This is a genomic window from Paraburkholderia sp. SECH2 (assembly GCF_030464795.1).
GTDB classification, from domain to species: Bacteria; Pseudomonadota; Gammaproteobacteria; order Burkholderiales; family Burkholderiaceae; genus Paraburkholderia; species Paraburkholderia aspalathi.
The window spans coordinates 53,219-110,889 of the sequence record NZ_JALPRH010000006.1; the positions used below are offsets into that span (position 1 = coordinate 53,219).

44 protein-coding genes and 4 pseudogenes (2 of these 48 running past the window's edge) are annotated in these 57,671 nt (G+C 59.2%); 32 read left to right on the plus strand and 16 right to left on the minus strand.

Annotated elements, in window-relative coordinates; genetic code table 11:
- Window positions 1-507: the 5' portion of a response regulator transcription factor gene (locus tag M0D66_RS13240; protein ID WP_093633662.1), read on the minus strand. The gene continues 177 nt to the left of window position 1, outside the view; only the first 507 of its 684 coding nucleotides appear in the window; the start codon lies at window positions 505-507; the stop codon falls past the left edge of the window.
- Between the two features lie 160 nt (window positions 508-667).
- Between M0D66_RS13240 and M0D66_RS13245 the strand changes: the two genes are divergently transcribed.
- The 6 genes from M0D66_RS13245 to M0D66_RS13270 all read left to right on the plus strand — a co-directional run bounded on the left by M0D66_RS13245 (window position 668) and on the right by M0D66_RS13270 (window position 9,143).
- On the plus strand, window positions 668-1,345 hold the full coding sequence (locus tag M0D66_RS13245) for a response regulator transcription factor (protein WP_154562644.1): 678 nt from the start codon (window positions 668-670) through the stop codon (window positions 1,343-1,345).
- 151 nt (window positions 1,346-1,496) lie between these two features.
- A complete protein-coding gene (locus M0D66_RS13250; RefSeq protein ID WP_266210856.1) occupies window positions 1,497-2,975 on the plus strand; it encodes an efflux transporter outer membrane subunit in 1,479 nt (492 codons plus the stop codon).
- On the plus strand, window positions 2,972-4,183 hold the full coding sequence (locus tag M0D66_RS13255; RefSeq protein ID WP_266210857.1) for an efflux RND transporter periplasmic adaptor subunit: 1,212 nt from the start codon (window positions 2,972-2,974) through the stop codon (window positions 4,181-4,183). The genes M0D66_RS13250 and M0D66_RS13255 overlap by 4 nt, the downstream gene beginning before the upstream one ends.
- On the plus strand, window positions 4,180-7,293 hold the full coding sequence (locus tag M0D66_RS13260) for an efflux RND transporter permease subunit (protein WP_266210858.1): 3,114 nt from the start codon (window positions 4,180-4,182) through the stop codon (window positions 7,291-7,293). The genes M0D66_RS13255 and M0D66_RS13260 overlap by 4 nt, the downstream gene beginning before the upstream one ends.
- A gap of 278 nt (window positions 7,294-7,571) precedes the next feature.
- Window positions 7,572-7,721, plus strand: a complete 150-nt coding sequence (locus M0D66_RS13265; RefSeq protein ID WP_167378331.1) for a hypothetical protein — start codon at window positions 7,572-7,574, stop codon at window positions 7,719-7,721.
- Window positions 7,722-8,054: 333 nt separating this feature from the next.
- Window positions 8,055-9,143: a hypothetical protein gene (locus tag M0D66_RS13270; protein WP_211708363.1), complete on the plus strand. Its 1,089-nt coding sequence runs from the start codon at window positions 8,055-8,057 to the stop codon at window positions 9,141-9,143.
- Window positions 9,144-9,282: 139 nt separating this feature from the next.
- Here the strand turns inward: M0D66_RS13270 and M0D66_RS13275 are convergent, their stop codons facing one another.
- The gene (locus M0D66_RS13275; RefSeq protein ID WP_266210859.1) at window positions 9,283-10,842 is read right to left on the minus strand and encodes a class I SAM-dependent methyltransferase; all 1,560 of its coding nucleotides are present in this window, start codon (window positions 10,840-10,842) and stop codon (window positions 9,283-9,285) included.
- A 362-nt stretch (window positions 10,843-11,204) separates the two neighbouring features.
- Between M0D66_RS13275 and M0D66_RS13280 the strand changes: the two genes are divergently transcribed.
- From M0D66_RS13280 to M0D66_RS13320, 9 genes and pseudogenes are all read left to right on the plus strand, one after another.
- Window positions 11,205-12,128, plus strand: coding sequence for a class I SAM-dependent methyltransferase (locus tag M0D66_RS13280; protein ID WP_266210860.1), 924 nt, complete (start codon window positions 11,205-11,207; stop codon window positions 12,126-12,128).
- A 384-nt stretch (window positions 12,129-12,512) separates the two neighbouring features.
- Window positions 12,513-13,520 carry a bestrophin family protein gene (locus M0D66_RS13285; RefSeq protein ID WP_266210861.1) on the plus strand — a complete coding sequence of 336 codons (1,008 nt, stop codon included), beginning with the start codon at window positions 12,513-12,515 and terminating at the stop codon, window positions 13,518-13,520.
- A 412-nt stretch (window positions 13,521-13,932) separates the two neighbouring features.
- Window positions 13,933-14,739, plus strand: coding sequence for a hypothetical protein (locus tag M0D66_RS13290; protein ID WP_266210862.1), 807 nt, complete (start codon window positions 13,933-13,935; stop codon window positions 14,737-14,739).
- A gap of 226 nt (window positions 14,740-14,965) precedes the next feature.
- Window positions 14,966-15,745, plus strand: a complete 780-nt coding sequence (locus M0D66_RS13295; RefSeq protein ID WP_266210863.1) for an acetoacetate decarboxylase — start codon at window positions 14,966-14,968, stop codon at window positions 15,743-15,745.
- Between the two features lie 17 nt (window positions 15,746-15,762).
- Window positions 15,763-16,545: a 3-hydroxybutyrate dehydrogenase gene (locus M0D66_RS13300; protein WP_266210864.1), complete on the plus strand. Its 783-nt coding sequence runs from the start codon at window positions 15,763-15,765 to the stop codon at window positions 16,543-16,545.
- A gap of 10 nt (window positions 16,546-16,555) precedes the next feature.
- A pseudogene (locus tag M0D66_RS13305) lies at window positions 16,556-17,835 on the plus strand (DUF3734 domain-containing protein).
- A gap of 50 nt (window positions 17,836-17,885) precedes the next feature.
- Complete coding sequence (locus M0D66_RS13310; protein WP_266210865.1) at window positions 17,886-18,368, plus strand: carboxymuconolactone decarboxylase family protein; 483 nt, start codon at window positions 17,886-17,888, stop codon at window positions 18,366-18,368.
- Window positions 18,369-18,472: 104 nt separating this feature from the next.
- Window positions 18,473-19,354, plus strand: a complete 882-nt coding sequence (locus M0D66_RS13315; RefSeq protein ID WP_266210866.1) for an RNA polymerase sigma-70 factor — start codon at window positions 18,473-18,475, stop codon at window positions 19,352-19,354.
- 90 nt (window positions 19,355-19,444) lie between these two features.
- Window positions 19,445-19,735, plus strand: a pseudogene (locus M0D66_RS13320) (LysR family transcriptional regulator); the annotation flags it as partial.
- 88 nt (window positions 19,736-19,823) lie between these two features.
- On the opposite strand, the gene M0D66_RS13325 reads toward M0D66_RS13320, so the two are convergent.
- Entirely contained in the window at window positions 19,824-25,334 is a 5,511-nt protein-coding gene (locus tag M0D66_RS13325; RefSeq protein ID WP_266210867.1) for a trifunctional serine/threonine-protein kinase/ATP-binding protein/sensor histidine kinase, read from the minus strand.
- A 411-nt stretch (window positions 25,335-25,745) separates the two neighbouring features.
- Here M0D66_RS13325 and M0D66_RS13330 point away from each other — a divergent pair, with 411 nt between their 5' ends.
- Window positions 25,746-26,408 carry a response regulator transcription factor gene (locus M0D66_RS13330; protein WP_266210868.1) on the plus strand — a complete coding sequence of 221 codons (663 nt, stop codon included), beginning with the start codon at window positions 25,746-25,748 and terminating at the stop codon, window positions 26,406-26,408.
- A gap of 44 nt (window positions 26,409-26,452) precedes the next feature.
- Here M0D66_RS13330 and M0D66_RS13335 read toward each other — a convergent pair whose 3' ends face one another.
- From M0D66_RS13335 to M0D66_RS13380, 10 genes are all read right to left on the minus strand, one after another.
- Window positions 26,453-26,824 (minus strand): response regulator transcription factor, encoded by a 372-nt coding sequence (locus M0D66_RS13335; protein WP_266210869.1) that lies wholly within the window; start codon window positions 26,822-26,824, stop codon window positions 26,453-26,455.
- A gap of 273 nt (window positions 26,825-27,097) precedes the next feature.
- The gene (locus tag M0D66_RS13340) at window positions 27,098-27,853 is read right to left on the minus strand and encodes an SDR family oxidoreductase (protein WP_266210870.1); all 756 of its coding nucleotides are present in this window, start codon (window positions 27,851-27,853) and stop codon (window positions 27,098-27,100) included.
- A 71-nt stretch (window positions 27,854-27,924) separates the two neighbouring features.
- On the minus strand, window positions 27,925-28,962 hold the full coding sequence (locus tag M0D66_RS13345; RefSeq protein ID WP_266210871.1) for a LysR family transcriptional regulator: 1,038 nt from the start codon (window positions 28,960-28,962) through the stop codon (window positions 27,925-27,927).
- A 728-nt stretch (window positions 28,963-29,690) separates the two neighbouring features.
- Window positions 29,691-30,899: an NAD(P)/FAD-dependent oxidoreductase gene (locus M0D66_RS13350; protein WP_266210872.1), complete on the minus strand. Its 1,209-nt coding sequence runs from the start codon at window positions 30,897-30,899 to the stop codon at window positions 29,691-29,693.
- 441 nt (window positions 30,900-31,340) lie between these two features.
- Window positions 31,341-31,670 carry a DUF4148 domain-containing protein gene (locus M0D66_RS13355; RefSeq protein ID WP_266210873.1) on the minus strand — a complete coding sequence of 110 codons (330 nt, stop codon included), beginning with the start codon at window positions 31,668-31,670 and terminating at the stop codon, window positions 31,341-31,343.
- Between the two features lie 208 nt (window positions 31,671-31,878).
- Window positions 31,879-32,286 carry a cupin domain-containing protein gene (locus M0D66_RS13360; protein ID WP_266210874.1) on the minus strand — a complete coding sequence of 136 codons (408 nt, stop codon included), beginning with the start codon at window positions 32,284-32,286 and terminating at the stop codon, window positions 31,879-31,881.
- A 67-nt stretch (window positions 32,287-32,353) separates the two neighbouring features.
- Entirely contained in the window at window positions 32,354-32,833 is a 480-nt protein-coding gene (locus M0D66_RS13365) for a carboxymuconolactone decarboxylase family protein (protein ID WP_266210875.1), read from the minus strand.
- Between the two features lie 179 nt (window positions 32,834-33,012).
- Window positions 33,013-34,602 (minus strand): PLP-dependent aminotransferase family protein, encoded by a 1,590-nt coding sequence (locus M0D66_RS13370; RefSeq protein WP_266210876.1) that lies wholly within the window; start codon window positions 34,600-34,602, stop codon window positions 33,013-33,015.
- 117 nt (window positions 34,603-34,719) lie between these two features.
- Window positions 34,720-35,460 carry a DedA family protein gene (locus tag M0D66_RS13375; protein ID WP_266210877.1) on the minus strand — a complete coding sequence of 247 codons (741 nt, stop codon included), beginning with the start codon at window positions 35,458-35,460 and terminating at the stop codon, window positions 34,720-34,722.
- Window positions 35,461-36,037: 577 nt separating this feature from the next.
- Entirely contained in the window at window positions 36,038-36,538 is a 501-nt protein-coding gene (locus M0D66_RS13380) for an Ohr family peroxiredoxin (protein WP_266210878.1), read from the minus strand.
- A 625-nt stretch (window positions 36,539-37,163) separates the two neighbouring features.
- On the opposite strand from M0D66_RS13380, the pseudogene M0D66_RS13385 reads away from it, so the two are divergent.
- The 4 genes and pseudogenes from M0D66_RS13385 to M0D66_RS13400 form a co-directional block, all read left to right on the plus strand.
- Window positions 37,164-37,517 (plus strand): annotated as a pseudogene (locus tag M0D66_RS13385) (lecithin retinol acyltransferase family protein); the annotation flags it as partial.
- A 228-nt stretch (window positions 37,518-37,745) separates the two neighbouring features.
- Window positions 37,746-39,263, plus strand: a complete 1,518-nt coding sequence (locus M0D66_RS13390; protein WP_266210934.1) for an efflux transporter outer membrane subunit — start codon at window positions 37,746-37,748, stop codon at window positions 39,261-39,263.
- Window positions 39,264-39,297: 34 nt separating this feature from the next.
- The gene (locus M0D66_RS13395; protein WP_266210879.1) at window positions 39,298-40,611 is read left to right on the plus strand and encodes an HlyD family efflux transporter periplasmic adaptor subunit; all 1,314 of its coding nucleotides are present in this window, start codon (window positions 39,298-39,300) and stop codon (window positions 40,609-40,611) included.
- A 106-nt stretch (window positions 40,612-40,717) separates the two neighbouring features.
- Window positions 40,718-42,271 (plus strand): DHA2 family efflux MFS transporter permease subunit, encoded by a 1,554-nt coding sequence (locus M0D66_RS13400; protein ID WP_266210880.1) that lies wholly within the window; start codon window positions 40,718-40,720, stop codon window positions 42,269-42,271.
- Window positions 42,272-42,502: 231 nt separating this feature from the next.
- Here the strand turns inward: M0D66_RS13400 and M0D66_RS13405 are convergent, their stop codons facing one another.
- The 3 genes from M0D66_RS13405 to M0D66_RS13415 all read right to left on the minus strand — a co-directional run bounded on the left by M0D66_RS13405 (window position 42,503) and on the right by M0D66_RS13415 (window position 45,638).
- Entirely contained in the window at window positions 42,503-43,519 is a 1,017-nt protein-coding gene (locus M0D66_RS13405) for a sensor domain-containing diguanylate cyclase (protein WP_234487127.1), read from the minus strand.
- Window positions 43,520-43,826: 307 nt separating this feature from the next.
- The gene (locus M0D66_RS13410) at window positions 43,827-44,654 is read right to left on the minus strand and encodes an SDR family NAD(P)-dependent oxidoreductase (RefSeq protein ID WP_211708366.1); all 828 of its coding nucleotides are present in this window, start codon (window positions 44,652-44,654) and stop codon (window positions 43,827-43,829) included.
- 354 nt (window positions 44,655-45,008) lie between these two features.
- Complete coding sequence (locus tag M0D66_RS13415) at window positions 45,009-45,638, minus strand: TetR/AcrR family transcriptional regulator C-terminal domain-containing protein (protein WP_093633616.1); 630 nt, start codon at window positions 45,636-45,638, stop codon at window positions 45,009-45,011.
- Window positions 45,639-45,915: 277 nt separating this feature from the next.
- On the opposite strand from M0D66_RS13415, the gene M0D66_RS13420 reads away from it, so the two are divergent.
- The 12 genes and pseudogenes from M0D66_RS13420 to M0D66_RS13475 all read left to right on the plus strand — a co-directional run.
- Window positions 45,916-47,388: an FAD-dependent monooxygenase gene (locus M0D66_RS13420; protein WP_266210881.1), complete on the plus strand. Its 1,473-nt coding sequence runs from the start codon at window positions 45,916-45,918 to the stop codon at window positions 47,386-47,388.
- A gap of 72 nt (window positions 47,389-47,460) precedes the next feature.
- Window positions 47,461-48,135, plus strand: coding sequence for a Crp/Fnr family transcriptional regulator (locus M0D66_RS13425; RefSeq protein WP_143131660.1), 675 nt, complete (start codon window positions 47,461-47,463; stop codon window positions 48,133-48,135).
- 99 nt (window positions 48,136-48,234) lie between these two features.
- Window positions 48,235-48,648 (plus strand): RidA family protein, encoded by a 414-nt coding sequence (locus M0D66_RS13430; RefSeq protein WP_093633613.1) that lies wholly within the window; start codon window positions 48,235-48,237, stop codon window positions 48,646-48,648.
- Between the two features lie 95 nt (window positions 48,649-48,743).
- The gene (hppD, locus tag M0D66_RS13435) at window positions 48,744-49,775 is read left to right on the plus strand and encodes a 4-hydroxyphenylpyruvate dioxygenase (RefSeq protein WP_266210935.1); all 1,032 of its coding nucleotides are present in this window, start codon (window positions 48,744-48,746) and stop codon (window positions 49,773-49,775) included.
- Window positions 49,776-49,846: 71 nt separating this feature from the next.
- Window positions 49,847-50,239 carry a nuclear transport factor 2 family protein gene (locus M0D66_RS13440; protein ID WP_266210882.1) on the plus strand — a complete coding sequence of 131 codons (393 nt, stop codon included), beginning with the start codon at window positions 49,847-49,849 and terminating at the stop codon, window positions 50,237-50,239.
- A 480-nt stretch (window positions 50,240-50,719) separates the two neighbouring features.
- Window positions 50,720-52,264 (plus strand): tannase/feruloyl esterase family alpha/beta hydrolase, encoded by a 1,545-nt coding sequence (locus tag M0D66_RS13445; RefSeq protein ID WP_167378329.1) that lies wholly within the window; start codon window positions 50,720-50,722, stop codon window positions 52,262-52,264.
- A 50-nt stretch (window positions 52,265-52,314) separates the two neighbouring features.
- Window positions 52,315-52,440 (plus strand): annotated as a pseudogene (locus M0D66_RS13450) (branched-chain amino acid ABC transporter substrate-binding protein); the annotation flags it as partial.
- A gap of 287 nt (window positions 52,441-52,727) precedes the next feature.
- Window positions 52,728-53,216 (plus strand): MarR family winged helix-turn-helix transcriptional regulator, encoded by a 489-nt coding sequence (locus M0D66_RS13455; RefSeq protein WP_167378328.1) that lies wholly within the window; start codon window positions 52,728-52,730, stop codon window positions 53,214-53,216.
- A gap of 12 nt (window positions 53,217-53,228) precedes the next feature.
- Window positions 53,229-54,902 (plus strand): FAD-dependent oxidoreductase, encoded by a 1,674-nt coding sequence (locus M0D66_RS13460; protein ID WP_093633608.1) that lies wholly within the window; start codon window positions 53,229-53,231, stop codon window positions 54,900-54,902.
- Between the two features lie 358 nt (window positions 54,903-55,260).
- A complete protein-coding gene (locus tag M0D66_RS13465) occupies window positions 55,261-56,109 on the plus strand; it encodes a polysaccharide deacetylase family protein (protein ID WP_266210883.1) in 849 nt (282 codons plus the stop codon).
- Window positions 56,110-56,140: 31 nt separating this feature from the next.
- On the plus strand, window positions 56,141-56,839 hold the full coding sequence (locus tag M0D66_RS13470) for a response regulator transcription factor (protein ID WP_266210884.1): 699 nt from the start codon (window positions 56,141-56,143) through the stop codon (window positions 56,837-56,839).
- A gap of 36 nt (window positions 56,840-56,875) precedes the next feature.
- On the plus strand, window positions 56,876-57,671 hold the 5' portion of the coding sequence (locus M0D66_RS13475) for a sensor histidine kinase KdpD (RefSeq protein ID WP_266210885.1). 467 nt of this gene lie beyond the right edge of the window; only the first 796 of its 1,263 coding nucleotides appear in the window; its start codon is at window positions 56,876-56,878; its stop codon lies off the right edge, out of view.

The window sequence follows — 57,671 nt, forward strand, 5'->3', positions numbered from 1 at the left end:
GCCCTCATGCTGCATCAGGTATTCGAGCAGCCGGTATTCGCGCGGCAAGAGCGACACCGGACGGCCGGCGCAGCTCACTTCGCGCTTTAGCGGGTCGAGACGCAATGGACCGACCTGATATTCCTGCACACCGGGCGCCGCTTCGCGCCGGCGCATCAGCGCGTCGAGCCGTGCGGTCAGCTCGATGAATTCGAACGGCTTGGTCAGATAGTCGTCGCCGCCGGCGCGCAAGCCGCGCACGCGTTCGTCGACCGCGGACAGGGCGCTCAGAATCAATACTGGCGTGACCACGCCGGCGCTGCGCAACGCCGCCAGCATGCCGAGCCCTTCGAGGCCACCCGGCAACATGCGATCGAGCACGATGGCGTCATAACTGTTGGCGACCGCGAGCATCAAACCGTCACGGCCCGTGCTCGCGGCCTGCACCTTGCAGCCGTGATCGGTGAGCGCTTCAACGATCTCCGCGAGGGTTTGCTCGTCGTCCTCGACGACCAATACATTCGACATGCCTTTTTCCAGAAGTGCGCGCGTGTCGAACGCACGCGAACCGCGCCGTTTACACTACGCTCGTACCTGCGATGTTCGCAGTATGCCGCGTGAAGCCGCACAGGCGTTTCGCGCCAACATGAAAAATTTTTAATGTAAGTCCTCATTGTCTGATTAGCGCATGCGAGTCCTTCTGATCGAAGACGATACGCGCGCCAGCCATTTCCTGGCGCGCGGGTTGAGCGAGAGCGGTCTCATTGTCGACGCGGTGGCCGACGGTGCGACCGGGCTTGCGTACGCGCGCGAGGGCATCTACGACGTGATTGTGACTGATCGGCTTTTGCCGGCGCTCGATGGCATCGCCCTCGTGCAGCAATTGCGCGCAGGCGGCGATACCACGCCGGTGCTGATGCTGTCCGCGGTCGGCGGGTTGAACGAGCGCGTGGAGGGCATCCGCGCCGGTTGCGACGACTATCTTGTGAAGCCGTATGCCTTCGTCGAAGTGCTGGCGAGAATCGAGGCGCTCGCACGGCGCGCGGATCGCAGCAGGATGAGCGAGCGGCTCGAATGCGCGGATCTGATGCTCGACACGCGGGCGCGAACCGCGACGCGCGGCGGCCGCGATCTACGCCTGCAGCACCGCGAATTCCTGTTGCTCGAATGTCTGGCGCGACGCGAAGGGCAGGTCGTCACGCGCAGCATGCTGCTCGAGGCGGCGTGGAATTACGATTTCGAACCGCGTGGCAATATCATCGATATGCACATGCATCGCTTGCGGGCGAAGGTGGATCGCGATTTTCCGGTGGCGCTGATTCATACCGTGGTGGGTGCGGGTTATGTGCTGAACCCGGCACCTTAGCAGGTGCTTTGCGGCGACCTGGACGGCCTCGTGGATACGCGCTCCGACGGCGTGTTGCGGCGCATTAAATTTTTTTCATTATTGGGCGAAAGCGCCGACAGGACCCGCTGACTACTCTGGCGACATTCCCATGTTGCCGGAGTGTTCTCCAATGTCAGGGCTGTCCCGTCCGGCGCCTTTTTCGCGCGTCGTCAGTCCTCGTGCGCCTCATCGGGCCCTGCGTGCTGCCGCATGTGCCGCTTGCGCACTCGGCGTCGCGGTTCTGGCTGGGTGCTCGCTCGTGCCGGCCTATCAGCGGCCGGTTGCGCCGCTCGCGCAGCGCTTCGACGGCGCGGCGAATGCTTCGCTCGCCGATACCGTTCCTGTAAAGAGCGGCTGGTGGCGCGAATATCACGACCCCGCGCTCGATGCGCTGGTCGATCGCAGTCTGCAAAACAACTTCACGCTGGCGTCCGCCATCGCGAGCGTAGAGCAGGCGCGCGGCAACGCCGAAAAGGCCGGGGCGCTGCAGTATCCGTCGCTGACGCTCGGCGCCACTTTCGACCGCGCTCACCAAGGCCGTGGCTCGACCACCAAAACCCAAAGCCTGTTCGCCGAAGCAAGTTACGAGGTAGATTTCTGGGGCTTCAACGCCGCCAACGCCAGCGCGGCCGACCTGCTTGCGCGCGCGTCCGAATTCGATCGCGATACAGTGGCGTTGACGCTGACCGCGTCGGTGGCGGACACGTATTTCCAGGTGCAGGGCCTGCGCCGCCGTCTGGCGATCGCACGGTCCATCTCGGACGATGCCGCGCACATTCTGCAATTGTTGCTCGCGCAACAGGAGGCGGGCGTCGCGACCGAGCTGCAGGTGCAGCAGCAGCGCAATGCGCTCGCCACCTTCCAGGCGGCGGTGCCGGCGCTGCAACAGCAACTGGACACCAACATGCATGCGCTCGCCGTGCTGGTGGGCACCGCGCCTGAGCAGTTCACGGTCAACGACACCGCGCTCGCCGGTATCGCCATTCCCCAGCCGCGTCCGAATCTGCCGGCCGGCCTGCTGGAAACACGCCCCGACATCCGCTCGAAAGAAGCACAGTTGCAGTCGGCCAATGAGAGCGTCGGCGCGGCGCGCGCGGCCTTTCTGCCGAACATCGTGCTGACCGCCGACGGTGGGCTCAGCAGCAAGTCCCTTTCGCATTTCCTGTCGAGTCCGTTTGCGAGCCTCGCCACGTCACTGGCCGCGCCGCTGTTCGACGGCGGCGCGTTGCGCGGCCAGTTGCACGCAAGCCAGGCCGCCGAAGCCAAGGGCGTCGCCGATTACCGGCAGGCCGTGATCACTGCGCTGCAGGACGTCGAAGACTCGCTCTCGGCGGCGCAACAGCAGCAGCTCGCGGAGGCCGCCGACCAGACCGCCGCCGACGCTGCCCGCAAAGCCGCCACGCTCGCGCAAGCCCAATACGAGCTGGGTACCGTCGATTTTCTGACCGTACTCGACGCCCAACGCACGCTCTATCAAGCCGAAGACACGCTGGTGCAGGCGCGGCTCGCGCGCCTGCAAGCTTCGGTGAGCCTGTTTCGCGCGTTCGGCGGCGGCTTCGGCGTGACCGATAGCAGCACCGCTTCCACTTCTACGCCTTCCCGCTCATGAATCCTGCTGATAGTCCGAATTACGAGGCGCCTCGCGCGCGCCGTCGCGCGCCGCTCGTGGTGGCGTTCGCTGTCCTTGTGGTGATTCTTGTCGCGTGGTTATGGCCGAGGCATCCGGCCGTGAAGCCCGCAGCTGCGGTGCCGGTCAACGCCGGTCATCCGGTGAACCGGGATTTTCCGATTCGCGTGGCTGCGGTGGGTACGGTCCTCGCGCTCAATACCGTGGACGTCAAAGTGCGTGTGGATGGCCAGTTGCAGCGCGTGTCCTTCACTGAAGGGCAGGACGTGAAGGCAGGGCAGTTGCTCGCCCAACTCGACCAGGGTCCGCTCACTGCGCAATTGCATCAAGCGGAAGCGGCGCAACGCAAGGACCAGGCCTCGCTCGATAACGCGAAGCTCGATCTCGCCCGTTACTCGAAGCTCGTCGGCATTGGCGCGGCGACCACCCAGGCCGTGGACACCGCGAGGGCGCAAGTCGAAGCGCTCGCCGCTACTGTAGCGGCAGACGCAGCACTGGTGCAGAGCGATCGCCTGCAACTAAGCTTCACCACGCTATTCGCGCCTTTCACCGGCCGCGTCGGCGCGCGCGAGGCCGACATCGGCGCGATCGTGCATCCCACCGACACGACCGGTATCGTCACCGTCACGCAAATGGAGCCGATTACCGTGCTGTTCTCCGTGCCGCAAGACGTGCTCCCCGACTTGCTCGCCAATCAGGCGGGCGCACCGTTGGCGGTGAACGTCACCACGCGTTCCGGCAGCACCGCGCTCGCCGACGGTACGCTAGTGTTCATCGACAGTACGGTCGACCCCACCACCGGTCAGATCAAACTCAAGGCTTCCTTCACCAACAAGGATCGCAAGCTGTGGCCGGGCGAACTGGTGAATGCGCGCGTGCTGTTGCGTACCGATACGCAGCGGGTCGCCGTGCCGAGCCGCGCGGTGGTGAACACGCAGAATGGCACGCAGTTATACGTGGTCAACGCGAATGGCGCGGCGCAGATGCGTCCGGTGAAAATCGGCGTGACGGTCGACGGAATGACGGAAATTCGCAGCGGTGTCGCGCCCGCGGATCTCGTTGTATTCGATGGACAAAGCCGTTTGAACCCAGGTGTGCATGTGGCGGCCACCACGGTGCCGGCGGTGGCCCAGGCACCGGTCAACGGAGACTCGGCGGGCAGTCAGGCTAACCAGGACAATCCGTCATGAGCCTGATGGGACGGTTCATCGAACGGCGCATTGCGACCAGTTTTCTTGCCATCGCGGTGCTGCTGGCGGGTGCGGTGGCGTACTTCATGCTGCCGGTCGCGCCCTTGCCACAAGTCGATTTCCCGACCATCCAGGTCGTGGCGAAGTTGCCAGGTGCAAGCGCCGAGACCATGGCGACTTCGGTAGCGACGCCGCTCGAACGACAACTCTCGCTGATCGCGGGTATCACGCAGATGACGTCGTCAAGCTCGCTGGGTACCACCAACATCGCCGTGCAGTTCGATCTGTCGCGCGACATCAACGGCGCGGCGCAGGATGTGCAGACAGCGATCAATGCGGCGGGCGGCACCCTACCGAAGAATCTGCCGAATCCGCCGACCTATGAAAAGGTCAACCCGGCGGACTTCACCTTGCTGTCACTCGCGCTAACGTCGCCATCGCTCACGCTTACGCAACTCGACAGCTACGCAGAGGACTATCTGGCGCAGCAGATCTCGCAGTTGCCAGGCGTGGGTCTCGTCGATTTCCACGGCGAGCAGCGGCCCGCCGTGCGTATTCAGCTCGATCCCGACAAGCTCACCGCACGCGGCCTCACGCTGGAAGACGTGCGCTCGATCGTCGGCTTGCAGACGGTGAATGCACCCAAGGGCAGCCTGAACGGGCCGGATCGCTCGGTGATTTTCAATGCCACCGACCAGATCACGACCGCCTCGGCGTATCGCGATCTGGTGGTCGCGTACAAGAACGGCGCGCCGATTCGCCTATCCGATCTCGGCACCGTTCTGAACGCCGCCGAAGACAACCAGCAGGCCGCATGGCTTCAGCACGAACGCGCGATCATCCTCGATATTCACAAGCAGCCTGGCTACAACGTCGTGCAGACGATCGCCAACATCAAGGCAAAGCTGCCAGCACTCGAAGCGACGCTGCCCGCCGCCGCGCATTTGAATGTAGTGGGCGATCGCACGCAAACCATCAATGCGTCGGTGCACGACGTGCAGTTCACGCTGATGCTGACGGTCGCACTCGTCGTGATGGTCATCTTCTCGTTTCTGCGCAACGTGTGGGCGACGATTATCCCGAGCCTGACGATTCCTTTGTCGCTGGTCGCTACGTTCGGCGTGATGTATCTGCTCGGCTATAGCCTAGACAATCTGTCGCTGATGGGGTTGACCATCGCGGTGGGCTTCGTGGTGGACGATGCGATTGTCGTGATCGAAAACGTGATGCGGCATGTCGAAGAAGGCGTGCCGCGCATGAAAGCCGCGCTGCTCGGCGTAATGGAAGTGCGCTTCACCATTATTTCGATGACGATCTCGCTGATCGCGGTGTTCATTCCGATCCTGTTGATGGGCGGCATTGTCGGACGCCTGTTCCGCGAATTCGCGGTGACAGTGAGCGCGGCGATCCTGATGTCGGCGTTGGTCTCGCTGACCGTCACGCCGATGCTATGCGGCTGGCTGATACGTTTGCCTGAGCCGGATGACACAGGGCGGATGCGCAAGCTCGAAGCCTGGCTCGAACGAGGCTTTGTCGCGGTGGAGCGGCGTTACGAGCGAGGTCTCGATTGGGTGTTGAATTGGCCGAAACTGATGCTTGGCGTGACGATTGCGACGATCGTCGCGACGATCGCGCTGTTTGTCGTGATCCCGAAGGGCTTCTTCCCGCAGGAAGACTCCGGGTTGATCATGGGTGTCGCGCAGGCCGCGCCAGACATCTCCCCGCGTGCGATGTCTCTGAAAATGCAGCAACTGGGCAATATCATCGAAGCCGATCCCGCGGTCGATAACGTTTACTACTGGATGGGCGCGAATCCGACCGTGAGCCAGGGCCGCGTGATGATCAACCTGAAGGCGTTCGGTCAGCGCAAGGACAGCGCCGCGCAGGTGCTCAATCGTCTGAAGCCGCAGTTAGCGAAGGTGATGGGCATTTCATTGTCGATGCAGGTCCGCCAGGATATTCAGGTAGGTGGCCGTATCAGCGCCGCGCAGTATCAGTACACGCTGCAGGACCCCGATATCAGTGAACTCAATCATTGGGCTGGCGTGCTGACCGACAAGCTGTCGAAGCTGCCGCAACTCGCAGACGTCACTTCGGATCAGCAAGCTGCCGCGACCAGCGCGACGCTCGTGATCGACCGCAGTACCGCCTCGCGCTTCGGCATTACCGCGCAAGCCATCGACGACACGCTGTACGACGCATTCGGCCAACGGCAGATTGCCACGCTGTTCACGCAGCTGAATCAGTACCACGTCGTCGAGGAAGTCGATCCGAGCTTCCAGTTGACCACCGATGCGCTCGCGCATCTCTACGTTCGTTCGCCGCTGACGAACGAACTGGTGCCGCTCAATACGCTGGCGAAAATCGAAAACAACGTGTCGCCGATTTCGGTGAATCACCAGGGGCTGTTCCCGGCTGTGACGATCTCGTTCAATCTGGCGCCGGGGCAATCGCTCGGCAATGCCGTGACGGCGATTCATCAGGCCGAAAGCGCGGCAGGCAAACCCGACAGCTTGACGGGGTCGTTTCAGGGCACAGCGCAGGCGTTTCAGGCCTCTCTTGCCAGTGAACCGTATCTGATCGCGGCCGCGCTCGTCGTGGTGTATCTGATCCTCGGCATCCTGTACGAAAGCGCGATTCACCCGCTCACCATTATTTCGACGCTGCCTTCGGCGGGTGTGGGCGCATTGCTCGCGCTAATGCTGTGCGGCCAGGATCTCTCCATCATGGGGATGATTGGCATCATCCTGCTGATCGGTATTGTGAAGAAGAACGCGATCATGATGATCGACTTCGCTCTGGTGGCCGAGCGTGAGCAAGGCCTATCGCCGCGCGAGGCGATCCGTCAGGCGTGCGTACTGCGCTTCCGGCCGATCATGATGACGACGCTTGCCGCGCTGTTTGGCGCACTGCCGCTTGCGCTTGGGTCTGGCGCGGGCGCGGAACTGCGTGTCCCGCTCGGCATCGCGATTGTCGGCGGCCTGATCGTTTCGCAGATGCTGACGCTCTTCACGACGCCGGTTGTGCACCTGTGGTTCGACCGTTTGTCGCATTGGCTGGCGGAGCGGCGCGCGAAAGGCGATATGTTCGAGCGCGAATCGATAGGTTGAGCGCGGTCGGCAGCGTAACTGCCAGTGCTCGACTGCTGGCGCGCTCTTCCATGCTCAGCGTGCCATCCCAGCACGCATTTCAATTCTGTTGGACCGCCGCCGATCCGGCGTGACGGTCCCTACCTTCAGGCTGAACTCCCGGGGGGCGTTAATGCACTTTGTTTGCGACCTCCTTGGCGAGCAGGCGTTGCGCCTGTTGATCGCCCTTTCCTGCTTCCTGCGCGGTCTGAACTGACGTCTCGCTTGCTTCGGCCAACAAAGCACGTGCGGCGCTGCTGATGTTGACCGTATACGACGACGCTGACGAAGCGGACGTGCTGGTGCTCGACCCCGTAGCCGACGAAGCGCTCGTGCTCGATGCCGGCGCGCTCGACGCTGAACCCGATGTCGACGCGGCGGATGAGGCCGGCGCTTGTGCGGTGCTTTGACCGACTGCCTGAATGGACATTCAAATCTCCCAGTAGAAAAACGTGTGTACTGCGTTCTGTCTATCGGCCTCGATTCGGAGTGCTTGAGCAGTATATTTTTTCAAAATTTCCATCTTCTTAAGGATCTCATAAGGAGAATTAAGAAAAGGCCAAAAGAGAGTGTTGATAGAGGCGTCCCTTTCTTAAGGTTGGCATAAGGTTTCTCATCGCATTGCGAGCCGTCACCATTCAGTCATCCGCGCATGTTTTTATCTATTACGTTTAATCACCGGCTACCTCGCAAATGTCGGTATCCCTGCCTTCCACCCCGTATAAATGTTTCAGGAGATAAACATGCCGAGCGTTCGATCTGTTCACGCAGTAAGCCGCATTTTTAGCCGCACCGCGCTCGCGTTCACCGCTCTCTGTTTCGCGGCCGGGAGTGCCGACGCGCAAACCTCGGCGAAGCCGATCGTCACTCCGGGTTTTAGCCTGACTGTGTTCGCAGCGGGTTCCGGCGGGTTGATGAGCGCACCGGATTCACTGGCCGTACTCGATGGTCACGTTTGGGTCGGCTATGCGAACAACGGCGCCCCCGACGGCTCGAATGGCGCGATGAGCGCGATTGTTGAATACTCGTCAGACGGCAGTGTCGTGAAGACTTACCAGGTCGCGGGACACAACGATGGCCTGAAGGTCAATCCGTACACGCGAGAGATCTGGGCGATGCAGAATGAGGATGCGAATCCAAACCTCGTCATCATCAATCCCTCAACCGGCCAGGCATCCAAACCGTATTCCTTTGGCAAGACGCTGCACGGCGGCGGTTACGACGACATCGTGTTCAAGGACGGCCAGGCCTACTTCAGCGCGTCCAATCCCACCCTTAACAGTAGCGGCAAGAATATGGGGCCCGCGATTGTCCGCGTTGTGCACCTTGATGCAAACACCTACACGATCGACGTCACTCCGGTAATGCGCGGCACACTGGACGCCAGCAACATTCCGTTTGGCACGGTGGCAACCCTCAACCTGACCGATCCGGATTCGATGACGTTGACGCCGTCGGGTGATGTGCTGCTCGATGATCAGGGAGATGGTCAGCTTGTCTTGTTGCGCTTGTCGGGCGATGAGCCGCGAGTGCAATATCTTCCGCTTCTCGGCAACGTGCAGGTTGACGACACGGTATTCGCCACTGCGCGACGGGGCTATCTGCTCGTGTCCGATACGAAGGCGAACGTGGTGTACAAGATTAGTGCCAATGTCTGGCAGCGCGACGAGGCGTTCTCCGCATCAACGGGCGTGGCCGCTACGAGTAGCACGCCGACGGTGCCGGCTTATGTAGGCCAACTTGATTTGCGTAGCGGGGCAGTCCTTCCTCTGGTGACCAATCTGGCCAGTCCGCACGGCATGGCCTTTGTACCGACAGACGACCAGCAGTAACGGCCGTGTGTTGATTGCCGGATGATGTGGTCGCCGCAAGCAATTCCGCGGCGATCGCGTTGGCCGAACGCCCGATTGTCCGCTGGAGCGGACGCGGTCATGGAGCTAGCGCGATCCGCTTGCCGACCGTATCGCTTCCTCAAGCGATTCCCAGTGCCTGCAATATCGGTAGGTGTATTTCAGCAAAGCGATTCGCTTTCGCAATCAGATCGTCGCGGGTGTTCAGCGGGCTAACGGCAACACCTTCCATGGCATGAGCCGGCGTGAGGCTCGTGTGTAAAGCAGCTTCGGCGAATTCGGCCCACTGTGCGGGTTCCCTTAAATGACGTCGCCTCGCCAACAGGAAGAGCTGCGGCACACGGGGAATCAAAACACCCGATCCGGACACCGGGCTGACGAGGAATTGTACGTCCCCGTGCTGGAGCGCCTGCTCGCAAATGGCGGCGTTCAGCCTGTCCGATGACGGACGAGCGAGCTCGATGTGCGCCTCTTCCTGTACATTCAGCAGCACCCCGGCCCCTACTAGCAACGTTACGGCCTTGACGATGAAGGGGAGCGTAATCCCGCGTCCGCGGACGCTGTTTTCGATATCGACGAGGCGTGCAGGTTGATGGCTGGCAAGCGCGTCGAGGATCGGACCATATGAGCTTTCCGGTAGCGTCGCTTCTCCCAGCGCACCGCGTATCTTCAGCAGGACCGAAGCCCTCGGCAGCGCCAGCATGACGCGATGCGCGCGCAGCGCCGTCTGCTGCGCATCCTCACCGAGTGTTTGGCTCCCTTTGACCCAGTAATCTCGCCGCATCGACCGGTTGATGCAAAAGTCCCGTACGGTCTCACGTAAAGCGGTATCTGGAACGCCCGCCAACAAGGCGCGTTGAGCTGGGTTGAGATTGATCTCGTCAACGTGATCGCGATAGTCAGCAGAACAGCCATAAGTCAAACCGCTCGCGGCAAGCGATGATGTGACCTGCGAGAAAGTCATGGGCTGCCAGTCACGATTGAAATATTCGTGCGCGAGGTAGTGCGTGTTCTCCTTGGGCAATGCGTCGACACGTTCAGCCAACTGCGGGTTGACCACTGCGTAGCCGGGTTGCGTTGCAACCACGGACTTCACGAAGTCCAACGCCGCAGCAATGTGCGTCTGGACTTGCGTTTCGGCGGGTACGCCGCCGTGTTCATTCAACCGCGCGCTCACCTGGAAATGACAGTTCATCAATTCGCGCACCGGCAACATCGTGGCCCACCCGGGCTGGGTGTTATAGCTCATATACACGACGCCGCCGTCATTGAGTTTGCGTCGAATGAAATCGGCAATAAGCGCGCGATTTTCGTCGGAAATCCAGCTCCAGATACCATGCATGCCGATGAAATCAAATTTCGGCAATTCGTCTCGCCTACAGAATTCTGCGAAGCTTTCAGCGAACAAGCTTGCCTGGGATCCTGCGCACTGTGTCAGTTGCTGGGCAAAGCTCGCATGAGACGGGTTGAAGTCAGTACCGAACCATCTTGTAGTTGACCCGGCTGCGTGGATATTCACGCTGACGCCGTGGCCGAATCCTAGCTCGCAGGCGGTACGCAGGGTCGGAGGGGCGATTCCCGACTGTAGCAACGGAAGTCTAAGACGTAGCGGATCCAGTTCGTCGCAATAGCCGTACGTGTACGCAATACCATCAATGCTGCCGGCTTCCCACTCACTCACGTTCTAGCTCTCATTTTCTTGAAGGATCGCCGTGCTGGAACGACGGCTTCCCAACCCACTTGCAGCAAAGGCCGGGCGATATGGTCAACGTCGCAGCGTGCGGATCGCCTTGCCGTCGGATCGGCTTGATGCGAAGCCTCTCATAGCGCTGACCCCTTTGTCTATCCTCAGTCCGAAGACAGACATTCCCAAGCGTTTCCCCGCTCCGACAGCAGGTCCTTCAGGTTCTCATAAGGTAGCGTCCCTAACATTCATGCGCCGACGGCGATGCCGCTCAACTGCTGGTCGGCTGATCCGGGATGAGGTTCGAGTCTTTGGTCATTCGACACACCTCGTTATCCAATCGAGATTCGTCCTTCCACATGAATAGTTCCGACTCCCAGCTGCAATCCGATGTGTGGTCCGATTGGCTGTTACATATCCGGCACGGAGATGACCCAGGGCACGAACGAGCTCTCCATGTCGAACTCAAACATCATGTGGACCGCGTTCTGGCCGGCGCGAGGCTTGCCCCTGGCATGACGCTCGCCGACATCGGTACCGGCGATGGGCTGATCGGTTTAAGCGCGATCGACCGCATAGGCCCATCGCTGCGCGTGCTTATGACGGATATTTCGGCACCTCTGCTTCGTCACACTGAAGCACTCGCAGTTCAGCGGAACATCCAGGATCAGTGCGTCTTCATCCAAGGCTCCGCCGAATCACTCGATGGCATTGAGGATGGCGCTGTCGATGCAGTCACGACACGGGCCGTTCTCGCGTATGTCCCGGACAAGATGGCCGCCCTGCGGGAATTTCATCGGATTCTCAAGCCCGGTGGCCGGCTATCGATCGCCGAACCGATTTTGCGCGACGATGCAATCGAAGCAAGCTCGCTGCGGAAAATCGTTGAAGGTTTGCCCGAGAAAGCAGGGGACAACTTCTTCCACCTGCTGCATCGCTGGAAATCCGCTCAGTTTCCCGATACCGAGGAAAAAATTTCTGCGAGTCCGATTGCCAACTATAGCGAACGCGATCTGGTCCGCTTCGCTTTGGATGCGGGGTTCGCGGATATTCATATGGAGTTCCACATTGATGTCCGTCCGGCCGCGGTCACCTCCTGGGACGTGCTGCTTGGCAGCGCGCCGCACCCCTGGGCTCCGCGGCTCGGCGACATTCTCGCGACGCAGTTCACGGTGGACGAACGACTTTTCTTCGAACAGATCCTCCGCCCGCAAGTTGAAGGTCGCCGATTGGTCACGGCCGAGCGCACCGCTTACCTTACCGCGCTAAAGGCGCTTCGCTGACGCACATAGCCGCTTCGATTGCATGGCTCATGTTTCAGTTCGGGAACGCCCGTAGCCCAAGGACCATTGCCGAACCATTTTGACGGCGGCCGGCGCATTGGGTGTCTCACGTAGCACCCATGTTTGCCCGGGAAGATACGGCCGATACGCCTTAGGTCGACCGATATGCCGCTTCAAGGCAGCATCCCGGCAACCGCTGACAGCCGGGACCTGCTCTGTAGCGCCCTCCTGGGGGTGTGGTGATTCCCCTGTCACAAAACTGATGTCTGGAACGTCTTATATACCGGTGCATTTGAAGTCCGCCCTCGGATAAGCGCGCCAGGCCCCAGATTTCTACAGGGTTATTCACTCCAATTTTGGCAATCTGCTTACTTCCAATTCGTCATGCATCTGGGAAAATCATACAAGTTGTCCGAGTTCCTGGTCTGGACCAGAAGGCAGATCTATTGGCTTCTTCTCTGCGGATCGGTACCCGTTGTTCTTTATAAAACGTTGGGTCTAACCTGGTTATCCGTACCGCTAAGCGTCATCGTCCTGCTCGGCACCGCCACGTCGTTCATTGTGGGATTCAAAAACGTCCAGACATACAATCGGGCGATGGAAGCGCAACATATCTGGACATCGATCCTGGGCACGAGTCGGCTTTGGGGCGTGATAGCTCGGGATTTCCCTGCAGATGCCGAGGTTTCGAAAGAACTGGTGTACCGGCATCTGGCGTGGCTCACAGCCTTGCGTTATGAGCTCAGGCAGCCGCGGGTCTGGGAAAGTACTGACAAACCGTTCAACGCAGAATACCGGCGCTTCTACGTTATTCCTGAGCGCGAGATTGGAATCCATGATCTGCTCCCTTCGTACCTGCCCCCTGCAGAAACAAAGCAGGTTTTGTCGAGTACAAGTAGACCCACAAAGGTTTTAAGCCTGCAAGGCGCGGCTATCAGCCGGTTGCTCGCTTCTGGGAAGATCAGCGTTAGCTTTTACATGGAACTGGAAAGGACACTCAGGGAGTTAATCGATCAGCAAGCGAGCGCCGAGCGACTCAAAAACTTTCCTTATCCGCGTCAGTACGCAACAATTAATATGTTGTTCGTGCGGTGTTTTTGCCTGCTCTTTCCATTTGGCCTACTGCAGGAGTTCAACAAACTTAACGACGGAGTTACTGGTTTCATGCACGGCAACATGATTTGGCTTGTCGTCCCCTTTAGCGTCATCGTCTCGTGGATGTACACCTCGCTTGAGCAGGTCGGAGAGAGCACTGAAAACCCATTTGAAGGAGGGGCCAACGATGTGCCAATTTCAATGCTCTGTCGGACTGTAGAACGCGAATTGAGGGAGATGCTCGGCGACGCCAATCTGGCTCCCATGCCGGACCAGGAGGCTAACGTCGTCCTGTAGTTCACACGTTGACAAAACCGGCTTACCGGGAAGCCTCTCAATACCGGAAATTCAAAGCGCGCCACGCGGCTGAGATCCACGCGCATTGCGAAGTGTCGCGGCAGCGAGAATTGTTGCCGTAAAGGAAACGCTACGTGTTCCTCTAACTATCTACCAGCATACGGGCGTTGAACCTACGATGACTTGCGAGCGATATGTTGCCGCTACCCACCCTTCGACCGTGCGCAGCGCGGTGGACTCGTTTCGAAACCCGGCAGGTTGTGGTCGTTATTGTCTGGTTGTTTCACTGACCATCAAACACATGAGTTTGCCGGCTGGAGCAATGGTGGGAGCCACGGTGGATCGGTCGCGCATCTGAATCGAACCAGCATGGCTTTGCGACAGCCCGTGTTGGAATACGAGGGGTATTACCGTGTTTCATCTGAAATCCAAACGAGTCTTATCCAACGCCGCCCGCGCCTTCGTATGTGTGTTGATGCTGGCAGAAGTCGGAACACAAGCAAATTCGGCCGCAGTGACGCGTGCGGCGGACATTGAAGCCTCCGGTTTCGAAGATTCTTCTTCAGGGCGCCATTTCGTAAGCGACGACCCGGTTGCCATTCGGGACAGGATGGTGATTCAGCACATGAGTGCCGACTCGCCTTCCTTGGGCGATCATGTCCTGAGCCTGATCCGCATTCCCACCGGCAGGCAGCGCCACAATACCGACTTGACGGTAGCCCATCTCGATCGCGACCTGACTTTTGTTGTACCCGTCCAGTATGGGATGAGGTATCAGGCCGAGAAGCACCTGTTGACGGTAAATGTGGATTTGTCCGTTGACGACAATCACACAGGCATCCTCCTCAAAAAGACAATCAGCGGACCCAGCGGTCGAAGGCTTGTGGTCGCGCCGGAAGCGAGAGCAAAAGGGTTCATTCAGCATATCGATATGGTTGAACTCGAATCCGGCGAAAGTAACAAGACCACGGTTCGCGGACGCGTGACGCTATCGCGGGCTGCGTACGCTGAAGCGAATGGCGACTACGCGATTGTTCTCATGGGCCGCCTGGCGCCACCCTATCTCAGCGACAGGATCGATCACAGCGATCCTACCGATGACGAGCCTACCGACATCACGACAAGAACCTCCAGGTTATATGTCGATATCCGCGCCATCTGGCTGGTGAGCCCACAGCGGGGCGTCGTGCTATCGAAGTCACTGCATCTGTCGAAGTAGCTCAAGCCGATGGTGAATACGGCGAATGGGCCGCTCTTCGGAATGACTTCGTCTTTTGTCCAACATTCCTTGTGTTGTTGATTGTTGCTACCGCGACAACACGGTGAGTTCCCTCATAGGGCTACTGCCGTTCCACGACCACATCTACGATTTGTCCGGACGGTCGCGACAAATGAAGCTGTTGCGATGTTTCTTACGCAGTACCTCACCAACCGAGCAACGATCCATGACAGAAGACGATATCCGCAAGAATGCCTTTGCGATGCCCGTGCACAATCCGGCCTATCCGCGTCCTCCCTTTCGCTTTGTCAACCGGGAGTACTTCATCATCTCGTACGAGACGGACATGGATGCACTCAAGGCCGTCGTGCCTGAACCCCTTGCGGTCGACAACGCAATCGTTCATTACGAGTTCATTCGCATGCCCGATTCGTCGGGCTTCGGCGACTACACCGAAAGTGGTCAGGTGATCTCGGTTCTCGATGAGGACGGAAATCGCGCGAACTTCACGCATGCCATGTATCTCGACGACGAAGGTCCTATTGCTGGCGGACGGGAGATCTGGGGATTTCCGAAGAAGCTCGCTTCACCAAAACTGTGCGTCGATGGCAAGGACACGTTGCTCGGCACGCTCGACTACGGGACACAGCGTATCGCCACCGGAACGATGGGCTACAAGTATTGCGCACTCGATACGGGCGCCGAGCGCCGTAAGCTCGCCAACACGCCTAACTATCTGCTCAAGGTCATTCCGCACGTCGACGGCTCGGTGCGCATTTGCGAGCTGGTGCGCTTCTTTTTGCGTGATGTCGAAGTGATCGGCGCGTGGGAAGGACCCGCCGCGCTCGAGCTGCATCCGCATGCACTTGCATCGGTCGCCGAGCTGCCGGTTCGCAAGGTAATCGGTGCGCGCCACGTTATTGCCAATCTCACGCTCGATGTCGGTGAGGTGGCTTATGACTATCTTGCACCCGCCGAGGCAATGAAACTCGCAGTTAACCAGTAATCTCTCACGGAGGACTTATGGCATTGACTGATAAGGTCGCGCTCGTTACGGGCGCAGCAAGCGGTATTGGAGAACAGTGCGCGCGCAAGCTCGCGGCAGACGGTGCAACGGTCGTGATTGCGGATTTGAATCTCGCGAACGCACACAAGGTCGCTGAAGATATTGTGACGAACGGCGGCAAAGCTATCGCTTTAGCAATGGATGTGACCAGCGAGGAAGCGGTCAATGCGGGTGTCGATGAGGCGGTAACCCGGCTTGGCGGTCTCGACGTCCTCGTTTCGAATGCCGGCATTCAGATAGTCAACCGGATCGAAGACTACGCATTTTCCGATTGGAAGAAGATGCTGGCCATTCACCTCGACGGCGCGTTTCTTACGACCAAAGCCGCGATCAAGCACATGTATGCGTCCAACAAAGGCGGCGCGGTGATCTACATGGGCTCGGTTCACTCGCATGAGGCGTCGCAGCTCAAGTCCGCCTATGTGACAGCCAAACATGGACTTCTCGGTCTCGCTCGTGTTGTTGCGAAAGAAGGTGGTTCGCGTGGTGTGCGTGCGAATGTCGTGTGCCCGGGGTTCGTCAGAACGCCGCTGGTCGACAAACAGATCCCTGAGCAGGCAAAAGCACTCGGAATTTCCGAGCAGCAGGTTGTGAAGGACGTGATGTTGAAGGAGACCGTCGACGGCGAATTCACGTCGCTCGCTGACGTTGCCAACACGGTTGCATTCTTGGCGGGCTTCGGATCGAACGCGCTCACCGGACAATCTATCGTGGTCAGCCACGGCTGGTTCATGCAGTAAGGAGACGAACATGTATGCGAGCCAGCGTAACCAGCTACAAAGGCCCCACCATCTGAAGCTTCCCGCTTATGACGAAATCGGACTGGTACTCCAGGGGGGCGGCGCACTGGGCTCATATCAGGCCGGCGTGTATGAAGGCCTTGCCGAAGTCGGTGTCGAGCCGACCCGGATATCCGGTGTGTCCATCGGCGCGCTGAACACTGCGATCATCGCCGGTAACGCACCTGCGGATCGGGTGGAGGCACTGCGTGGATTCTGGAACACGATCAGTCAACCCGCGGATTTCTTCTCGCACGCAAGCGCGCGCTTTCCGGCATGGCCGGGTTTCGAAGATATGGGGCGCAGGTGGTCAAGCGCGTGGGCTGCAACGCGCACGCTGCTGGAAGGTCAGGAGGGTTTTTTCTCCCCACGTGCGCATATGCCTTTCGCCGCGCTCGGAAAAAAACGTCCTGATCAAGTCAGCTATTACGACACCTCGGCATTACGTGAGACGCTCTTGAGATACGCAAACTTTGATCGCATCAACGACGGAAACATTCGCGTGTCCGTTGGAGCGGTCAACGTGCGAACGGGCAATCTTGTCTATTTTGACAATTCGACAATTCGACAATGCGTCTGGCGCCGGAGCATTTCATCGCGTCCGGTGCGCTGCCACCGGGCTTTCCAGCCGTCGAAATCGATGGAGAGTTCTACTGGGACGGTGGGCTTGTTTCCAACACCCCCCTCACCGAGATTATCAGAGAAAGCCAGCATAAGGACACGCTCGTTTTCCAGGTCGATCTGTGGAGCTCGCGAGGTAAGCTGCCAGGTGATTTTCTGGACATCAGCGAGCGTACCAAAGACATTCAATATTCGAGCCGCACACGAGCGATCACGGCCTTCATGTCGCAGAACCAGAAGCACGCGCAGATGATCAAGGCACTGCTTGAGCACATTCCAGAGAAGGTCCGGCTTACGCACCCGTTACTTCGGGATGCGCAGAAAGCGGCAGACGGCAGTGCGGTGAACGTCTTCCACCTGATCTACAAGAACAAAGCGTTCGAGGGACATTACAAGGACTATGAGTTCAGCAAAGGCACGATGCGCGAGCATTGGACGAGCGGCCTCGAAGATATCCGCCGTTCCTTCGGACACCCCGAGTGGTTCGATATTCCCAGCCGCGAAACCGGCTTTGTCACGCGCGACGTTCATCGCTATCGGCAGGAAATGAGCGAAGCCGTCGGCCCCGTTAAAGAGCCAACGCCGCAATCGAAACGCTCGCCGGAGGAAGGACGGGCAGGCGCGAAGTAGGGCATATCGAATCCCACCATGGGTCATTCTATTTGGCTGGTCAGAGAAAAATGAATCAACCCCCCATGCCCCGACTGCATCATGACGTGGCGGCGTCGCTGAATATTTCATACTTCGATGCAGCAGATACGCTTGATGAACGTCTCATCGCGCTTCTTGATTTGCGCGCTTCACAAATCAACGGCTGTTTGTTGTGCGTTCAACATCATCTTCGACGTGCGCGTAGGGCAGGGGTGCCCGCGGCGAAGGTGGAGCACATCGGAGCATGGCGTCGCGCCGATGTGTTTTCTCCGTGTGAGCAAGCAGTGCTTTCCTGGGCCGAACATCTCGCAGGTGTAGTCCGGCAGTCTGTTCCGGATACCGTGTGGCGGAGTCTGCAAGGCTACTTCAGCGACATGCAGATCGCCGCGTTGTTTATGTACTGGAATTGTAGTGAGTTGTGGTCGGGCGACGACGTTCTTCGCTGCTGCACCGTTAGTAGGCCGCTCAGTACGGGATCTGCTTCGGGCATCCCGATAGAGGCAAAGCGATGATTTATCTTCGAGAAGCTACCAGTCCACTGGATTACTTGCCCTTGCCACCGTCAGTAATTTATTCTGACAGCGCTTGTGCTTTCAACGCGAGGGGAAGTCTGTTCATGGACGACGACGCACATACCTTTAACGGGCTCCGCCCGCGATTGCAGAAGATTGCGTATCGAATGCTCGGATCGGTTGCGGAAGCCGAAGATGTCGTGCAGGACGTTTGGCTTCGGTGGCATTCGGCGGCCCGTGAAACCATCGACAACGCGGAGGCGTGGCTGGTCGCGGTCACGACACGAATGTCCATCGATCGTCTGCGTGCGGCGAAGATTCAACGCGAACACTACACGGGCATATGGCTGCCTGAACCTGAAATGACGGATTTCCCGGCTACGCCAGAGGGGGCCGCGGAACGCGCCGATGACGTCTCCGTGGCTTTTCTGATGCTGCTCGAGCGGCTGACGCCAGAAGCACGGGCAGCATTCCTGCTGCGTGAGGTGTTTGACGCCGACTATGACGAAGTCTCGCAAGCCATCGGCAAGACTGAGGCGGCTTGCCGCCAACTGGTAAGCCGTGCAAAGGCGCAACTACGCGACGAACGCCCACGTTACGTGGTGCCACGCGAGACGCAGATGCGTTTACTTCAGACGTTTGCTCAGGCGCTGGAGCGCTGCGACTTCCCTGCGATCAACGCGTTGCTGGTCGAAGACGCAATGCTGATTGGCGACGGCGGCGGCAAAGTCGCGAGCTTCCCGAAGCCGATGGCAGGTGGCCGGCGCATCGCACAATTTTTTTATGCGTGGTCGCTGCGTTATGGCAGCAAACTCAGCGTCAAGCTCGTTGTGCTCAACGGTCGATGGGCGCTACTGCGTTTTATTGAAGGCAAACTCGAATCAGCTCAATCGTTCGAAACAGACGGCGAGCATATCGTCCGTATACTCGTGCAGCGCAACCCTGACAAGCTCGCACGCATCGCGGCAGCACACTTGAACGGCTGAACGCCGATCCGCCTTAAAAGGCGGGGGACACTGTCACGACTGGCAGCGCAGATACGTCTAATCGGTAAGGACTTCACGATTCGCGCTTCCATGTCAGACTACCCATCACGCCCCCCAATCACCGGCGCCGACGACCCGTTCGCAAGCAGCTTTGCGACCAGTTATGCTGGTGTCGTTTCCTTTCTCGCCGTTGTCAACGCTGGCAGCTTCGCACGCGCGGCCGATCGCCTTGGAATCGGCCGTTCCTCCGTTAGCCGCAACGTGCAGAAACTAGAGGCCCAGCTCGACGCGCGGCTCTTCCTGCGCACGAAGCGCAGCGCGTCGTTAACGCGTGAGGGCGAACTCTTTTACGACAGTGTTGAAAAGGTCGTGTTTTCGCTATGACGCTGATGTGCATCCAACTTTTTCCAGCTGTGAACGTCAACGAGGATATCAACATGATTCTCGCGAACACGACACTGCATGGCAATCACAATGAAGCGGCCGGATGGGCGGGTACGGTGAATTGAACGACGGCGCCGCGCGGGAGGTTTGCGCTCGCCCACAATCGACCGCCATGCGCGTCGATGATCGAACGGCAGATCGATAGCCCCATCCCCAAACCGGTAGGCTTCGTGGTGTAGAAGGGGGCGAAAATGCGCTCGGCGCTGTGTGGAGCAAAGCCCGGACCCGAATCGCGCACTGTCACGAGCACGCAGCCAGAGTCGGCTATCCCTGTACTGACGAGCAATTGGCGTACGTCATCGTTGACGCCGCTCATCGCTTCGAGTGCATTGATGATCAGGTTGAGGAGCACTTGTTGCAGCTCGACGCGGTCTCCTTCGATGAATGGCAAACCATCCGCGAGTTGCGTCTGCACCGAGGTGCCGCGTTTCATGGCTTCGCCTCGGGTGAGTTCGATCACCTCGCGAATCGCCTCGTTGATGCCCACTGGTTCCTTCTGTGGTGGTGCCTTCCTGATCAGTTCACGGATGCGGCTGATCACGTCGCCCGCTCGATTACCGTCGCTGACGATACGGTCGAGCACTTGCCGGACCTCCTCCAGGTCAGGCGGCTGAGCGCTCAGCCACCGTAGCGCGGCCTGTGCGTTGGTCACCGTCGCGGCGATCGGCTGCTTGACTTCGTGAGCGATGGTGGCCGTGAGCTGGCCCATTGTGTCGACGCGATTTGCATGCGCGAGCTCCGTTTGCACCTCGCGATAGCGCCGCTCGCTTTCGCGGACTTTTTCCTCTGCCTGCTTGCGCTCAGTCAGGTCGAGCACGAAAGCGACACCTTCCTTGCGACTTGCTTCGAAAGTGGCCAAGCCGACTATGACGGGCACACGGCTGCCATCCTTCCTGACGTATTCCTTCTCATAGGGCTTGACGCGCCCCGTCTGCACGGCCTCTGCCAGGGCTTGTTCGGCGCCCTGACGCCATTCCGGCGGCGTCAGGTCCCTCCAGCGTACGCGACCTGAGACAAGATCTTCCCGCGCGTATCCCACCATGCGAAGAAATGCGTCATTGGCTTCAAGAATGTCACCATCGGCATTCCAGACGATGATACCGATGATGTTGGCGTCGACGAGGCGTCGGATCTTCGCTTCGCGTTCCGTGAGGTCGCGGTACAAACGGGCATTCTCCAGCGAGATCGCGGCCTGCGAGGCCACCAGCTTCAGCACGGCGATCCGGGCCGGGCTGAACACTCGGGCGGCCAGATTGTTTTCGAGGTAGAGGGCGCCCGTGAGCTTAGCCTGATTCATCAAGGTCAGGCAGAGAATTGAACGGGCGCGATGCTCACGGACGTAGGGATCTGTGGCAAACGGGGAACTGGTCGCGGCATCGTCGAGGAAGACGCTCTCCTGGGTGCGCAGGACATGGTAGAGGATCGACTCCGGCAGCATCGCCGCGCTCACCGGCACATCGCGTAGCTGCAACTGGGTCGCGTCACCGCCCGTCGTTGCTTCCGCCGCTATCCGCTGTTCACCGCCGTCCGACAGAATCAGCAGGCCCCGTTCGGCGCCAGCCTGTTCAATTGCCGTACGCATGACCATATCGATCAGCTTTTCCAGGACGATATCCCCCGAGGCGGCTTGGCACACCTTGATCACGGTCACGAGGTCAAGGTGTTCGACCGGTGTTGCGATCGTGCTCGTCGGGCCGGGCGCGGGCTCTTCCGTCTTCAGATACGGATAGCTCTCCTCGAGTTGCCGCACTTTCCCATCGGCCCCCCAACGCAGGTAACCATAGCGGGCGTCCTGTAAATACACACGGGCAATCTTCTCAAGGCCGCGCGCCGCGTAAAAGCGGGACGCGAGTTCGTTGGCAAGCGCTTCGGTGTGGACAAAGCCGCTTTCCTGAGATGTGCGGATGGCCTGCTCATAGAGCAGTTCAGCATCCACCACGCGGCCCTCGATGCGGGCGATCTCGGCACCGACCAGCGCGGTGCGGCTCCCGAAGTTTTCCGGGCAGTTCTCTGTCCAGATCTGCAACTGCCTAAGATGCGCAGCCATCGCTGACAGGTGCTGCGACCGCTCGCTGACCGGGGCGGAGTCGCAAGATGCGGATTGGACCAGTGCGCCGAAAAAGTGATATTCGGCCTCCTCAAAGAATGAGGATGATGTCCAGAGCAGCTGTTCCGCCTTCGACGCGGCATCCATTGCCACTGTATAGTCGCCGGCGAGGTAGCGTGCTTGCAATTTCCGGACCCAGTACCAACACGCAGCGAGCGCCAGGCCCGGATTGCTGGACAGATGGTCTTCGGTGCGAAGCTCGCTGAACTGTCCGTCGTCAAAGCAGCCGAATGCCGGCGTCAAGCCGCGGAGCATCCGGATCAGTGCGAGTTGCGTGGCGATGAAGTCTATGACGAGACCGAACCGCACCTTCTCTGCGTACACAAGACCGCGTTCGGCTTCGCCTTGTACTTCGGGCAGCGGTTCACCGGCGAAGAGCAGGTCCGAGTTGAGGCTGTTGCCCGAGTAAGCGCCATACGGGAGGTCTCCGATCCGGTTCGCCGCTGCGAAAGCGCGGCGCAGCAGATCGCGGCAAACCCGTACCGGTTTCATCCAGCGTACGACAAAAATCGAAAAGCAAAGAAACGTCTTTGCCTCAAAGCGCTTGAGCCCGCGTTGATCGATGAGTGCGCAGCCGAGTTGGCCGAACCGATATCCTGCCTGGTAGTCGCCGAAACGCCGTCCGGCGACCCTGCCGACATTGGCATAGAGCACACATGAGGCATCACAGTTGCCCCGCTCAAGGCTGAGACTGACCGCCTTGCAGATCGTCAGGCAAGCCAGGTTTGCATCCGTCTGCAAGGCCGGCGCGAAGAGCTTGCTCAGCGCCTCGACGGTCCCGAGGGAGGCCGCGTCCTCCATAAGCGGCAAATTGACCAGTTCCTCGATGGTCCGGCCTGCAAGCTGCGACCAGATGCGATCGTATTCGAGTCGTACCTCCGCGTCGCTCGGATGGGGGGACCACTCGATGCCGACATGGCGGAGGAAGGCGAGACAAACAGCGACTGCGCGGTCGCTCTGATCGAGCACCAGGCAGACATCCAATTGCAGGCACGCGACGAGAGCGCGTTCAACCGTTGTCGTGGCGCGATGCGCCAGTGCCACCAATCGCTGGTCTGCGACCAGTAACTGACCGGTCAGGAATTCGCATTCTGCCCGGTTCAGCTCAAGCGCAAAAATTTGCTCATGCCGACGCTCCCAGCAATCGTCGTTCAATAGTTCCGCCCCGGTGATGAGATAGGTAAGCGCCGAGGCATAGGCTGTCGACGCCTTGGCGCGCTGACCAGCGAGCAGGTTGAACCCGGCAAGCTGCTCCCGTTCGCTCTGCTCGGTGATCAGCGCGGCGCCGCGATTGAGCTGGCCCGCGATCTCGAAGATCGCCGCCTCCCGCTTTTCCGGGGACGTCTCTTCGGCGAGCAGCCGTCCGATCCGCAGATGGGCCGCGGCTCGCGAGGCTTCGGGGATCAGTGAATAGGCGGCTTCATGAACCCGGTCGTGAACGAACGCGTAGGACCCCTCAAGCCGTTCGACCAGTTCCTGACGAATCGCCTCCCATAGAGCCGCGTGGACCTGCGCCTCGGGGACGCCGAGAACGGTCGAAAGCGCCGTGACGCCGGCGGCGTTCCCAAGACAGGCAAGCTGCTGCAGCGCTTGCTGTGTCTGCTCCGGCAGGCGAGTCAGTTTGCCGGCCATCAGGTCCACGACGTTGTCGGTGTATCCCTTGGCATGGATGCGATCGGTTTCCCAGCACCAACGCCCCGCGTCATGATCGAAGGTGAGTAAATCTTCTTCGACAAGCGCGTGCAGGAACTGGATGACGAAGAACGGATTGCCGGCTGTCTTGTCATGCACCAGTTGAGCCAGGGGCTCGACGCGCTCCGGCTCGCAGTGAAGCGCTTCCCCGATTAACTGCTGGATGTGCTCCCTCGCGAGCGGCGCCAGCGTGATTTCAGCGATCTTCACGCTCGCGTTCCTGATTGCCTGAAGCCTGACCGTCAGCGGGTGTGTGGCATCGACCTCATTGTCGCGGTAGGCGCCGACCAGCATCATGTGCTGCAGCTCCGAGCCGGTCAGCAGATCCTCGAGCAGGTCCAGCGTTGCGGCGTCGAGCCACTGCAGGTCGTCGAGAAAGAGCGCGAGCGGATGTTCCGCTCGAGCAAATACCCCGATGAAGCGTCGGAACACGAGCAGGAAACGGCTTTGTGCCTGTTGCGGCTCAAGTACCGGGACCGGTGGCGGCTCACCGATGATGAGCTTCAGTTCCGGGATGAGGTCGGTCATGAGCCGGGCATTCGGATCCAGCGCCTCCTGCAACGCGCCGCGCCAGCGCGCGAGTTCCGTGTCGCGCTTGCCAAGCAATGGCCGCACCAGGCTTTGAAATGCCTGTACCAGAGTCGAATAGGGGATGTCGCGCTTGTACTGGTCGAACTTGCCGGACGCGAAGATCCCCCGCGGCGGCACCAGCACCTTGTGCAGTTCATTGACAACCGAGGATTTGCCGATGCCGGAATAGCCGGAGACCAACACCAGTTCCGGCGCGCCGCTCCTGACGATCCGATCGAACGCCGCGACCAGAGTGTCGACCTCGCGCTCCCTTCCGTACAGCTTCTCGGGAATCTGCAGCCGGTCAGGCGTGCCGTGCTCGTCCAATGGGAAGTCATCGATGCGGCGCTGACGTTGCCATTCGGCCAGGCAGTGCTGCAGGTCATGCTCGACACCAGCGGCAGTCTGATAGCGCTCCTCGGCCGTCTTGGCGAGCAGCTTCATGACGATGTGGGAGACGGCGGCAGGGACGGTCTCCACCCGCGCGCTGGGCGACACCGGCTTTCTGGCGATATGGCAGTGCACCCATTCCATGGGGTCGGTGGCCGTAAACGGCAGCACGCCGGTCAGCATCTGGTAGAGCGTGACGCCGAACGCATAAAGGTCGCTGCGCGAATCGATCGAGCGATTCATCCGGCCGGTCTGCTCGGGCGCCATGTAGGCGAGCGTGCCGGCGATGGTCTCGGGCGGCTCGGGCGCCTGGCGCTCGCGCGGCAGCCGCGAGGCGAGGCCGAATCCGGTGAGTCGCGCCTGTCCGTCGGCGCAGTTCACCAGGATATGGGTGGGCTTGAGATCCTTGTGGACGAGGCCGCGTTGGTGGAGCTTGCCCAGCGCTGCAGCGATGCCAACGGCGAGCCGCAAAAAATCTGCCATCTCCATGGGAGCGTCGAGCAGCTGCACGAGCGGCTCACCGCCAGGGTCTTCGAGCACCAGCACGGTTTGGCCCGCTTCGCGCACCAGTTCCAGCGGCCGCACCGCCCACGCGCCCTCCAGTTCGTCCTTCAGGCCAAACTCGTGAGCGAGGCGATTAAGGCTGGCAGGTAGTGGATGTTCGGCGGCAGGGCGCGAAAGCAGGACATTGTGGCTGCGGCCTTCGCGTGGCGGGCGTAGCCCTCGACAGAAGACGCGCTCGCCGTCGTCCCACAAAATCTGGAGTCGATTGTCCATCGGCATCGGAACCCTATGTAGGCCATCATCTGCCGCACGCTGTCATTGGGTTGGATGCCACATTCGTCTGCATAATCCTGGCAGAGTACGCTCGCGAACGCAATTTTCTACACGGCATCTCTGCGACTAGCAACGTTGCAGAAGCGGGCAATTCGCAGGATACACCTCGGCGAACGTGGTGCCATCCGGTGTGGCTGGATGGACAGCGTGGGAACGGGTTCATGTTACGCCCACTGCCGCGGTGAGTCAGATTCATTGCACGGGTCTATGGAGTGCCGGAAATTTGCGGGTGGGAAAAACGCACTATAATTTTCATGGTTTTGTTGCACCAGACGGCGAGTTTTTGCTCCCGTTTCAAACCCCCTCATCCCGATTGCCGCCGCGGACCTTACCGGTTCTCGAGGAGCCAAAATGACTTCGGAGCCGCATTCGAGTTTAGCGAAAAACGAAGGCCAAGCATCTGTTGTCTATGTGATCGACGATGACGAATCGATGCGGCTTGCCTTGAGCACGCTACTGCGCTCGACCGGCCTGCGCGTCGAGACGTTCGCGTCGTCGCAAGAGTTTCTCGCTTTTCCGAAACACGATGGGCCCAGTTGCCTGATTCTCGACGTGAGGCTGCGTGGGGAGAGCGGCCTCGCGTTTCAGCAGGAACTCGCCAGCAGCAGTCTGCGCCTGCCGATCCTCTTCATGACCGGCCATGGCGATATCGAGATGTCGGTCAAGGCCATGAAAGCCGGCGCTGTGGATTTCTTCCCCAAGCCGTTTCGTGATCAGGACATGCTCGATGCCGTCGATCAGGCGCTCAAGCGCGACAGTGAACGGCTCGAGGGTGAGCAGTCGACTGCGGCGCTGCGCACTGCCTACCAGTCACTCACGCCGAGGGAAAAAGAGGTGATGGCCTTCGTCGTGAAGGGCCTGATGAACAAGCAGATCGCCTCTGAAATGCATCTGAGCGAAATCACCGTGAAAATCCACCGCGGGCAGGCGATGAAGAAAATGTCGGCACGCTCCGTCGCGGATCTCGTTCGAAAGGCGGAAGCACTCAACATCCAGCCGCTCCGCACGAAATAATCCCGTTTCTTTGCAGCGGCCCAGCGCCGTCAATGTGGTAAGCGTTACGCTTTGCGGCAAACGCGCGCCAGATAGTGCGCAATGACGGTCGCGTCGACCGGCTTTGCCAGAAACGCAAGCGCACCATTTGCCAGGATTTTTGCCTCGAGGGCCGAGGTCGGGAATGCTGTGACGAAGATGGTCGGCGGCGCGCACCCGCGTTCGAGCAGGCGCTCGTGCATCTCTATGCCGCTCATTCCGGTCATTCGCACATCGGAGATCAAGCATGCCACATCGCCGATGTCTGTCGCTTGCAGAAACTCCTCCGCGGAAGCGAAGACGCGTGTCGGCCAGCCCAGCGAGCGAACGAGGCTCTCGGTCGCGCTGCGGACGGCATCGTCGTCGTCGACAATGCAGACAAGCAGGTTAGTAGCCAAAACTCAGACCTCGACTGTCGCGCGGAGCCTGCCGATCAGGCGGGTTTGCTCTGCGAATGCTTAACGACTACAGACTAGTCCGGAAGCGCCCGGACGCAAATCATACAGACGTATAGGGTGGGGTGCCCGCGTCCCGAATGTGGGTTCGCGCGCGAGCGATGGGAGATGCGCGGCGCATCCGGGAGAACGCTGCGGAACGCCACGGTGGCAACAGGCAGCGAACGGCGGATGCGTTTCATGGAAGTCTCTATCCCTCGGCTGGCGGATGCGGGATCAGGCTCCTGCGTGTGAGCGGCGAAGCCATTCGCCGAAGCCGATGTGACCGAGGCGCGCCTCGCCCAACGGCACGAGCGAATGCTCCTCGACCCGGCCGCCGAAGTATCGGGCCTCGGGGTCACCCACAACCTCACGCGGGTCGCCGACCGCCTTCAGATAGCGGGCGACGATGTCGTTGAACGGCGCTCGTTCCGGGCCTGCGATCTCGACGATGCCGTTTACCGGCGCCGCGAGTGCGACATCTGCGACGATAGCAGCAACGTCATCCGCGGCGATGGGCTGGAAGAGGCCGGGCGAGAGCCTGACTATATTTCCATCCGAACTTGACGCGGCGATGCCGCCGAGGAATTCCAGGAACTGAGCGGACCGGATGACGGTGTAGGGGATGCCGGAGATCTCGATCAGTTTCTCCTGGGCGACCTTGGCGCGAAAATAGCCATTGTCGGGCGTCCGGTCGATTCCGACGATAGAAAGCGCGACATGGTGCCGGACGCCTGCTGCAGCTTCCGCCGCGAGAATGTTGCGGCTGGAGGTCTCGAAGAAATTCAGCACCGCCTCGTCTTCGAATGAGGGCGAATTGGCGAGGTCGATCACCACTTGCGCGCCGATCATGGCCTCCTTGAGCCCCTCGCCGGTGATGCTGTTGATACCGCTTCTGGGCGAGGCTGCGACGACCTCGTGGCCGCTCTGGCGCAGAATGGCGACGGTCTTCGAGCCGATCAGGCCGGTGCCGCCGATGACGACGATCTTCATGGTCTACCCTCCAAAAAATTTCAATCAAAAACGCGCAGTCGGATGTTTTGTGCATCTTTCGCACCAGTCGATCATGCCGCTATCTCCTCAGTCGGAGTCTCAACGTCATCAGGGTTGAATTCGGTCAGGTATTTCAAATCGAGCATGCGGATCTGTTCGGTCATGAAATCGATGAAGACACGAATGCGCGTCGGCAAGTGCTGTCGGCTCAGGTAGCAGATGTAGTGCCCACGGTCGTCGGGCGCATGCCTCGCCAGCGCCACGACGAGTTGATTGGCCGCAATATGATCGCGAATCTGATAGCCGGCCATCTGTGCAATGCCTGAGCCTTGCAGGACCGCATCCAGGACCAGGTCGGCATCGTTGAACGTGAGACGGGCCGTCGGCAGGTATTTCCGTACGCGGCCGTCGACCTTGAACTCCCATTCGAACACGCGGCCGCTGGAAAAGCGGAAGTTGATGCATTCGTGTTGGCACAACTCTTCCAGCGTATGCGGCAGGCCGTGCGCTTCCACGTAGGACGGCGCGGCGCAAAGCGCCATCTGCATAGGAATAAGCTGTTTGGCGATGATGCTGGAGTCCTCGATGCGTCCATTGCGGAACGCCACGTCAATCTGCTCGGAGGCAAAGTCCGTCGGCCGGTCGTCGAGCAGCAGATCGACGGCGATATCAGGATAGGCCTTCATGAACTTTTCCAGCAGCGGCGCCACCACCTTCCTGCCGAAGCCGACCGTCGAGCTGATGCGAACCAGACCACGTGGAGGGCCCTGGCGAAGCTCCAGCATGTCGTTCATGGCCTCCACGATTTGCGTGACACCCTGGTTACAGTTTTCGAAGAATCGCTGGCCTTCGTGCGTCAATTGTGTGACGCGTGTAGTGCGTAGAAACAGCCGCGTACTCAACTGGGTTTCCAGCTTCTGGACATTTCGACTCACGGCCGATCGGCCGACACCCAGACGTTCGCCGGCCTTGGCGAAACTCCCCTCGCTCACCACCGCCATGAATGCCATGATGCTGGCATAGCTCGCGGCAACGCTTGTGGACAGCGCGTCAGCGCGATTTGGCAAACCGAGGCGAAAACCGCGTTCCGGTGTGTCCGATTGATTCATTTTGCTGCCCCTGAAAAGATACTATGCGACTCGGGTTCCGGTTCACCGCTCTCGTTACTGAATGCAAACCTGGCGGAGGTCGACAGTCCGTCGATACACGTTTCTGCCGAACCAGGGAACAAACGTGTACTCCACATAGGCGTTGCTGCCGATGTAAATCCAGTTGTGCAAGGTGTTCATCGCGTACTCACTATGAAAACGTGCTTTCGCATGACTACAAATCTAGGCTCTTGGAAGGGGAAAAAACATTCAACGAACGGCTGGTTTTGTTCCTGCGAAGGAGTGGTGACTTCATACTTGCGTATGAGATGTCGGCAGTGTCCTTGGCATTCGCGGGCAGTCGCCGCAGCGGCATACGTGCGCTGCAACCCGGCGCCTGGCATGACGACAGGTAAGTAAAGCTGACGGTTCGAGAAGGCGACTCTACGAACGCGTAACGACACCTACGATGGCTTGAGAGGCACATGTGGGCTTATATCCCCGCAAAAAAGTGCCCGCGATTTCGCGGGCTGAAGCCGTGCCAAAGGGGAAGGAAGAGAGGAAAAATAGATGGGAGCTTGGGGAATATTGACTCATGAATCGATGTCGGACATACGTTGTGCCGCCGCGACCACACTATCTTTTGTCTACCCGCGCCCGTGCTTCCGTTGATGTATGTTCGCGCTGATCGCAAGCATGGTCCCAAAGGTGTTCGCGTCGTTGCTTTATGAGACCCTTGCACGGAGATATCAGCCGAACGACGCAAGCGGGTTGCCCGCTGCCAACGCTTCGACACGATTCGGTGCCGGTGGGTAGATCCACTTCGTGTTGATCATCTGCTTGCGTGCCTTACCTTCGGCGTTCGTCAGCTTGATCTGTCGATCCCAGCCTTCCGAATAGATAGCACCCCATTCGCCGAGGTCGACGCAAGTGGCGTAGAACGGCTGTTTATATTCCAGGGTCGGGATACCGATCAGATCTGCGGCGACGTTGTATCCGCCGAATTGCCCCATCACGATAGCGTGTTGACAGGACATCAATGCGTAGCGCCCGTCGTCGTCACACAGCGCGTGCGCGACATCACCCGCCACAAACACGTCAGGGGCCTCTGGCACGCGAAGATCCAATGCCACTTCGACACGTCCCAGCGAGTCAAGACGTGAAGAAACCTGCTCAGCCAGTGAACTGGCGCGCATGCCGCCTGCCCAGATCACCGTCCCGGCTTCAATGTGGGCGCCCGATGCAGTGCGAACTCCGTCTGCATCGACCGACACCACGCTGGATCCAAGTACGGTCTCAACGCCCAGCGAGTCAAAGGCTTCAGATACGTACGGCCGAGGATTGGGGCCGAGATCGGGGCCAATCTCGTCCTGAGATCCGATCACGACGACACGAATCGCCGTGTCAGCGCCAAACAACTCGCGCAGTCGCCGAGGCAATTCAGTTGCGACCTCGATCCCCGTAAAGCCACATCCGACAACTGCGACTGTGTTGCGCGCAGACGATTCCGGCAGTTTCGCCAGCTCTGCGAAGTGGCGGTCGAGAGCTACCGCGTCCTCGATACGATCGACAGAGAAGGCGTGTTCCGCCAGACCCGGAACCGGCGGCCTGCTCAACTTGCTGCCACTGGTCAACAGCAGCCGGTCGTATGCGAGCGAACGCTTAGTGCCGTTGGCCGACCTGACACTCAGGGTCTTTTCATGACACGAAATCGCCTCGACATCGCCCTCAATAAACCTCACGCCAATGGCGTCGAGAAGCGGTAGCAGCGGTGCAGCCATGCGCTGCGGCTCACTCTCATACAGCCGTGGCCGGATCTGCAATTCCGGCTTCGGAGAGATCAAGGTGATTTCAATGTCACTGGCCCTCACTCCGGCATTGTCGAGCACGCGAGCCGCGCCTAGTGCGCCCCACACTCCGGCAAAGCCGGCACCTACTATCAAGATATTTTGCGACATGATTCCTGCCTTCGGTTAGAAAATTTCGAAGTCGACGACAAGCACCGAACTCATAGCAACTGGTGCCTTGCTTCTTTGCGCGACGACCGTTCACGATCGCCGAAAGCTGAGCTATCTTCAGAATTGCATCAGCTCCTTGTCGTCCGTGGTTGATTCTTTATCGCGGGGCATGAGACATTGCCGTGTCCTGGAGATGGGCCAGGTGGTCTACTGATCGGATTTTCATTAATCTCATCGAGTTACACGTGTGCAGTGCTATTTCCTCGAGAGGTACATGCCTCGAATTATTGAAAGGCTCTATTGTCGCGATCGTGCTGACCAAGTATTGGTCCGGTTTCCAGTAAGTTCATTGGTCCAGTTTCAAATAGCTGAGTGAGACTGGTTGTCGAGCGAACGAATTCCCGCGATGTTGTCCGCTGCCGATACCACGCGGCCGCCAGGTCAATGACCGGAATAGACGGGACGCCCCGCCAGGCTCGTCGTGGTGCTCGTGCCTGTCTGCGAAAATCCGTCCGCAGCACCTCCGAAACCCGAGGTTATGGTGTTCTGCGTCACGCTATCGCCCGGCTGCAGCCGGGCCTCGGCGGCCTGGATGTCGGCGGGGTAGTACGGATCGTTGTGGCGCGCCGGTTTGTAGCCGGCCTTTTCGATCTGAACCCGTTCCGCACGTACCTGGGCGCGTGTGAGGCCGGTGTTCGATTGTTGGGCGGATGCCACAGCAGATATGCTCAGAACGGCTGCGGCTAATGTTGCGCGGGTTGTCTTATTCATGATGCGGACTCCATAGTAAATAGAGAATGTTTCACTCGTTGAGTCATGCGTTACTGCTCAATGAAGATTGAGATCGGTCAGTGGTGGGCGAGAGGTCACCGTGCAGTGTCACGGCGGGATTGCTACCCGATTTGAGTGCCCCGCGACCATGCTGCCATTCCCATGCTGCGTATCGACGCTTTGATAATATGCAGAGCTTTTTCGTTGCCTATTTCTCCGGCACGAGAACAGGCGCGCCCTTGTCTTTCAACAGAAGCACAATGAACTTCGCGGGTTGGGTCTGGCTCGCGTTGCGCCCGACCGTGTGTACATCATTCGGACCTTCATAGAAGGTCTGGCCAGGCGTCAGCGTGACTTCCTTGCCGCCCTTGACCTGCATCACGATCGATCCCTCCAGAACATAGATGAAGGCGTGCGCGTGATGCCGATGAACGGGATCGACTGCACCCGGTGGATAGTTCACGGTGATCATCAAGGCTTCCTTGCCCGGATATTCGTCGAGTGGCCTTGTCATCAGCGGCGTCACGACGGCGTCGGAAGGCGCAGCACGAGCCACGCCGATAAGCGCGCCTGCGACGACAAGCATTGTGATTGCGGTGTTCTTCAGGCGAAACATGGTGTGCATCCCAAGTAGCGCGGCCCGCACGCGCGGGACGCAGATGAGTGAGAACGAAATCGCCTGTTCAGGCGAGGTTCACCTTGTCTAGGCCGTATGCCTTGTCGGCAGAACCCGGCACCGTCCTGAACGCCACGTTCGCGCGGTTCCAGCCGTTGATGGCCATCAATGCGAACGTCAGGTCAGACAGTTCCTTCTCGGAGAACTGGGTACGCACGCGTTCGTAGATATCGTCGGGCACGCCGTGCTCGGGGAGCCTGGTCAGAACTTCCGTCCAGGCGAGTGCGGCACACTCGCGCGGCGCAAAGAGCGTCGACTCGCGCCAGATGGCGAGATGGTGAAGGCGCAATTCGCGCTCGCCGTGCTTGCGTGCTTCCTTTACGTGCATGTCGACGCAAAAGGCACAGCCATTGAGTTGCGACGCCCGGATTGAAATGAGATCACGGATCGATTCGTCGATTGTGCTCTCGTGAAGTTGATTGCTGAATTCAAGGAACTTCTTGAACAGCTCCGGGGATTGTTGGATGTAGTTGATACGCTGCGTCATGATGTCTCCTGGCGACGACCGTGAACACCCGCGGTTCGCGGATGATGTTAGCGGCAATGCGCCGCACGAAGTCATCGTAGGTCGGCGCATCGCGTCGCGGTAGACATGCACACGGGCTCACGCCGTTGTCTCTTTGGCACCAATCGAATGCGGTAATAGCCGGTACTGCGTCGCGCGCGTCATACAGGCTCGCACAGGGCAGCGGCGACGCGTTGTGCCGCCTGATCGATTTCCTCTTCATTGAAGGATGCAAACCCCATCACAAGGCCTGGGCCCTGGCTGTGGCGTTGTGTGTACCTGCCCAACGGCGCTGCCTCGACGCCCGCCGATTTCAATTTCCGAACGGCCGTGTACTCGTCGAGTTGCAACAGACGGCCCACCACGTCCAGGCCGGCACAGATTGGTGGAACTTCCAGCAAGCCTTGCCAGTGTTCCAGGGCCGAACGTTCGAACGCCCGCGCGCGCGCGGAATAGATTTTCCTGGTGCGGCGGATGTGCTGATCGAAATGTCCTTCCCTCAGGAAATCCGCCAATACGGCTTGCGTTAAGCCGTTCGCACTTCGGGTGGTAAGCGACGCTGCCCGGATAAAAGGTTCGACGAGTCGCGGCGGTAACACCACAAAAGCAAGCCGTAGCGACGGAAACATGAGCTTACTGAATGTTCCGACCATTACAACATGCGAATCGGCGCCAGGTAGACTGCGTAGCGCGCCAGGCGGGCCTGTGCGGAAGCAGTACTCGCTATCGTAGTCATCCTCGAAAATAATGGCGTCGTTCGCGGTAGCCCAACGTAGCAGGGAGGCGCGTCGCTCAGCGGACAAAGGCACGCCGAGCGGTGCCTGGCGCGACGGAGTCACGTAGGCGAGAACCGCAGTAGGGGCCTCACGAATACCGTCCTGCACACGCAGGCCGTCGTGATCGACTGGAACATCAACCACGTTCGCGCCGCTCGCGAGCATGATTTGCCGGGCGCCAATGTAGCCGGGGTCTTCCATCCACACAGAATCCCCCGGTGCACTCAGTAGCCGCATACACAGGTCGAGTGCCTGTTGCACACTACCGACGATGGCAATCTGTGCCGGCGAAACCATCACGCTGCGCGTGATAGCCAGGTGTTTCGCTATAGCGGACCGCAATTCGGGCAGACCACCGGGACGCGTGTCATTGAGCGTGAGTAGCCGGGAGGGGCGAAGAGCCCGCACATGAAGTTGTCGCCACAGATCAACAGGGAACAGGCGGAGGTCCCCACGGTGAGGAAGGAATGGCTGCGGCAACGAGTTCGTCCCGGAAAGCGGAAACGGCGGCTCACACTCCTTGAGTCGAGTGATCCACGGGCCGCGCGATTCCCTCGCCAAATGGCCGTGAGCGGCCGCCTGTGACAGAGACGCAGATTTAACCTGCTGCCTTTGATCGGGCAAAACCGCGCTTACCCTTGTGCCGCTTCCGGCACGGGCATCCAGATAGCCTTCCGCCAATAGCTGTTCGTACGCCGCTGCGACCGTGCCCCTGGCGAGACCGTATTGCCGCGCCAACGTGCGGCTGCCTGGGAGCACGCTGCCCTCAGGCAGGCGGCCAGAAATGATCGCCTGCCTTAACGCCTTATATAGCCAACGCTGCAAACCGTCATTGGCATCGGGTTTTCCCAAAGGAAGAGACCACACGACAGTGGACCGCTCGCGTTTGGCGGTTCCCGTTGGGACATCACATAGATCACTCATAAGTTGGAAATTTGTCACCCCGATTTCGACCAGGCAGGACTGAATGTCCATACTGGCTGCCGCCGTCAGCACGCATGTCGCCTGCGACGAGAGCGGCAGACGTCGTAAAGCGACCGTCGCCCCCTTCCTAAGACGTTCCGAACACGAAAGTTGTGACGTTCGTCCGCGTCAACGGCCGTTCGACGCTTGAGGGATGGCGTCTGGTGTCCGCGCCGATTTGATCTCGCATTGACCAACGATAGACTTCAAAGTCGGCGATATGAGTGGCGTGCCTGGTGAGTTATCTGTCACCAGCGTTCGATTACGAGACCGACGAGTAAGCCACGTATGGGAAAGAAGAACCACGGGGACAATGCCCAATAACGACACCTGCCATCCTGATTGGTGGAGGTGTGCGAACAATGCGTCAATTTGACGGGCGAACAGCGCGCCAGCAAGAAGACCAGCGCATGCCCATGTGCTTACGCTGACGCAGTCGTGCAAAATAAAAGAACGCGTTTTTATCGCCATGGCACCGCAGAGAGGAACGGCGATCAACGATAACCCGGGCACAAAGCGGGCAATCAGCAACGTACGCGCGCCACGTCGATAAAAGAAGTACTCGAATCCCGTAACGTACGATTGCCGGGTGAACGATAGTCTACTCACCAGTTGGAGGGTGCGTCTGCCGTAACGTTTGCCGCCTTGAAACCAGAGAAGGTCGCCAAGAAGACCGCCGGAAACGGCGGCGGCGACCAGAATGGCGCAGTGAAACAATGTGCGCGCAAAGTCATACCTTGTAATAGTGATACTCGCCCCGATCGTTATTAGCGTCGTGATGGAAGGAAACGGCAGACCGAGTGATGAGAAAAGTACGCTGAAGAAGACGATCAACGCTCCGTACCGAGATAGAAGCTCATGTGAAAACATTTGGCTATCCTTGAAATGTATTTCATCTGGCCGTAACAAATTGGCTTGGATGCATTGAAAATATTCATACCGTAAAGACGGTGTTCAGAGTGTTGAATCCCTTGTTCTGGTGAACTGGCGATGCAGCAGGCAAACACTGATAACGCGCGAAGCGAATCTGAACGCTATCGTATGCGCGTCCTGTTCGGTATAGAAGACGGAAAACGGTGGTTGCCGTGTTGCCGGAAGAACAACAATCAGCGGGTGATCACATGAGTCTTCTGGCATGGAGTGTGATAAAGCACCGCGTTGGAACGGGCAGAGACATTGACCCATCTGCCGCGAGGGCAGGGCTGAGCCTGCGGTCGAGTACGAGGCTCGGCGCGAGCATTTCAGCGAGGAGCAAATAGGGAATTTGACGCGAACGTGGCGGTGATCGATGGGGCCGCCTGGCGATCGGTATGCATCAGCCGATTAGCATGAACCCAATCAACTGATGGCATGCGCGACACGCTTTGGGTTTCAGGGCCGGTTGTGAAGATGTAGTCTGTGACCGTTGCGCTCCGCTCGCCCTCGCCGCAGGAAGGCGCGTCCTGAGTCAATCAACAACAGTGACGACATTGACGGTCCCGTTTCTGGCCATTTTTGCATACGGGCACAAGCGCTCGGCACTTCGAACCAGTTCTTCCGCCACGCTTCGCTCGACACCCGGCATCCGGACCCGGATATCGAATACCAACGCATAGCCGCCATCCATGGGGTCACGGCCAAACGAAACCTGCACCTCCACAACAGCGTCGTTGACGTCTATTGCGGCGCGTGTGCCGAGCAAGTTGAGCGCCCCGTGAAAGCACGCGGCAAAGCCTGCGGCCACCAACTGCTCCGGATTGGTCCCGGTACCGGGTCCTCCCAACTCCGTGGGCAGTCGCAGGTCCACAACAAGGTTGCCGTCATCTGAACGGGCTACGCCAGATGCACGGCCGTGTCCCGTCTCGCCGCCGGAAACAGTGACAGTCGTCGTGTACAAGGGGGCGAAATTCTGACCCCGATATCTGTCGAGGAGCGAAAGCGAGGGGGCTTGCAGCTTCCTTTTGTCCATGATTCATTCTCTAATTTAGTAATACGCGATACTTTTATGGCGAACGGGCCAGAACCGCTCATAAGGACAATTTTCATCTTGTATGTTAATTCCTGGTGAGACTCCAGGACACCCCTGCCTCAATAGTAGGTGAGCACGGATGGCGAAGTTGAGTCGTCCATGGACTCATGGTGTTTCCAGTTTGTCACCAATCCAGACACGCACATGAAATCGGTTCGACCCGTCACGGGCACGAAGCGAGGTTGATGCCGCGCTAGCGCGCATTGGTATCGACAAGCGCCGTAGACTTTGGGGTCAGTGCCCCGGCGGCGCGAATTGGTGCCGTCGCGGCAACGGTGAGTGTTCCGCTGAGTGTCTACCAAGGCAGGGATTCGGCACCTACCATTCTGACATCGCAACGCGGTTGACTCGACTGAGTCGACGGGTCGTTGAGGTCGTTAGCGGAGGACATCATGTTTCGTCTCGGACCTCTATTGTTAATTGGCTGGATCATGCTATCTGCGGTCAATGTCGGGCTTGCAATTGCCATCTCGTTCAGTGACATCCTTAAAGTCTGATACCCGTTTTCAAAATCGGAAACTTCGGTCTCAGGCGAAGCATGACGACGGAAAAGGTGCGGCTCGCCATGGAAACTCAAAATATTGATTGCCCCACAACTTCATTTGTGTTGATCCGAACAGAACGCACTATTGAAGTTGGTGCCCATCTTATTAGTGAGCGCGAAGGCTATACGCACCACGGAATCTATGCGGGAAATGGCCGGGTTATTCACTATGGGGGTTTTTATCATTCCGTGAAACGGCGACCCATTGAATACATTCCGTTGCGCGGCTTTGCGGCAGGAAAAGGTGTAAAGATTCAGTCTGAACCAGACGCAATTTATACCGGAATAGATGCTGTGGAGCGGGCCAGGTCCCGTCTCGGCGAAGACCAATATCAATTGCTGACTAACAACTGCGAACATTTCTGCACATGGTGCGTGCTCGGTGTCGGACGCAGTGAGCAGGTACGTCGATGCTTAGGGAATCCATGGACAGGTATCAAGACGCTGTTTGCACTTGCGAGGGACGCTTTGCGCGATCTCATGAAGCCGACTCGTCGCGAGCGCCACAGTTCGGATTGCGCGGCGTGTCGTGAGGTCGAATCGGATGCACGCCGCGATTCTCCACGAAGAACTCTTTTACTCAACGATCTGATAGGTCAGAAAATGGGCATTCAGTCAAACGTCGGACAGCGCGCATCACGCGGGTTGAAACTGGGTGTGTCGGTGATGTTTGCGGCGGCGCTATCGGCATGCGTGAACTATGCTGGCATCCACAGCGATGCGAAAACGGCCGAGCCGCAGCAGTATGCGACGCAGCAAAGCCTTCCCGCCGAACAGGGCCATTGGCCCGCCGCCAACTGGGCCGACCAGTTCGGCGACGCGCACCTGAAGGCGCTGATCGACGAAGCGTTGACGCACAGCCCGACGCTCGATCAGGCGCGTGCCCGCGTTGCGGCTGCATCGGCATACAGCGAAACGGCGAGGGCCGGCACGATGCCGCGCGTCGATGCTAGTTATTCGCTCACGCGTCAACAGTTCTCGAATACGACATTCTTGCCACCTCCATTTGGCGGTTCGTGGCAGACGGAGAACAAGGGTCTGCTGAGCGCTTCCTATGACCTCGATCTGTGGGGCAAGAACCGCGAAGCGCTGAAAGCGGCAGTCTCGGAGCTTCAGGCGGGCCGGGCCGACGCGGAAGTCGTCAAGCTGACGCTGACGACGTCGGTTGCCCGCACGTACAATCAGCTTGCGCGCCTGTATGTGCTGCGCGATATCGCGCAACAGGAAATTACTCAGCGCGAGCAGATCGACCGTATCACGGCGGGCCGCATTGCGACAGGCCTGGAAACGGAAGTCGAACGCAAGACCGCGCAGGCCAATCTTGCGACCAGCCACGCCGCACTGAAATCGCTCGACGGACAGATTCTCGCGACACGCTATCAGATCGCCGCGCTGCTCGGTGCGGGTCCCGACCGCGGCCTGCAGATCGCGCGCCCGGCGCTTGGCATGGGCGACGAAGTCCGTCTGCCCGACAACCTACCTACCGATCTCGTGAGCCGCCGCCCGGAAATCGTCGCTGCGCGCTGGCGCGTCGACGCGATGACGCACGACGTGAAGGAAGCGAAGGCTGAGTTCTATCCCGACATCAACCTGAGCGCCGCAATCGGACTCGACGCATTCGGCTTCGGCCGCTTTCTGACGGCGGCGAGCCGCACGGCATCTGTCGGTCCGGCAATCCACCTGCCGATTTTCGACGCAGGCGAACTGCGTGCGCAGCTGAAGGGTCGTTACGCCGACTTCGACTACGCCGTTGCGACCTACAACCAGGCGCTAGTGACAGCGCTGAGCGAAGTCGCCACGCAACTCGCCGACGTGCGTTCGACGGATGCTCAGCTTGTCGATGCGCAGACCGCGCAGGACGCCGCCCGCAAAGCCGCCGACCTCGCGCTCGTGCGGTACAAGGCCGGACTTACGAATCAACTGACCGTGTTGAACGCCGACGTCAATGCGCTTTCTGCCAATCAGAGCGTCGCGAATTTGCGCATGAACCGCCTCGATCAGCAGATTGCACTGGCTTCCGCGTTGGGCGGTGGTTTCACGGACACGTCAGACGCAGACTCCGGGGCGGTGCCGCGCGCCGGTGAGTCCGCACCCAACACGCCTGTCGTCGCCGCGCGCTGAGCGGTTACCCACCGAATCTGCCAGGAGAATTGAAATGAGTGAAATCAACGCAACGGAACGTCAGGAGACCCAGGCGGCGCGCGCGAAACATGACGCAGCACCGGCGAAGGCTTCTGATGCAAACGAACCCAACACACGCAAGCGCAAGGCGCTGCTCGCGCTGCTTGGCGTGGCCGTCGTCGTGTCGGCAGCCGGTTATGGCGCGTACTACATGACTTACGCGCGCTATCACGAATCCACCGACGATGCGTACGTCAGCGGCAATCTTGTGCAGCTGACACCGCAGGTGGCGGGCACCGTCGTCGCCGTGAATGCCGACGATACGCAGATAGTAAAGGCGGGCGAGCCGGTCGTGACACTCGACAACGCCGATGCGAAGGTCGCGCTCGGCAACGCTGAGGCGACGCTGGGGCAGACCGTGCGGCAGGTGAGCAGTCTTTACGTGAACAATGATTTTTATGCAGCGAACGCCACGCAGAAGCAGTCCGATCTGGCGCGCGCACAGGACGATCTGCGCCGCCGCCAGGCCGTCGCCGATACGGGCGCCGTGTCGGCCGAGGACATCGCGCACGCCCGCGACACTGTGACGGCCGCGCAGGCCGCGCTTGATGCCGCGCGTCAACAGGCGGAAGCGAACCGCGCGTTGACCGACCGCACGACGATAGACCAGCACCCGAACGTGCAAGCCGCCGCGTCGAAGGTGCGCGATGCGTATCTCGCCTACGCGCGCAACACGTTGCCGGCGCCCGTCACCGGCTATGTCGCGAAGCGTTCGGTGCAGGTCGGCCAGCGCGTGTCGCCGGGCACGTCGTTGATGGCGATCGTGCCGCTCGACGGCGTGTGGGTCGATGCGAACTACAAGGAAAACCAGTTGCGCAACATGCGCATCGGTCAACCCGTGACGCTGACGGCCGATGTGTATGGCGGCAAGGTTAAGTATCACGGCCATGTTGTCGGCTTTTCGGCGGGCACGGGCAGCGCGTTCGCGAGCTTGCCGGCGCAGAACGCAACGGGCAACTGGATCAAGATCGTGCAGCGTCTGCCCGCGCGTATCCAGCTCGATCAGAAGGAACTCGAGGCGCATCCGCTGCGCATCGGGTTGTCAATGGACGTCGATGTGGACACGCGCAAAGACACGGGCCCGCAGCTCGGCGCGGCCATGAACACGTCATATCGAACGGATGTGTTTGCCGAATACGGCGCGCAGGCAGATGCCGAGATCGGGAAGATCATTGGGCAGAACATCGTCCCTTTGCATGCGAGGTCCACGGGCAACGTCGCATCGTCGATGCCTTCCGCAAAGCGCGACGCAAGCGTCGTGAGCGGCACTAAACAGCGAGCAGGCTAGTTCACGCTCCCGGAGCGCGCCTCGCGGTCGCGTTCTGGTCTATTCAATAGCCTGACAGGCCAGATAAACACGCCGGACCTGTCGAAAATTTCAGACTGGAAGCGAGATGAATTCCTCGATACAACTTGCACCGCCTCCGCTGACAGGCGGAAAGCTGGTTCTCGCGACAATCGCCGTCGCCCTCGCGACGTTCATGAACGTGCTCGATTCATCGATTGCCAACGTTGCGATCCCAACCATCTCGGGCAACCTCGGCGTATCCGTCGACGAGGGCACATGGGTGATCACGCTGTTCTCGGCAGCCAATGCCGTCGCGATTCCGTTGACGGGCTGGCTCACGCAACGCGTCGGCCAGATCAGGCTGTTCGTGGCCGCGATCGTACTGTTCGTATTCTCGTCGTGGCTATGCGGCGTTGCGCCGAACCTGATCGTGCTGCTCGCTGCGCGCGTATTGCAGGGCGCCGTCGCGGGCCCGCTGATTCCTCTCTCGCAGGCGATTTTGCTTGGCTCCTATCCGAAGGAAAGAAGTTCGACGGCGCTGTCGCTGTGGGCGATGACGGCGACAGTCGGGCCGATCGCGGGCCCTGCGCTGGGCGGCTGGATCACCGACAGCTACAGCTGGTCGTGGATCTTCTATATCAACATTCCCGTGGGTCTGTTTGCCGCCGCCGTGACGTGGGTGATCTATCGCGACCGCGAATCCCCAGCGCGCAAGCTTCCCATCGACAAGATCGGCCTGCTGTCGCTGATCGCATGGGTCGCGTCGCTGCAGATCATGCTCGACAAGGGCAAGGATCTCGACTGGTTCAATTCGCCTGTGATCTGCACGCTTGCCGTCGTCGCGGCCATCAGCTTTCTGTTCTTCCTGATCTGGGAGTTCACAGAGAAGAACCCGATTGTCGATCTTCGCCTCTTTGCAGAACGCAATTTCCGCGGCGGCACGATTGCGATCTCGGTCTCGTACGCGGTGTTCTTCTCGAATCTCGTGATCTTGCCGCAGTGGATTCAGGGTTATCTCGGCTATCGTTCGGTGGATGCCGGTCTCGTGACGGCGCCGCTCGGGATCTTCGCCGTGCTGCTCGCGCCCGTGATGGCGAAGATCATGCCGAAGTCCGATGCACGGGTGCTGGCGACACTGGCCTTTCTCGGCTTCGCGGGCGTGTTCTTCATGCGCTCACATTACACGACGGGTGTCGACCCTTATACCCTCGTGCTGCCGACGCTGCTGCAAGGCATCCCCATGGCGCTTTTTTTTACGCCGCTTACCGCGATCATCCTGTCGGGGCTATCACCCGACAAGATTCCGGCGGCGGCCGGGCTGTCTAACTTTGTGCGCGTGTTCGCGGGCGGCGTCGGCACGTCGTTGATCTCCACAGGCTGGAACGACCGCACGATTCTGCACCATGCGCAACTCGCCGAACAGTCGAGCGTGAACAACCCCGACTATATGAGCGCCATTGCGAACCTTCACGCGACGCTCGGCGGCAGTATGGATCAGGCCGTGGCGTTTTTTGAACATTCGCTGAATGCGCAGGCCGCGATGCTCGGGCTGAACGATATCTTCTGGCTCTCGTCGATGATTTTCATTGTGATCATTCCACTGGTCTGGCTCACCAAGCCCGGCAAGGGCGGCGGTGGGGCAGCGGCGGGTGCGCACTGAGGTCCCGGTAGTCTGCCGCTGGGATCCGCGATAGCGCTCCACACAAGGGCGACGCGTTCGACGTGCTCGGTGGCTTCGACCTGGTCAGCGAGCAGAAGGAACGCAGGTGGGCCGTCACGCTGAACCGTGAAGAGCAAGCCGATCCGAGGCTATTCACGCGGAAACTGTTTGGTGCAACCCGGGATAGAGAGGGTAAAGGGCTCCGGGTGGTGGTATGTTTACCGCACCCACTCACATGCGCTCCATCTTTCGCATCCGCTTCGCCTCATACATCGCCTGATCTGCCCGATCAATGAGTGTTGTCATCTCGACGCCATCGTCTGGAAGAACAGCAGCGCCGACACTGACATCGAGGTCGAGCGCGCGCCCCTCGAACTCGAACGGCTCACGAACCTGCTCGACCATACGCATGCCCAGCCTCTCGGCATCTGCCTTGGAGTGGATACCGGGCAGGATGACGGCGAACTCGTCGCCACCCACGCGCGCCACCGTGTCCGAGCACCGCGCTGTCTTGTTCATGCGTAGCGCCGCCTCCCTGATTGCCGCGTCGCCCGCGCGATGGCCATAGCGGTCGTTGATGGGCTTCAGGTCGTTGAGGTCCAGATTGAGAATGCCGAGCGTCGCTGAAGCTCGTTGAGCTTGCTGAATCGCTTGCCGTAGCCGGTCGTAGAACAACGCGCGGTTCGGCAACCCCGTCAGCGCATCGCGCGTAGCCAGATAATAAAGCTCGCTGGTTGCGTGCCTCGCTGCGTGAAACATCGCGGCAGCGATCAGTTCGGACATCAGTTCGAGCGCGCGAATATTTTCGTCGGTGAACGCGTTAGCCGCTGCGCCCACGACCTTCAGCACGCCCACCGTCGTATCGACATGCCTGAGTGGCGTGACGATCATCGAGCGCAGGCCCACTCGCCGACACGCCTCACGGTCGACGCGCGGATCGATTTCCGAGTCCGCACATCGCAGGATGTCGCCGGTTTCCACGCATAGACCGGATAGACTGCCGCTGCGTTTGAGCCGCAAACCCAGCAGCGAGGAAGCAATGCCCGAACTCGCGCGGTAGACCATTTCATCGCCTTCAGCAAGCTCGACCACCGCGCCATCGGCCTGCGTTAGTTGCTGGACACGCTCGGTGACAAAACTCATGACACCGCCAAGATCCAGTCCGAGCTTGGCAATCTCCGTCTGTGCCCGCACGATCGCCAGAAGCGTTTCGTTGTCGGGCACAACGTCGTTGAAGGGTGTCTGCAAGGGTCTCTCCGAGGGCAAATTGCTCAGAGACATTCTACGGGACAAATATTCCATGGCCGACCTGCGAATGGCTTATGGATGTGGTTCATCCGGCCGCCGCACCCCCAGCCCAGCGGGCAACCACGCAGTAAAGCAGGCGCATCGGCGTAGGAACGAGTGCGGTCCGGGATTTCCTGACGTTATTTTCAGCAAAGCCTTACAGGCCCGCCGTGGGAACGAAACTTCATCAGGCCCAAGCAACGTAGTTGAGAGCCATTCAAGAATGCCGTCGTTTCGTCTCAACTCGATGCGCAGTTGAGCCCAGGCGTTAGCCGGCATTGCCTTGAGCGGCTTTCGAAACGCTTTCCCATTGCCGCCACGTGGCGAGCCGATCCGCGTAGGCATGTTCTGCGATCTGGAGGGCAGTGTCGCCAAGCAACAGACGCAACGGCGGGGTCTGTGCGTCGACAACCGCGAGAATCGCCTCGGCTGTGGCCTCGGCGTTGCCGAGGGCGCGTGAGCCATGGGCTGCCGCTAGCTTCTCGCGCAAGCCGCTGTACGCGTCCAGCTTCGTTGCGTGATGAGCGGATGTGCCGCGCCAGTCGGTGTCGTAGCCGCCGGGTTCGATGAGCGTTACCTTGATGCCCAAGTCCGCGACTTCCTTGGCAAGCGCATCGCACAAACCTTCGACCGCCCATTTGGATGCAACGTAGACGCCCGCCGTGGGGAAAGTAATCACGCCGGCAAGGCTGGATACCGCGAGCACGTGACCGCCACCTTGTGCACGTAGCAACGGCAACGCAGCCTGAATGATCCATAAAGAACCGAAGAAATTCGTCTCGAACTGCGCGCGTGCCGCCGCTTCGTCTGTTTCCTCGATAGTGCCAAACAGGCCATAACCCGCATTGCTCAGCACCACGTCCAGGCGGCCAAAGTGACGATGCGCCTGTTCGACCGCGGCGCACACGGCACCGCGATCCGTGACGTCGAGTGCAAGCGGAAGAATCGCGTCGCCATACGACTCGACGAGATTATTAAGGCTCGCAATGTCCCGCACTGTGGCCGCGACACTGTCACCGCGTGCGAGAGCGGCCTCGGCCCAGACGCGGCCGAATCCGCGTGAGGTACCTGTGATGAACCAGACTTTCTTACTCATATGCATTAGTTCCGAAAGAGGCCGGATCACCAGCCTGGTTTTAACCGATACCGCTGTCATTGCTAATCTAACAGTGGTAGGTTGGTATTCTAGGCTAACAGTGTTAGTCGTCAAGGGAAATTGTGAAGAGAGTCAGGCTTGATGCCGAATGGCGGTGGCGGTGACGCCCGCGCGGACAGTTCCGGCAGGCAGCGCACGCAAGTGGGGGAGAACAACAGGATGGCGCCGTGTGGTCTGGGGGAGTCGTCAGACCAGCGGGCAGGGAGAGCAGGGAGCTTTACTGCTAACCTAGCAGGCGCGCGAATTCGGCGCTGACGTCGGCTTCGTTATCGACGATCCGGAGTTGTTAGTCTATCAAGACTCGGCGATCCTGCTTTTGAACCCCCGGATCAGCAGGTCGAGACCCAATGCGAAGCGCTGGTCGAAGTTGTGATTGAAGATGTCGTCGGCCGCCTCGTATGCGTGGGGATAGCCTGTGTTCGCTAACGCCATGAACGCGGCTCGGCGCGCATCCATGTCGATGTCGTTGTCTGTGCCAAGCGCCTGTTCTTCCATCACGAATCCGAGCACGTAGTAGAGCACGCTGAACGAACCCCATGAGGACAGCCGGGTGTTTGCGCCGGCCTCGGCCAGCGTGGCCATCATCGCGTTGCCGACTCGCATGACATTTTCGGCCACGCCATAACTGCCGGCGAACACGCGCGCGCCGTCCCGATGCTTCAACATCGCGCGGCGGATTTCGACCGCGATATGGCGCAACCGCTCTTCCCACTGGTGATGACGCGGCGCCTTACGCGCGACGTTCTCCATAAGCATATCGGCCATGCCGTCCATCAGTTCCTGCTTGTTCGCAAAGTGCCAGTACAGCGAGGCTGCCTTGATATCGAGCGCCTGCGCAAGCTTGCGCATTGTTACACCCTCGATTCCAAGCTCATCGAGGAGGTCCATTGCAACCTGGATGACCTGTTCTTTCTGTATTGCCATGAGGGCCTTTTTTGAATGTTGAGGGTATCGAGACTTGCTGCCGCTATTGAGTGTGCGTGGAGATTCTACATTCTAAGCTAACAGTGTTAGTAGCCACTGACGGTTATCGCAGGCGCGCGGTTGCAAAGAAGCAGTTGGAGGCTCGGTGAAGTAAGCAATGGCACGCATTGCACGAACCCAGGACCCGGCATACGGCGCCTATCGACGATAGTTTCAGTTTACTATCTAACACCGTTAGATTAAAGTCCGCGTATTTACTTTGAGGAATACCGTTGATATGAATACGTCGTTCGAAGTTGTGGTGGTGGGAGGCGGACCGGTCGGTCTGTGGTTGGCATGCGAATTGCGGCTTGCAGGGCTAAGCGTCGTCGTGCTCGAAAGGCGCACGAAACGCGTCGAGCAATCACGTGCATTGACCATCCACGGTCGTACGCTGGAGGTGTTGTCGCTGCGAGGAGTCGAGGATCGTTTCATTGCGACTGGCAAGCCGATCACGGCGGGCCACTATGCGGTTCTCGACACAAGACTTGATTTCAATATTTTCGACAGCCGCTTTTCCTACACGCTCTTTATTCCGCAGAAAGCAACCGAAGAGATCATCGAGCAGCGGGCGCTGGAACTAGGCGTTGATATCCGCAGAGGCGCTGTTGTCGAAGGCATGACAGTCGATTCAGGCTCGGTCAGCGTTCGTGGGGCGGGACCCGAAGGTGCTTTCGAGCTGACCGGCGCCTATGTCGTAGGAACCGATGGTGCTCGCAGCATTGTCAGACGAGAGGCGGGTATCGATTTCGTGGGACATCCGGCGACAGCGATGGCATTGATGGGGGACGTCGTGCTGGATGCGCCGCCCAGCGTACCCCTGTTTTCCGAATTCAATGAACGGGGCAGCGTGATGGTCGCGCCATTGGGTGACGGTCGCCACTATCGCATCGTTCTCAATGAGGCCGTGGATCGCGGCGTGACGCGCGATGACCCCGTGACGTTCGAGGAACTGACCAGCGTGACGAGGATGATCGCCGGAACGGACTTTTCAGCCCGGGACCCACTGTGGCTTTCGCGGTTCGACAACGAGACCCGGCTCGCTTCTCACTATCGCCGGGGGCGAATTTTTCTCGCCGGCGATGCAGCGCATATTCACCTGCCGGCAGGCGGGCAGGGCATGAACGTCGGCATCCAGGACGCAATGAATCTCGGCTGGAAACTGGCGGCGGTCGTAAAAGGAGAGGCACCCGAATACCTGCTCGATACCTATGAGCAGGAACGCAGGCCGGTGGGTGCCTATCTTCACGATACGACGATGGCGCAAGGCTACTTGATCACCGGCTTCTCACCTCATGGACGCGCTTTGCGAGACGTATTCAATGACATGCTCAAGAACCCCGAGATCAACGCTTATTTTGCACGGCAGGTTTCTGGCTTCGGTGTGCGCTATCCCGAAGCGCTGCCTGGTTGTGCTGGATCGAGTTCGTCCCTGCTGGGAAACCGGATCCGCGATACTGAACTTCAGTTGAAGAATGGAGAACGGACGAATTTGTATTCGCTTCTCAGCGCGGGAAAATGGGTTCATCTCGCATTTAACGCTGGCGCGCAAGTGGCGATACCAGAATGGCTTCCGACAGACGCGGTAATTTTTGAGGAAGTGAGGGGCGTCGAGCATGCTTCGATGTTCTCTGGGTTGAAAGCGATACTGATGCGCCCGGACGGGTATGTTGCCCAGAGTGCAGAGGAACGTCACGTCGACGCTGCTTAGCACGCAATCGAGTAGCACTTATGTTCATGCCACAATACACGCGTCAACACGCCCACATGAGAGGAGTCAGGTTTGAGCAAGAGCGCCGCGGCGACCACCGAGACATGGCATATGGATGACGCCACGGCGGGCGTGTGGATTCGTGCAGCCCATCTCGGCCGGAAGATAAAGGTCGAGAAGGGCAACATGATTTATCGTCAAGGCGAGCTTGGTTTCACCTTTTACTTTCTGCTTTCCGGTCGTATCCAGGTTTCGATCTTTCAGAGTGACGGCGCCGAGTTCATGCTTGAAATGATGGGGCCGTGGTCGATGTTCGGCGAAAGCCCCGCTATGGATGGCTTCCCGCGCATCGCCACAGCTATCGCAGCCGAAGACTCGGAACTGATCGAGTTCGACATCAGGGTTATCACCGGGGCAATTCCGTCCTGTCCAGAACTTGCCATCTCACTGATGCGCATCGTTGCGCTCAAACAGCGGATTCTGGCGTCCCGCATCCAATACCTCGCGCTTCCAAAGCCGGAGATGCGAATCGGGGAGCTACTGGGACGGATGGCCGAGCTGTACGGCGAGAAGCGCGAGGACGGCACGCTGATATCCATCCCTCTGACTCATGAGCAGATCGCCGCCATGACGGGGGCGACCCGGGTCACCGTCACCCGTGCACTGAAGCGCTTGACGACGCTCGGCGCAATTGAACTCCGGCAACGTCGTATCTGGGTGCTCGACTCGTCCAAACTTCTCGGTTGATTTGGTATCACGCTATACAGACGGCAGCTTAGCTGGTCACCTAAAGTGGTCACGTTGGAATCAATTTCCCGTACTACACCAGTTGATTGAAGGACTGCCATGAGCAAAATCGAGCGCCTGCGTCTTCCTGACGACGACGCAACCTTTGGAAGCAATCGCATTTTCGACCTGTTCCAGTACTCGCCGGCCGTGACGGCTAACGGGCTGGTCTTCATCGCTGGCCAAATCGGCTTGCGTGCCGACGGGTCGATTCCGGAAGATCCGAAGGAACAGATCGACGTTGCATTCAAGCGTATCGAAGCCGTGCTCAAGCATATGGGCCTCGATTTCACGGATGTCGTCGAGCTCGTTTCCTATCACGTCGATGTCGGCTCGCAACTCTCCACGTTCCGCGAAGTAAAGGAGCAATACATTCGCTCGGACTTCCCGGCGTGGACCATTCTCGGTATCGCCGCGCTGGCTCGCCCTGAGCTTATCGTCGAGATCAAGGTGGTCGCTGCGACCCGCAAGTAAGTTCCACTTTCGCCGGCCGCGGCCTGATTGTCGAATGAGAGCGTGCTCCCTTGGGCCCGATCTACGACATATATTTTGGATTACTACTTGGTATTATGACCACTCGAGTGAAAACTAACGGATTCGCGTTCGTCGAGTTCGTCTCATCCCAGCCGATGGAACTCGTCGAACTCTTCGAGAACCTTGGCTTTCGCCTTCGCGGCAAGTCGAAGAGCGACATGCTCCTGATGACTCAAGGCGCAGCCGTGTTCATTGTTAACGGGAATCCGAACGCGTTCGAATCCCAGCACGGTGCGTCGGTGCGTGCGATTGGAATTCACGTCAACGACGCGAAGGCAGCACACGAGCAGGCGTTATCCGGCGGTGCTGTCAGCGCGTCTGCGGAACAGGAGGGCGAGTTTGTCCTCGACACGCCGACGATTCTCGGTATCGGAGATAGTCTCGTGTACTTCGTCGACCGCGACTTCCGCGAAGTCTTCTCGCTTCCAGTCGAAGCCAGAAACACGCAGGAGGGTGATGCCAATATCCTGGCCGTCGACCATACGTCGAATATTGTGCACCCCAAGAATCTTGATTTGTGGGCCAACTTCTACCGCGACACGTTTGGGTTCGCTGAGAAGCAGTATCTCGAAGTCAAAGGCCATATGTCCGGAATGCGCGCGCGCTCAATGGTGAGCCCGTGCGGTCGTGTATCGATTCCGGTGGCTGCCGCCGCTCATGACCAACCCGGCGTGCTCAACCAGAACGATGAATTCATCCGTGACTACGGTGGCGAGGGAATTCAACACATCGCGCTGCAGACGTCCAACATCGAAGACACGCTTCAAAAGCTCAGTGCTGCCGGCATCGAGTTCATGGCGGCGCCATCGCAGAGCTATTACGACGGAATAGATGGGCGTCTTCCGGGGCACGGTCTTGACATCGAGCACCTGGCTGAACACGGCATCCTGGTCGACGGCAAGAGTCCGCAGAAGATTCTGCTGCAGCGTTTCACGAAGCGCCAGATAGGCCCGGTCTTCTTCGAAATAATTGAACGCCGCGGTGAAGACGGGTTCGGCGAAGGCAATTTCAAGGCCCTGTTCGAATCGCAGGAGAAAGATCAGCAACAACGCGGCTCACTTAATTGACCACCGCGTAGCAGAGAACCCACGGTCCCTGCTGTGGACCCTTTCACTGACCACCTTGAAGGAATGAAGCCATGACAGAACAGAACATTCGGGACCATCTCCTTTCCCGATATAACGGATGGATGACCGCAATAGCAGAGAAGAACATCGACGCGATAGCGTCAATTTACGCGAGTGACGCCGTTTATATGCAACCGGGACAGCCGCGGCATGTTGGCAAGGACGCGGTTATCGCCGTATGGCGTACCTATTTCACGCGCCCTGATTTCAAGGCGCTCTACACCCCCACGCTGACCGTGTCCGCGAGTCTCGACATCGTGTATGACGTTGGTAGCTACGTCGTCAGCTTGACGCGGGAGGGTGAGCCGGTGGAAATCCGTGGGAAATACGTGGTGATATGGAAGATGGAGAAGGGCGATTGGGTCGTTGCCGTCGATATCGATAACACCGACCACCCGGTGTGAGTGTTGTCGCGCAGCACCTGAACGAACAGGTCGTCGCCTCAGGCGACAAAAAGGGATTGGAGAAAAATCCTGGCGAGCCGCCTGCGTTTGAAGGATCCCTGCCTACGCCGTATATGTTGCGTCAATTAAATGCATGAACGCATATTATGCATACAGTAGGTACATGTGCATGAGCATTATTCGGCTAAGCCTAATTTCCTTTCCACACTCTACCCGCCGGGTAACCCCATATCTCACCAACCAAGCGGGTTAACCCCGCTTGGCGTCAAGCCAAAACGATCCTAACGTTACACACATTGATTGAACGACCGGACGGTTTATTAATGTCCGACCCGCTCAATCAGGCGGATGTGTTCCTTCAGATTACCCATCTACTTCCCGTCGCCGGGCAGCGATCCTGCTCGTCCCGACGAAAGCGAAGAACCCGACTCTCCGGCCGCGACGGCAATAAATACGACACCTATATCTGGAGATACCAACGTGAAGAGCTGGATTGAATGCAATGCCAGGCGACTCGTTGTCGCACTGGCGGTGGGAGGGTGCGTCCTCGCACTTTCGGGGTGTGGCAGTTCTGACAATGTCGCGTCGCCGGCGCCAGTCGACTATGCAGCGCTGTGCACGAAAATAAACGGCCAGCAGTTCAATGGCATTACGGTGACGGCAACTTCACGCATTGCTGCCGCAGGTGGCAACCCGGGTTATTGCAAGGTCAGCGCAACGGGAGCCGCCAGTACCACACTCGACATCGAGGTCGATCTTCCCGACAACTGGTCGAAGCGGCTGCTCCAGCAAGGTGGCGGTGGTTTCGACGGAAGCATCCCCACGGTCGAAGCAACATCCGCACAATTTCCGCTCATCAAGCCCTTGGTCCGTGGGATCGCCTATACCGCTTCGAATGGCGGAAACCGCACCGGCAATCCGGCGGATCTGCTGACGAATGCAACGGCGGAGAAGGACTACGCGTATGCATCGACGGGAATCACGGTTCATTTCGCCAAGGCAGTGATTGCCGCCTTTTACGGTTCCGCGCCGAAATATACGTACTTCAGCGGCGCGTCGAACGGTGGCCGCGAGGCCTATCTTGCCGCCCAGAATCAGCCGGGAGACTACGACGGCATTATCGCCGGCGACGAGACCATGAATATGGGAACCCAGGTAACGGCGATGCTCAATATTGCAACGCTTGCCGGTTCCGCTGCGATGCCCTCAAGTGCTCAGTGGACAGCAGCGTATTCCGCGGCAGTCGCGCAATGCGGGAATGCCAACGGCGTGATTCTGAATCCTGCTGCCTGTACCTTTGATCCATCGACCCTGCAGTGTGGTGCATCCGGTGCGCCCGCGGCAACCTGTCTTTCGGCAGCGCAGTTGCAAACCGTGCAGCGAATAGTCGCGCCATTGTCGACAAGCGGCGGCCAGTTACTGTTTTCCGGGTACAACTGGGCGGACTTCGGCTCCATGTTCGGCGTCGGCTCGTATGGCGGGCTGGGTGGCGGCTTCGCGGCGATTGCCACGGGCAATGCGAATTGGCTGCTGCCCGCAACGGTATCAGGCAGTCTGCAAGCGAACTTCAACGTCGACACCTCGTATCCGGTCATTGCCGCAGGGCTGCAAAACGTCGGAGCGGATCACAACCTGCAGGCCATCGCGCAATACCTGATGGCAGGCAAAAAACTGATTTCGTTCAACGGCGCAGCCGACCCGTTGATTTCACCACGAGACCATCTGCGTAACTGGCAAACCGTCGTGCAGCTTGCCGGGTCCGCTGGAGGCAATGCGCGCTTCTATCTCGAACCAGGAGTGGGCCACGTACTCGGTGGCAACGGTCCTGATCAGACGGACTATCTCGGCGCGATGATCGCGTGGGTCGAACAGGGTACCGCCCCAGGGCAACTGGTACTGACGAAATTCGATTCCAACGGCAATGTGACGTCGTCCCTGCCGGACTGCCCGTACCCAACCGTGCCGCACTATTCGGGCTCCGGCAGCGTGAGCGCCGCGGCCAGCTACACCTGCGCCGCAAGCTAGACACGCGTGTATACCTGCCAATAGCGAATAACGATTTCCTGCGCGTTTGCGTCAAGGACTTGCCCCTGTCTCATGGCGTCATGAACACGACTAAAGCGGATCACAATGGTCTTGATCGGCGCGCGAGGGTAATCGTCGAGATCGTCGACGGAAAGTGGAAGTTGCGCAACGACTAACCGTGCTGTGCCTGGAGTGAGCTGGTGTCGAGCACGCGGCACCAGCTCAACCCATGTTGGACACAATGCCTACCTGCGAGAACAGTCAGACTGCACTAGATGTGTGCGCGCATACAACTGACGTCCTTTCCGCGAATATCTGCGAAAATCCAACCTGAACAGTCCCCACGCATCGAAGGTGTGCCGGCAGGCACGCCTTCCCGCTGCCCTCACGCGGCAGGCCGTGGCGAGGAATCTGTCAACACAGGGTATCGCAATGCAAATATTCGTCGGAAATGGACAGGCGCATGAAAGGTAGTGCAACCGGCATCGGGCGCAAACTCGAACTCCTGTATGGACTGGTTGCCTCGCGGGTATTTCACCACGCGTCGACGATGTTAAGCGGCGACGTGACCTTCGCGCGCGTCATCTCCCTGTTTCACCTCCATCATCACGATTCGCAGACCATTGCTGAACTGGCCGAGGCAACTGGCCTTAGTCATGCTGCGGCCAGTCGTATGGTCGACGGGCTGTATAGGGAAGGCGTGGTGGATCGTCAGGAGGCGGCCGAGGATCGCAGGCAGAAGTGTGTTGAATTGACGCCTGATGGCCTGAAAAGAATAGAAGCCATGCGCCAGGTAACAACCGAGGCCTATGCTGAGATGATGGCGCGAGTGCCAAAGGAATTGCGCATCAGGCTCGACGAGATCCTGATGGAACTCGAGCCGTACGTGATCCCTTCTGAGCCAGAGCCGGAAGGCCGTCCGCGTAAACCCCGATCGCGTCGCCAAAGCTGAGGAAACGCAACCATGAGCGATAAATCGTCAGGCGGATTTGGAGACCTGGTGTCAGGCGGCAGCCGCCACCACCAGATTTTTCCAATACTGAATGAAAGACAGTTTGCACTATTGGAGAGGTACGGTGAGCGCCGCAGGCTGAACACGGGCGACGTGCTGTTCTCCGAAGGTGACCGGCACATTCCCATGTTCGCGATCGTCTCAGGGACGATCGAGGCGACGAGAGGCTCCGGAGACGCTCTCCACGTGCTGGGTTCGCACGGTCCAGGCTGCTTCACCGGTGAGGTCGGAACACTTGCCGGCCGCGCCGCGGTGGCATCGGCGCGCGCCACCAGTGATTGCGAAGTCATCGTAATCGACGAGGAATCGCTGCGCGCGCTCGTCATCGCAGAAGCCGAATTGAGCGAAACGATCATGCGTGCGTTCATTCTGCGCCGGGTCGCTTTTATTCAGGACCAGAGCGGGGGTATTCTGGTCATTGGCAGTGCGGCGTCCGCGGCCACGTTCCGGCTTCGGCATTTTCTGAGCCGCAACGGTCAGCCATCGGCCTACTTCGATATCGTCGACCATCAGGAGGCGCAAGCGCTTCTCGAACGCAATGGCGCGACGGAAGCGGATATTCCGGTGGTCATCACGCGGCAAGGTCACGTTCTGAAGAGCCCGACCCACCGCGCCGTGGCCGATGCCGTTGGTCTCAGTCCCGACAAGCTGAATGGCGAGCGGTTCGACGTGGTCGTGGTAGGCGCCGGACCGGCAGGTCTTGCGGCCGCGGTATACGCGGCCTCCGAAGGCTTGAAGGTTGCGGTTCTCGACACCAAGGCGCCGGGTGGCCAGGCGGGTACCAGTTCGAAGATAGAAAATTACTTCGGGTTCCCAACGGGTATCTCGGGTCAAGCGCTTGCCGGGCGCGGCCTGTCGCAATGCCGAAAATTCGGCGCTGAGGTCGGCGTACCCATTGAAGCGCTCGGCATCGATTGCCAGGACGCACCGCCTTTTCACATTCGGCTCAACTACGACGAGCACGTATATGCCCGCGCTGTTGTCGTTGCGACTGGCGCGCGTTATCGGAAACCGCCGCTGGACCGCCTTGAGAATTTCGAGGGGCGCGGCGTTTACTACAGCGCCACGTTCATGGAAGCCGCGTTTTGTGCCAACGAAGAATTGATCATCGTCGGCGGCGGAAATTCAGCCGGTCAGGCAGCCGTTTTCCTCGCGGGATTTGCGCGGCATGTCCACATCGTGATTCGCGGTGACGGACTCGCTACGAGCATGTCGAATTATCTGATCCGACGGATCGATGCGGCGTCCAACATTACCGTTCATCAGCGGACTCAGGTCGTAGAACTGTACGGCGATGAGCGGCTTGAATCGGTCAAATGGGACCGGCAAGGGCAGGTCGAACAAAAGCCGATCCGGCACGTCTTCCTGTTTCTCGGTGCGCAGCCCAGTACAGGCTGGCTCGGCGATTGTGTTGCGCTGGACAAGAACGGCTTCGTGCTCACCGGCACCGATGCACTTAAGGCGTGCCCGCCAGATCGTCCGCCTCGATTTCTGGAGACGAGCCGGCAAGGCATCTTTGCCGTTGGCGACGTTCGCAGTGGTTCGGTGAAGAGGGTCGCGGCGGCTGTCGGCGAGGGCGCCGCTGTCCTTCAGTCGCTGCATGAGTATTTGGCTCTCTATGAGTGAAGTCTGACTGCAAGTGTCGGCAAAATAGCGGCGTTCGGACCATGCAGCGCCGTAGCGATACGTACCTCATGCGGGTGCGTTACGACCAATCGTCGTAACGCACCCCGCGTCAAATCTGGACGACTTTTCGTCCATGCCGCATCAAGCGCATAGCTCGCGACAAAAGTACACAAATCCAGACAAACGGCTCGTGGACGGAAGAAATACTTCCGTCTAACATTCGCCCGTTCTTGTAAAAAACGGTAATACACAGTCGACATCAATAGTTGATTTGCCTGATCTCATCAACAGAGAGGTCTGGATTTCCGCCTGGTAATCGCTCTGAAAATCTGGAATTTCATAGTAGATGAAATCATCGATGGAATCGTTCGCTCTCTCGCTGCCGGTACTCATGTACCACCATGTTTCAGAGTCGAATGGCTCGCTGAATATCTCACCCGAGTGTTTCGAATCACAGATGCACTGGCTGGCACACAACGGATATGTCACGCTCACCGCGGACGAATTCGCGCGCTTCCTGCGCGGTGCGCCCATGCCTGATAAATCGATTCTTCTGACATTCGACGACGGATACCTGGACAACTATATTCACGCGCATCCATGTCTCGAGCGCTACGGTTTCAATGCCGCTATGTTTCTCGTGACTGGTCGCATTCATGACGGTCCAGTTCGACCCGTCATCACAGCTCGCGCGGCCAGGAGCATGTCGCACGCAGAGTGCGAGCAACGCGTCCAGGCTGGCCGATCGGACGATGTCACGGTGCGTTGGAGCGAGATCGAACTCATGCGTAAGGCCGGAACTTTCGAGTTCCACAGCCATACGCACAGTCATCGCCGCTGGGACATATTGTGCAGTGATTCGGTCAGCAAGCGGCATCGCATCGCACAGGATATCGAAATATCTAAATGTATTCTGGCCGATCGCCTGGGTATGGTATCGACGCATCTGTGCTGGCCAGAAGGCTATTACGACGACGACTATATCGCGGCTGCTCGGGTCGCTGGTTTCGAATATCTATACACAACGAGGAACACTCGCCGCAATCACGCGGGTAGCGATCCATACGAGATTCATCGTATGGCGGACAACGGCAAGAGCGCGGAGTGGCTGGCGCGGAAAGTACGCCGCTATCAGCATCCGCAGTGGGGCGCCTCTTATTACTGGTTCAAACGACTTAGAGAATTCAGAAAGGGCGTGCATCTATGAGAATTCTCTACACGATGGATGCTGCGCCACCATGCCAGACACGCTCCTGTTGATCGAAGACGACCTTCCGCTCGCTGCACTGACGGCTGAGTTTTTGCGCTCCGAAAATTTCGAGGTTGCGATTGCTCACCGCGGCGACGTGGCTGTGAAGATGATCGATGCGGTACGCCCGGATCTACTCGTTATGGACGTCATGTTGCCGGGCATGGATGGATTCTCCCTGTGCCGCGAGATTCGGTCCTCCTATTCAGGGCGGATTCTCATGATGACGGCACTGGACGAGGACGTAGAACAGTTGATGGGCTTCCATGTCGGCGCCGACGACTTTGTCGTCAAACCGATCGATCCTCTCTTGCTCGTGGCCCGCATTCGCGCCTTGTTGCGAAGGGACATTCGCCGTCCCAAACCTGGCCGGGTGTTCGACCACACGTTCGGGCATTTCCGGCTAGATCTCCATGCTCGAAGGGCCTGGCTGGACGATAAAGCTGTCGCGTTTTCGGTGGCGGAGTTCGACCTCCTGTCGATTTTCGCTCGCCATGCCGGCACGCCGCTCAATCGGGAACAATTGCTTCAGAGCCTCCGTGGCGTGGAGTACGACGGCCTCAATCGTTCGATCGATATGCGTGTGTCCCGGCTGCGGAAGAAGCTGGCGAACCTGGATTGCCCTGTGACGATCCGCACCATCACTACGCAGGGCTACCTGTTTGCCGAGCTATCGGGCGAGGAGTAGTTCATGCGGCTTTCACTGAGACGTTGGTCGATCATTGTGATCGGCGTCGGATGGACTGGCTCAATCCTTGGCCTGTTGTGGCTGTCGGCCTCCGCTGCGGTCGGCATCAGCGAGTACAGTTTCCGCCAGTTGATGACCGGACCCGGCTACCTGCTTGCGGAGCAACTTCGACCGCTGTCGACGGCGCAGCGCGAGCAGCGGTTGATACTGCTACGCCAGCACTTCCAGTATCCGATCGAGCTAGTTGCAGCCGACAGCGTCGAGCTGCCGCCGCAAGCGCGCACCATGCTCCTGCATCAGCAGGCCGCACAGAACAGTGATGAGGAGATCGCCTACTTCTCACTCGACGACGACACGTTGATTCAGTTCGGGCCGATGTGGGGCAGCGCTGCGCTGACGGATGTACTGAGTTCTCCGGTTTTTCTTTTGACCGCCGTAACCGCAAGTGCTCCCATCCTGGGCTTTTCAGTCGTCGCCTGGCGGCGCAAGCAACGATGGTGCCGCGACTTGCAGGAGATCACTGCCTGCCTTTCTGACATGGCGCGCTCGCCGGCCATCATGCTGCCCGCCGTCGACAGGGAATGGATGCCGCTGGTGCTCGCTATGCGCAGGCATGTCGAAGACCTGTCTGCGATGAGCGAGCGTCACAAGGAGGTGTCGCAAGCGGTCTCGCACGAGTTGCGTACCCCGCTTGCGCGAATGCGCTTTGCCATGATGCTGCTCGGCAGGAGCGAGGACGTCGCAACCCGGAACCGTCTCCAGGAACGACTGCAACTGGATGTCGACCGACTCGAATCGCTTGTACGCGCGAGTCTACGTTTCGCCAGACTGA

Excerpts from the sequence above, each read along its gene's own strand:
- M0D66_RS13390 (WP_266210934.1), top strand. The coding sequence starts at position 37,746 with ATGGGCATTCAGTCAAACGTCGGACAGCGCGCATCACGCGGGTTGAAA.
- M0D66_RS13255 (WP_266210857.1), top strand. The coding sequence starts at position 2,972 with ATGAATCCTGCTGATAGTCCGAATTACGAGGCGCCTCGCGCGCGCCGT.
- M0D66_RS13420 (WP_266210881.1), top strand. The coding sequence starts at position 45,916 with ATGAATACGTCGTTCGAAGTTGTGGTGGTGGGAGGCGGACCGGTCGGT.
- M0D66_RS13410 (WP_211708366.1), bottom strand. The coding sequence starts at position 44,654 with ATGAGTAAGAAAGTCTGGTTCATCACAGGTACCTCACGCGGATTCGGC.
- M0D66_RS13370 (WP_266210876.1), bottom strand. The coding sequence starts at position 34,602 with ATGGACATTCAGTCCTGCCTGGTCGAAATCGGGGTGACAAATTTCCAA.
- M0D66_RS13295 (WP_266210863.1), top strand. The coding sequence starts at position 14,966 with ATGACAGAAGACGATATCCGCAAGAATGCCTTTGCGATGCCCGTGCAC.
- M0D66_RS13270 (WP_211708363.1), top strand. The coding sequence starts at position 8,055 with ATGCCGAGCGTTCGATCTGTTCACGCAGTAAGCCGCATTTTTAGCCGC.
- M0D66_RS13430 (WP_093633613.1), top strand. The coding sequence starts at position 48,235 with ATGAGCAAAATCGAGCGCCTGCGTCTTCCTGACGACGACGCAACCTTT.
- M0D66_RS13415 (WP_093633616.1), bottom strand. The coding sequence starts at position 45,638 with ATGGCAATACAGAAAGAACAGGTCATCCAGGTTGCAATGGACCTCCTC.
- M0D66_RS13330 (WP_266210868.1), top strand. The coding sequence starts at position 25,746 with ATGACTTCGGAGCCGCATTCGAGTTTAGCGAAAAACGAAGGCCAAGCA.
- M0D66_RS13345 (WP_266210871.1), bottom strand. The coding sequence starts at position 28,962 with ATGAATCAATCGGACACACCGGAACGCGGTTTTCGCCTCGGTTTGCCA.
- M0D66_RS13285 (WP_266210861.1), top strand. The coding sequence starts at position 12,513 with ATGCATCTGGGAAAATCATACAAGTTGTCCGAGTTCCTGGTCTGGACC.
- M0D66_RS13465 (WP_266210883.1), top strand. The coding sequence starts at position 55,261 with ATGGAATCGTTCGCTCTCTCGCTGCCGGTACTCATGTACCACCATGTT.
- M0D66_RS13460 (WP_093633608.1), top strand. The coding sequence starts at position 53,229 with ATGAGCGATAAATCGTCAGGCGGATTTGGAGACCTGGTGTCAGGCGGC.
- M0D66_RS13455 (WP_167378328.1), top strand. The coding sequence starts at position 52,728 with ATGAAAGGTAGTGCAACCGGCATCGGGCGCAAACTCGAACTCCTGTAT.
- M0D66_RS13340 (WP_266210870.1), bottom strand. The coding sequence starts at position 27,853 with ATGAAGATCGTCGTCATCGGCGGCACCGGCCTGATCGGCTCGAAGACC.
- M0D66_RS13245 (WP_154562644.1), top strand. The coding sequence starts at position 668 with ATGCGAGTCCTTCTGATCGAAGACGATACGCGCGCCAGCCATTTCCTG.
- M0D66_RS13400 (WP_266210880.1), top strand. The coding sequence starts at position 40,718 with ATGAATTCCTCGATACAACTTGCACCGCCTCCGCTGACAGGCGGAAAG.
- M0D66_RS13360 (WP_266210874.1), bottom strand. The coding sequence starts at position 32,286 with ATGTTTCGCCTGAAGAACACCGCAATCACAATGCTTGTCGTCGCAGGC.
- M0D66_RS13365 (WP_266210875.1), bottom strand. The coding sequence starts at position 32,833 with ATGACGCAGCGTATCAACTACATCCAACAATCCCCGGAGCTGTTCAAG.
- M0D66_RS13355 (WP_266210873.1), bottom strand. The coding sequence starts at position 31,670 with ATGAATAAGACAACCCGCGCAACATTAGCCGCAGCCGTTCTGAGCATA.
- M0D66_RS13265 (WP_167378331.1), top strand. The coding sequence starts at position 7,572 with ATGTTGACCGTATACGACGACGCTGACGAAGCGGACGTGCTGGTGCTC.
- M0D66_RS13315 (WP_266210866.1), top strand. The coding sequence starts at position 18,473 with ATGGACGACGACGCACATACCTTTAACGGGCTCCGCCCGCGATTGCAG.
- M0D66_RS13350 (WP_266210872.1), bottom strand. The coding sequence starts at position 30,899 with ATGTCGCAAAATATCTTGATAGTAGGTGCCGGCTTTGCCGGAGTGTGG.
- M0D66_RS13310 (WP_266210865.1), top strand. The coding sequence starts at position 17,886 with ATGAATCAACCCCCCATGCCCCGACTGCATCATGACGTGGCGGCGTCG.
- hppD (WP_266210935.1), top strand. The coding sequence starts at position 48,744 with ATGACCACTCGAGTGAAAACTAACGGATTCGCGTTCGTCGAGTTCGTC.
- M0D66_RS13260 (WP_266210858.1), top strand. The coding sequence starts at position 4,180 with ATGAGCCTGATGGGACGGTTCATCGAACGGCGCATTGCGACCAGTTTT.
- M0D66_RS13250 (WP_266210856.1), top strand. The coding sequence starts at position 1,497 with ATGTCAGGGCTGTCCCGTCCGGCGCCTTTTTCGCGCGTCGTCAGTCCT.
- M0D66_RS13300 (WP_266210864.1), top strand. The coding sequence starts at position 15,763 with ATGGCATTGACTGATAAGGTCGCGCTCGTTACGGGCGCAGCAAGCGGT.
- M0D66_RS13380 (WP_266210878.1), bottom strand. The coding sequence starts at position 36,538 with ATGGACAAAAGGAAGCTGCAAGCCCCCTCGCTTTCGCTCCTCGACAGA.
- M0D66_RS13325 (WP_266210867.1), bottom strand. The coding sequence starts at position 25,334 with ATGGACAATCGACTCCAGATTTTGTGGGACGACGGCGAGCGCGTCTTC.
- M0D66_RS13280 (WP_266210860.1), top strand. The coding sequence starts at position 11,205 with ATGAATAGTTCCGACTCCCAGCTGCAATCCGATGTGTGGTCCGATTGG.
- M0D66_RS13440 (WP_266210882.1), top strand. The coding sequence starts at position 49,847 with ATGACAGAACAGAACATTCGGGACCATCTCCTTTCCCGATATAACGGA.
- M0D66_RS13395 (WP_266210879.1), top strand. The coding sequence starts at position 39,298 with ATGAGTGAAATCAACGCAACGGAACGTCAGGAGACCCAGGCGGCGCGC.
- M0D66_RS13375 (WP_266210877.1), bottom strand. The coding sequence starts at position 35,460 with ATGTTTTCACATGAGCTTCTATCTCGGTACGGAGCGTTGATCGTCTTC.
- M0D66_RS13470 (WP_266210884.1), top strand. The coding sequence starts at position 56,141 with ATGCCAGACACGCTCCTGTTGATCGAAGACGACCTTCCGCTCGCTGCA.